40 protein-coding genes (1 of these 40 running past the window's edge) are annotated in these 57,671 nt (G+C 74.2%); 19 read left to right on the forward strand and 21 right to left on the reverse strand.

From position 1 onward, the window contains the following. A partial coding sequence (locus IE275_RS24130; protein WP_229870493.1) for a type I polyketide synthase occupies nucleotides 1-8,741 on the reverse strand: 8,741 nt, incomplete at its 3' end. A 457-nt stretch (nucleotides 8,742-9,198) separates the two neighbouring features. Beyond that, entirely contained in the window at nucleotides 9,199-9,876 is a 678-nt protein-coding gene (locus tag IE275_RS24135; RefSeq protein ID WP_189713483.1) for a uracil-DNA glycosylase, read from the reverse strand. A 126-nt stretch (nucleotides 9,877-10,002) separates the two neighbouring features. On the opposite strand from IE275_RS24135, the gene IE275_RS24140 reads away from it, so the two are divergent. Further along, nucleotides 10,003-11,019, forward strand: a complete 1,017-nt coding sequence (locus tag IE275_RS24140) for an N-acetylglucosamine kinase (RefSeq protein ID WP_189713484.1) — start codon at nucleotides 10,003-10,005, stop codon at nucleotides 11,017-11,019. A 171-nt stretch (nucleotides 11,020-11,190) separates the two neighbouring features. Continuing rightward, nucleotides 11,191-12,111: a sirohydrochlorin chelatase gene (locus tag IE275_RS24145; protein WP_189713485.1), complete on the forward strand. Its 921-nt coding sequence runs from the start codon at nucleotides 11,191-11,193 to the stop codon at nucleotides 12,109-12,111. 230 nt (nucleotides 12,112-12,341) lie between these two features. On the opposite strand, the gene IE275_RS24150 is transcribed toward IE275_RS24145, so the two are convergent. After that, nucleotides 12,342-13,388, reverse strand: a complete 1,047-nt coding sequence (locus tag IE275_RS24150) for a lactonase family protein (RefSeq protein ID WP_189713486.1) — start codon at nucleotides 13,386-13,388, stop codon at nucleotides 12,342-12,344. Nucleotides 13,389-13,637: 249 nt separating this feature from the next. Continuing rightward, nucleotides 13,638-15,149, reverse strand: a complete 1,512-nt coding sequence (locus IE275_RS24155; RefSeq protein ID WP_189713487.1) for an FUSC family protein — start codon at nucleotides 15,147-15,149, stop codon at nucleotides 13,638-13,640. 315 nt (nucleotides 15,150-15,464) lie between these two features. Between IE275_RS24155 and IE275_RS24160 the strand changes: the two genes are divergently transcribed. Then, a complete protein-coding gene (locus IE275_RS24160; RefSeq protein ID WP_189713488.1) occupies nucleotides 15,465-15,941 on the forward strand; it encodes an Lrp/AsnC family transcriptional regulator in 477 nt (158 codons plus the stop codon). A gap of 173 nt (nucleotides 15,942-16,114) precedes the next feature. Then, on the forward strand, nucleotides 16,115-18,904 hold the full coding sequence (locus IE275_RS24165; protein ID WP_189713489.1) for a beta-L-arabinofuranosidase domain-containing protein: 2,790 nt from the start codon (nucleotides 16,115-16,117) through the stop codon (nucleotides 18,902-18,904). A 77-nt stretch (nucleotides 18,905-18,981) separates the two neighbouring features. Here the strand turns inward: IE275_RS24165 and IE275_RS24170 are convergent, their stop codons facing one another. Next, nucleotides 18,982-19,794, reverse strand: coding sequence for a LysR family substrate-binding domain-containing protein (locus IE275_RS24170; protein ID WP_189713490.1), 813 nt, complete (start codon nucleotides 19,792-19,794; stop codon nucleotides 18,982-18,984). A 58-nt stretch (nucleotides 19,795-19,852) separates the two neighbouring features. Between IE275_RS24170 and IE275_RS24175 the strand changes: the two genes are divergently transcribed. Next, the gene (locus IE275_RS24175; RefSeq protein ID WP_189713491.1) at nucleotides 19,853-20,245 is read left to right on the forward strand and encodes a DUF5997 family protein; all 393 of its coding nucleotides are present in this window, start codon (nucleotides 19,853-19,855) and stop codon (nucleotides 20,243-20,245) included. A 13-nt stretch (nucleotides 20,246-20,258) separates the two neighbouring features. Here the strand turns inward: IE275_RS24175 and IE275_RS24180 are convergent, their stop codons facing one another. Further along, nucleotides 20,259-21,158, reverse strand: coding sequence for an EamA family transporter (locus IE275_RS24180; protein ID WP_229870495.1), 900 nt, complete (start codon nucleotides 21,156-21,158; stop codon nucleotides 20,259-20,261). A 68-nt stretch (nucleotides 21,159-21,226) separates the two neighbouring features. Here IE275_RS24180 and IE275_RS24185 point away from each other — a divergent pair, with 68 nt between their 5' ends. The 5 genes from IE275_RS24185 (at nucleotide 21,227) to IE275_RS24205 (ending at nucleotide 29,414) form a co-directional block, all read left to right on the forward strand. Further along, complete coding sequence (locus tag IE275_RS24185) at nucleotides 21,227-22,090, forward strand: LysR family transcriptional regulator (RefSeq protein WP_189713493.1); 864 nt, start codon at nucleotides 21,227-21,229, stop codon at nucleotides 22,088-22,090. Between the two features lie 99 nt (nucleotides 22,091-22,189). After that, entirely contained in the window at nucleotides 22,190-22,579 is a 390-nt protein-coding gene (locus tag IE275_RS24190) for a cold-shock protein (RefSeq protein WP_189713494.1), read from the forward strand. 302 nt (nucleotides 22,580-22,881) lie between these two features. After that, on the forward strand, nucleotides 22,882-23,736 hold the full coding sequence (locus tag IE275_RS24195; protein WP_189713495.1) for a DUF4132 domain-containing protein: 855 nt from the start codon (nucleotides 22,882-22,884) through the stop codon (nucleotides 23,734-23,736). Next, on the forward strand, nucleotides 23,733-28,763 hold the full coding sequence (locus IE275_RS24200; protein ID WP_189713496.1) for a hypothetical protein: 5,031 nt from the start codon (nucleotides 23,733-23,735) through the stop codon (nucleotides 28,761-28,763). Before IE275_RS24195 ends, IE275_RS24200 begins: the two co-directional genes overlap by 4 nt. 111 nt (nucleotides 28,764-28,874) lie before the next feature. Next, nucleotides 28,875-29,414 (forward strand): DinB family protein, encoded by a 540-nt coding sequence (locus tag IE275_RS24205; RefSeq protein WP_189713497.1) that lies wholly within the window; start codon nucleotides 28,875-28,877, stop codon nucleotides 29,412-29,414. A gap of 12 nt (nucleotides 29,415-29,426) precedes the next feature. Here IE275_RS24205 and IE275_RS24210 read toward each other — a convergent pair whose 3' ends face one another. After that, complete coding sequence (locus IE275_RS24210) at nucleotides 29,427-30,917, reverse strand: alpha-amylase family protein (RefSeq protein WP_189713498.1); 1,491 nt, start codon at nucleotides 30,915-30,917, stop codon at nucleotides 29,427-29,429. A gap of 181 nt (nucleotides 30,918-31,098) precedes the next feature. On the opposite strand from IE275_RS24210, the gene IE275_RS24215 reads away from it, so the two are divergent. From IE275_RS24215 to IE275_RS24230, 4 genes are all read left to right on the forward strand, one after another. Then, the gene (locus IE275_RS24215) at nucleotides 31,099-32,535 is read left to right on the forward strand and encodes a hypothetical protein (RefSeq protein WP_229870497.1); all 1,437 of its coding nucleotides are present in this window, start codon (nucleotides 31,099-31,101) and stop codon (nucleotides 32,533-32,535) included. An 84-nt stretch (nucleotides 32,536-32,619) separates the two neighbouring features. After that, entirely contained in the window at nucleotides 32,620-33,882 is a 1,263-nt protein-coding gene (locus IE275_RS24220; RefSeq protein WP_189713499.1) for an AAA family ATPase, read from the forward strand. Then, nucleotides 33,879-35,189 carry a vWA domain-containing protein gene (locus tag IE275_RS24225; protein WP_189713500.1) on the forward strand — a complete coding sequence of 437 codons (1,311 nt, stop codon included), beginning with the start codon at nucleotides 33,879-33,881 and terminating at the stop codon, nucleotides 35,187-35,189. The genes IE275_RS24220 and IE275_RS24225 overlap by 4 nt, the downstream gene beginning before the upstream one ends. Before the next feature lie 83 nt (nucleotides 35,190-35,272). Beyond that, a complete protein-coding gene (locus IE275_RS24230; RefSeq protein ID WP_189713501.1) occupies nucleotides 35,273-37,111 on the forward strand; it encodes a glycoside hydrolase family 15 protein in 1,839 nt (612 codons plus the stop codon). A 12-nt stretch (nucleotides 37,112-37,123) separates the two neighbouring features. Here the strand turns inward: IE275_RS24230 and IE275_RS24235 are convergent, their stop codons facing one another. The 3 genes from IE275_RS24235 to IE275_RS46045 all read right to left on the reverse strand — a co-directional run bounded on the left by IE275_RS24235 (nucleotide 37,124) and on the right by IE275_RS46045 (nucleotide 39,914). Continuing rightward, a complete protein-coding gene (locus IE275_RS24235; protein ID WP_189713502.1) occupies nucleotides 37,124-38,764 on the reverse strand; it encodes a thiamine pyrophosphate-binding protein in 1,641 nt (546 codons plus the stop codon). Continuing rightward, nucleotides 38,761-39,546, reverse strand: coding sequence for a cyclase family protein (locus tag IE275_RS24240; protein ID WP_189713503.1), 786 nt, complete (start codon nucleotides 39,544-39,546; stop codon nucleotides 38,761-38,763). The genes IE275_RS24235 and IE275_RS24240 overlap by 4 nt, the downstream gene beginning before the upstream one ends. Nucleotides 39,547-39,614: 68 nt before the next feature. Continuing rightward, complete coding sequence (locus tag IE275_RS46045) at nucleotides 39,615-39,914, reverse strand: hypothetical protein (protein ID WP_229870498.1); 300 nt, start codon at nucleotides 39,912-39,914, stop codon at nucleotides 39,615-39,617. Between IE275_RS46045 and IE275_RS46050 the strand changes: the two genes are divergently transcribed. Then, nucleotides 39,904-40,218 carry a hypothetical protein gene (locus IE275_RS46050; RefSeq protein WP_229870503.1) on the forward strand — a complete coding sequence of 105 codons (315 nt, stop codon included), beginning with the start codon at nucleotides 39,904-39,906 and terminating at the stop codon, nucleotides 40,216-40,218. The genes IE275_RS46045 and IE275_RS46050 overlap by 11 nt on opposite strands. A gap of 7 nt (nucleotides 40,219-40,225) precedes the next feature. On the opposite strand, the gene IE275_RS24250 is transcribed toward IE275_RS46050, so the two are convergent. From IE275_RS24250 to IE275_RS24280, 7 genes are all read right to left on the reverse strand, one after another. Beyond that, the gene (locus IE275_RS24250; RefSeq protein ID WP_229870540.1) at nucleotides 40,226-41,350 is read right to left on the reverse strand and encodes a substrate-binding domain-containing protein; all 1,125 of its coding nucleotides are present in this window, start codon (nucleotides 41,348-41,350) and stop codon (nucleotides 40,226-40,228) included. Nucleotides 41,351-41,498: 148 nt separating this feature from the next. After that, nucleotides 41,499-42,539, reverse strand: coding sequence for an ABC transporter permease (locus IE275_RS24255; protein WP_189713505.1), 1,041 nt, complete (start codon nucleotides 42,537-42,539; stop codon nucleotides 41,499-41,501). Beyond that, nucleotides 42,536-44,080 carry a sugar ABC transporter ATP-binding protein gene (locus IE275_RS24260; protein WP_189713506.1) on the reverse strand — a complete coding sequence of 515 codons (1,545 nt, stop codon included), beginning with the start codon at nucleotides 44,078-44,080 and terminating at the stop codon, nucleotides 42,536-42,538. The genes IE275_RS24255 and IE275_RS24260 overlap by 4 nt, the downstream gene beginning before the upstream one ends. Before the next feature lie 86 nt (nucleotides 44,081-44,166). After that, nucleotides 44,167-47,205, reverse strand: a complete 3,039-nt coding sequence (locus tag IE275_RS24265; RefSeq protein WP_189713507.1) for a SpoIIE family protein phosphatase — start codon at nucleotides 47,203-47,205, stop codon at nucleotides 44,167-44,169. Nucleotides 47,206-47,441: 236 nt separating this feature from the next. Further along, nucleotides 47,442-48,425, reverse strand: a complete 984-nt coding sequence (locus tag IE275_RS24270; protein ID WP_189713508.1) for a cyclase family protein — start codon at nucleotides 48,423-48,425, stop codon at nucleotides 47,442-47,444. After that, complete coding sequence (locus IE275_RS24275; protein ID WP_189713509.1) at nucleotides 48,415-49,827, reverse strand: DEAD/DEAH box helicase; 1,413 nt, start codon at nucleotides 49,825-49,827, stop codon at nucleotides 48,415-48,417. The genes IE275_RS24270 and IE275_RS24275 overlap by 11 nt, the downstream gene beginning before the upstream one ends. A gap of 205 nt (nucleotides 49,828-50,032) precedes the next feature. After that, nucleotides 50,033-50,236 carry a cold-shock protein gene (locus tag IE275_RS24280; RefSeq protein ID WP_062705208.1) on the reverse strand — a complete coding sequence of 68 codons (204 nt, stop codon included), beginning with the start codon at nucleotides 50,234-50,236 and terminating at the stop codon, nucleotides 50,033-50,035. A gap of 328 nt (nucleotides 50,237-50,564) precedes the next feature. Here IE275_RS24280 and IE275_RS24285 point away from each other — a divergent pair, with 328 nt between their 5' ends. Then, nucleotides 50,565-50,780 carry a DUF4177 domain-containing protein gene (locus IE275_RS24285; RefSeq protein WP_189713510.1) on the forward strand — a complete coding sequence of 72 codons (216 nt, stop codon included), beginning with the start codon at nucleotides 50,565-50,567 and terminating at the stop codon, nucleotides 50,778-50,780. Nucleotides 50,781-50,933: 153 nt separating this feature from the next. After that, complete coding sequence (locus tag IE275_RS24290) at nucleotides 50,934-51,518, forward strand: hypothetical protein (RefSeq protein ID WP_229870505.1); 585 nt, start codon at nucleotides 50,934-50,936, stop codon at nucleotides 51,516-51,518. 37 nt (nucleotides 51,519-51,555) lie between these two features. Here the strand turns inward: IE275_RS24290 and IE275_RS24295 are convergent, their stop codons facing one another. Beyond that, a complete protein-coding gene (locus tag IE275_RS24295; RefSeq protein WP_189713511.1) occupies nucleotides 51,556-51,978 on the reverse strand; it encodes a YjbQ family protein in 423 nt (140 codons plus the stop codon). A gap of 148 nt (nucleotides 51,979-52,126) precedes the next feature. On the opposite strand from IE275_RS24295, the gene IE275_RS24300 reads away from it, so the two are divergent. Further along, nucleotides 52,127-53,230, forward strand: a complete 1,104-nt coding sequence (locus tag IE275_RS24300) for an NAD(P)-binding domain-containing protein (RefSeq protein ID WP_189713512.1) — start codon at nucleotides 52,127-52,129, stop codon at nucleotides 53,228-53,230. A gap of 28 nt (nucleotides 53,231-53,258) precedes the next feature. On the opposite strand, the gene mltG is transcribed toward IE275_RS24300, so the two are convergent. Together mltG and IE275_RS24310 are read right to left on the reverse strand one after the other, a co-directional pair. Continuing rightward, complete coding sequence (gene mltG / locus IE275_RS24305) at nucleotides 53,259-54,104, reverse strand: endolytic transglycosylase MltG (RefSeq protein ID WP_189713513.1); 846 nt, start codon at nucleotides 54,102-54,104, stop codon at nucleotides 53,259-53,261. Nucleotides 54,105-54,157: 53 nt separating this feature from the next. After that, the gene (locus tag IE275_RS24310) at nucleotides 54,158-56,014 is read right to left on the reverse strand and encodes an ABC transporter ATP-binding protein (protein WP_189713514.1); all 1,857 of its coding nucleotides are present in this window, start codon (nucleotides 56,012-56,014) and stop codon (nucleotides 54,158-54,160) included. Between the two features lie 94 nt (nucleotides 56,015-56,108). Between IE275_RS24310 and IE275_RS24315 the strand changes: the two genes are divergently transcribed. Continuing rightward, the gene (locus IE275_RS24315) at nucleotides 56,109-56,558 is read left to right on the forward strand and encodes a MarR family winged helix-turn-helix transcriptional regulator (protein ID WP_189713515.1); all 450 of its coding nucleotides are present in this window, start codon (nucleotides 56,109-56,111) and stop codon (nucleotides 56,556-56,558) included. A gap of 145 nt (nucleotides 56,559-56,703) precedes the next feature. Here the strand turns inward: IE275_RS24315 and IE275_RS24320 are convergent, their stop codons facing one another. Continuing rightward, nucleotides 56,704-57,671, reverse strand: the 3' portion of a protein-coding gene (locus IE275_RS24320) for a cation:dicarboxylate symporter family transporter (RefSeq protein WP_189713516.1). The gene runs 478 nt beyond the window's last position; 968 of the gene's 1,446 nt are visible here — the last part of the coding sequence; the start codon falls outside the window, past its right edge; its stop codon occupies nucleotides 56,704-56,706.

The raw sequence follows: 57,671 nt of genomic DNA on the forward strand, positions 1-57,671 counted from the left end.
AGATCCCCGAACCGCGCACACACCGCGTCGAAGGCCTCGGCGAACACCGGGAAGGAGTCGTACAACTCCCGCCCCATGCCCGTCCGTTGCGACCCCTGCCCGGTGAACAGGAAGGCCGACCTGGCGCCTTGGGCGGTGGCTCCGCGCACCGCGCCGGCCGTGTCCCGGCCCTCCGCGAGTGCCGTCAGGGCCGTGCGGAGTTCTTCGTGGTCGGCGGCGGTCACGGCGGCTCGGTGGTCCAGCGCCGCGCGGGCGGTGGCGAGTGTGAGGGCGACATCGGCGGGAGCGGCGGCGTCCTCGGTCCGGGTGTGGGCGAGCAGGCGTCGCGCCTGGTCGCGCAGTCCGGGCTCGGTGCGGGCGGAGAGCAGCCATGGCACCGCCGGGGAGGACACGGTGGGCTCGGTGGCGGTGGGCCGGTCGGTGGGCGGGGCCTCCTCGATGACGGCGTGGGCGTTGGTGCCGCCGATGCCGAAGGAGGAGACGGCCGCCCGGCGCGGCCGGTCCGCCGAAGGCCACTCCTGGGCCTCCGTGAGCAGTTCCACCGCGCCCGCGGACCAGTCGACCTGGTGTGACGGCTCGTCGGCATGGAGTGTGCGCGGGAGCACACCGTGCCGCAGGGCCATCACCATCTTGATCACACCGGCGACGCCGGCCGCGGCCTGGGTGTGGCCGATGTTGGACTTGACGGAGCCCAGCCACAGCGGTGCGTCCGCGGGGCGGTCCTGGCCGTAGGTGGCCAGCAGCGCCTGGACCTCGATCGGGTCGCCGAGCCGGGTGCCGGTGCCGTGGGCCTCCACCACGTCGACGTCGGTGGTGGACAGCCCGGCGCCGGCGAGGGCCTGGCGGATCACGCGCTGCTGCGAGGGGCCGTTGGGCGCGGTCAGGCCGTTGGAGGCGCCGTCCTGGTTGACGGCCGAGCCGCGGAGCACCGCGAGCACCTGGTGGCCGTTGCGCCGGGCGTCCGACAGGCGCTCGACGAGCAGCAGGCCGACGCCCTCGGACCAGCCGGTGCCGTCCGCGTCCGCGGCGAAGGACCTGCATCGTCCGTCGGGGGACAGTCCGCGCTGCCGGGAGAACTCCACGAAGGTGGTGGGGGTGGCCATCACGGTGACGCCGCCGGCGAGCGCCAGTTCGCACTCGCCCTGGCGCAGGGCCTGGGCGGCGAGGTGCAGGGCGACCAGGGAGGAGGAGCAGGCCGTGTCGACGGTGACCGCCGGGCCTTCCAGTCCGAAGGTGTAGGCGACCCGCCCGGACAGGACGCTGCCCGCGGTGCCGGTGACGGTGTAGCCCTCGGCCGCGTCGGAGAGCCCGGCCGCGTGGGTGGCGTAGTCGTGGTACATCAGGCCGGCGAAGACGCCGGTGCGGGTGCCCTTGAGTGCGAGGGGGTCGAGGCCCGCCCTCTCGAAGACCTCCCACGAGGTCTCCAGGAGCAGCCGCTGCTGCGGGTCCATGGCCAGCGCCTCACGCGGGCCGATGCCGAACAGTCCGGCGTCGAAGTGTCCGGCGTCGTAGAGGAATCCGCCGGTGCGGGAGTACGTCGTACCGGGGTGGTCGGGGTCCGGGTGGTACAGGTTGTCGAGGTCCCAGCCGCGGTCGGTGGGGAAGTCCCCGATGCCTTCCTGTGCGGAGAGGACCAGCTGCCACAGGTCCTCCGGGGAGGCGACGCCGCCCGGGTAGCGGCAGGCCATGGCGACGATGGCGATCGGTTCGTCCGGGTCGGCGGCCGTCCGGGGGGCGGGCGGCGCGGCGGCCGGCCGGTGGTCGCGGAGGAGTTCGCCGTGCAGGTGGCGGGCGACGGCGAGGGGGGTGGGGTGGTCGAAGACCAGGGTCGGGGGCAGCCGCAGGCCGACGGTGGTGCCCAGCTGGTTGCGGAGTTCGATCGCGGTCAGCGAGTCGTAGCCGAGGTCCTTGAAGGCCTGGTCGGCGCCGACGGCTTCGGCGGAGGAATGGCCGAGGACGGCCGCCACGTGGTCGCGGACGAGGGTGAGCAGGGTGCGGTGCTGTTCGGCCTCGGGCAGGGCGGCGAGCCGTTCGGCGAGCGAGGTGGGCGCCGTGCCGGAGGTGTCGGCCGGTGCGGTGCGGGCCGTGGCGGCGGGCCGGACGAGGTGGCGCAGCAGGGCGGGGAGGGTCCGGCCGGCGGCCTGGGCGCGGAGTCCGGGGAGGTCGAGCCGGGCGGGTACCAGCAGCGCCCGGTCCTGGCGGACGGCGGCGTCGAGGAGTTCCAGTGCCTGGTCGGTGGGCAGGGGCAGGATGCCCGAGCGGGCCATCCGGGTCAGGTCGGTGCCGGCCAGGTCGCCGGTCATGCCGGAGGCCTGCTCCCACAGACCCCAGGCGGGTGCCGTGGCGGGCCGGCCCTGGGCGTGGCGGAGGTGGGCGAGGGCCTCGGTGAAGGTGTTGGCGGCCGCGTAGTTGGCCTGGCCGGGGCCGCCGAGGACGGCGTTGACCGAGGAGAACAGGACGAAGGCGGTGAGGGGGGCGTCCTGGGTGAGTTCGTGGAGGTTCCAGGCGCCGTCGGTCTTGGGGCGCATCACCTGGTCGACGCGCTCGGGGGTGAGTGCCTCGACGACTCCGTCGTCGGTGAGGCCGGCGGTGTGGAGCACCGCGGTGAGCGGGTGCGCCGCCGGGACGCGGGCGAGCAGGGCAGCGAGGGCGTCCCGGTCGGTCACGTCGCAGGCGGCGACGACGGTCTGCGCGCCCAGGGCGCGCAGTTCGTCGCGGAACTCGGTCATGCCGGGGGCGTCGAGGCCGCGGCGGCCGGTGAGCAGCAGGTGCCGGGCGCCGTGCGCGGTGACCAGGTGGCGGGCGACGAGGCGGCCCAGGGTGCCGGTGGCTCCGGTGACCAGTGCGGTGCCGTCCGGGTCGAACAGCGGCTCGCCGCCGGGCTGTTCGGTGGTGGGGGCGGTGGCGGGGGCGGTGGTCAGCCTCGGGGTGGTCACCGAGCCGCCGCGGACGGCCAGTTGAGGTTCGCCGGTGGCCAGTGCGGCGGGCAGGGCGGCCGCGGAGCGGGGGTCCTGGTCGAGGTCGAGGAGGACGAACCGGCCGGGGTGCTCGGTCTGCGCGGAGCGGATCAGGCCCCACAGCGGGGCGTGCGTCAGGTCGGTGACGGGTTCCTCGGGCCGGGTGCCGATCGCGCCCCGGGTGACGACGGCGAGCGTGGTCCGGGCGAGCCGTGCGTCGGCCAGCAGTTCCTGGACCAGGGCGAGCAGTTCGTGGGTGGCGGCGCGGGCGGCGACGGCGGGGCCGGCCCCGGTGTCCGCGGGCCGGGCCGGGAGGGTGAGCAGGATCTCGGGGGCCGGTGCGCCGGCGTCGAGGGCCTGTCCGAGGGCGGCGAGGGAGGGGTGGTGCGCGACGGGCGTCCCGGTCACGGACAGGGCGGCGGCCCGCTCCTCGTCCAGCGGGCCGACGACGGTCCAGGCCGCCGGGGTAGGCCGTACGGCCGTGGCGGGCGCGGGGGTCCACTCCACCTGGTAGAGCGAGCGGGTCGCGGCGGAGCGCAGCTGGTCCGCGGAGACCGGGCGCATGACGAGCGAGTCGACGGTGGCGACCGGGCGGCCCGTGGGGTCGGTGGCGGTGAGCGTCAGCGTGATGCCGTCGGCGGTGCTGCCGCCGGGCGTGAGGCGGACGCGCAGGGTGTCGGCGCCGGTGGTGTGCAGGGTGACGCCGGTCCAGGCGAACGGCAGCCTCACGGAGGCGTCGCCGTCCCCGAGGAGGTCGAGGAGGCCGGCGTGCAGGGCGGCGTCGAGGAGGGCCGGGTGGACGCCGAACCGGTCGGCGTGCTCGCGCTGGGTGCCGTTCAGGGCGACCTCGGCGAACACCTCGGTCCGCCGGTCCGCGCCGGTGCCGGTGTCGCGGCGCCAGGCGCCGGTCAGGCCGCGGAACTCGGGGCCGTAGGAGTAGCCGAGTCCGGCGAGGGCGGTGTAGAAGCCGTCCAGGGGGACGGGGGTGGCGTCCCGCGGCGGCCAGGCGGCGAGCGGTTCGGGGCGGTCCCCGGGGCCGTCGGCCAGCAGGCCGGTGGCGTGCCGGGTCCAGGGTGCGTCGGTGTCCTGCGCCTCGGGGCGGGAGTGGACGCCGACGGGCCGGTGGCCGGTGGCGTCCGGTGCGCCGACGGTGAGCCGCAGGTGTACGCCGCCGTGCTCGGGGAGCACCAGCGGGGCCTCGACGGTCAGTTCGGCGAGACGGTCGCAGCCGGCGGCGGCCGCGGCGTGCAGCGCCATGTCGACGAAGGCGGTGCCCGGGAGCAGGGTCCGCCCGAGCACCTGGTGGTCGGCGAGCCAGGGGTGGGTGTCGAGGGCGAGCCGGCCGGTGAAGAGCAGCCCGTCGGAGTCGGGGAGTTCGGCGGCGGCCATCAACAGCGGGTGGTCGCCGTCGAGCAGTCCGGCCGCGGTGACGTCCCGGTCGGTGGTGCCGGGCAGCAGCCAGTACCGCTCGTGCCGGAAGGCGTACGGCGGCAGCGGGACCCGGTGGGCTTCGGTGTCGCCGAACGCCTCCGTCCAGCGCACGGTGACGCCCGCGGCGTGGGCTTCGGCGAGCGAGGTCAGCAGCCGGGCCGGGCCGCCGTCGTCGCGCCGCAGGGTGCCGAGGACGACGGCGTCGTCGGCCCGGGCGTCGGCGAGGGTCTCCGTCAGGCCGATGCCGAGGACCGGATGCGGGCCGGCCTCGATGAAGACGCGGTGGCCGTCGGCGAGCAGGGCGCGGGTGGTGCGCTCGAACTCGACCGGTCGGCGCAGGTTGAGGTACCAGTACTCGGCGTCGAGTCCGGCGGTGTCGATCCGGGTGCCGGTGACGGTGGAGTAGAACGGCACCTCGCAGGCGCGCGGGGCGACGGACGCCAGGTCGGCCAGCATCCGCTCGCGGATGACCTCGACACCGGCGGTGTGCGAGGGGTAGTCGATCGGCACCCGGCGGGCCCGGGGGCCGTTGTCGGCGCAGGCGGCGAGGAGTTCGCCGAGGGCGTCCGGGTGGCCGGCGACCACGGTGGAGGAGGGGCCGTTGACGGCGGCGACGGTGAGTCGGCCGGACCAGGCGGTGATCAGTTCGCGTGCCTGGGCGACGGGCAGCGCGAGCGAGACCATGCCGCCGGTGCCGGCGAGTCCGAGGAGGGTACGGCTGCGCAGGGCGGCGATCCGGGCGGCGTCGGGCAGGGACAGGGCGCCGGCCACGCAGGCGGCGGCGATCTCGCCCTGGGAGTGCCCCACGACGGCGGAGGGCCGTACGCCGTAGGACCGCCAGACCTCGGCGAGGGCCACCATGACCGCGAACAGGGCGGGCTGGACGACGTCGTCCCGGTCGAGCCTCGGGGCGCCGGGCGCGCCGCGCAGGACGTCGGTGAGGGACCAGTCGACGTAGGGCGCCAGGGCGTCGGCGCACTCCTGGATCCGGTGCGCGAACACCGCTGAGGAGTCGAGGAGTTCGGCGGCCATGCCGGGCCACTGGGAGCCCTGGCCGGGGAAGACGAACACGGCCTCGCGGTCCGCGCCGGGGGTGGTGCCGCCCCGGACCAGTCCGGCGGCCTCGCGGCCCTCGGCCAGCGCGGTCAGCGCGCGCAGGGCCTGCTGCCGGTCCGTGACGGTGAGCACCGCGCGGTGCGGCAGCGCCGCCCGGCCGGTGGCCAGGGTGTGGGCCACGTCGGCGGGGCGCAGGGCGGGGTGCGCGCCGAGGTGCGTGCGCAGCCGGGCGGCCTGCTCGCGCAGTGCCGCCTCCGAGCGGGCGGAGAGCGGCCAGGGCAGCGGCGGGCCGGCGAGGTCGTCGGCCGCCGCGGGTACGGGGTCCGGGGCGCTCGGCGGTGCGGCGTCCGGCCCGTACTCGATGATCACGTGGGCGTTGGTGCCGCTGATGCCGAACGCGGAGACGGCGCCGCGCCGGACGGGCCCGTGGTCGGGCCAGTCGGCGGGGCCGGTGAGCAGTTCGACCTGTCCCGCCGACCAGTCGACATGGGTGGTGGGCCGGTCCGTGTGCAGGGTGGCCGGCAGGGTGCCGTGGCGCAGCGCGAGGACCATCTTGATGACGCCGGCGACTCCGGCGGCGGCCTGGGTGTGGCCGATGTTGGACTTCATCGAGCCGAGCAGCAGCGGCCGTTCGGCGGTGTGTCCGCGCCCGTAGGTGGCCAGCAGCGCCTCGGCCTCGATGGGGTCGCCGAGCCGGGTGCCGGTGCCGTGCGCCTCGACGGCGTCGACGTCGGCCGCGGTCAGCCCGGCGTTCGCGAGGGCCTGGCGGATGACGCGGGCCTGGGCGGGTCCGCTGGGGGCGGAGAGGCCGTTGCTGGCCCCGTCCTGGTTGATGGCGCTGCCGCGGACGACGGCCAGGATCCGGTGGCCGTTGCGCCGGGCGTCGGAGAGCCGTTCCACGACGAGGACACCGACGCCCTCGGCCCAGCTGGTGCCGTCGGCGGCGTCGGCGAACGGCTTGCAGCGGCCGTCCGGCGCGAGGCCGCGCTGGCGGCTGAACTCGGCGAACATGCCGGGGTTGGGCATGACCGTCACCCCGCCGGCCAGGGCCAGGGTGCAGTCGCCCTGGCGCAGTGCCTGGCCGGCCAGGTGCAGGGCGACCAGGGAGGAGGAGCAGGCGGTGTCGACGGTGACGGCGGGGCCTTCGAGGCCGTACGTGTAGGCGATGCGGCCGGAGGCGACGCTGGCGGTGTTGCCGGTGAGCAGGAAGCCCTCGACGCCGTCCGGCGCCTGGTGCATGCGGGGGCCGTAGTCCTGGGTCATGGCGCCGACGAAGACGCCGGTGCGGCTGCCCTTGAGGGTGCCGGGGTCGATCCCGGCGGACTCGAACGCCTCCCAGGAGGTCTCCAGCAGCAGCCGCTGCTGGGGGTCCATGGCCAGGGCCTCGCGGGGCGGGATGCCGAAGAAGGCGGCGTCGAACCCGTCGGCGTCGTGCAGGAATCCGCCCTGGCGGGTGTACGTGGTGCCGGGGTGGTCGGGGTCGGGGTGGTACAGCTTCTCCAGGTCCCAGCCGCGGTTCTCGGGGAAGTCGGAGATGGCGTCGCCGCCGGCGATCAGCAGGTCCCACAGTTCCTCGGGGCTGCGCACCCCGCCGGGGAAGCGGCAGGCCATGCCGACGACGGCGAGCGGCTCGTCGTCGTGGGTCTCGGGGACCACCGGGGCGTCCTCGTCCGGCGCGGTGCCGGTGCCGGTGCCGCGGACTTCGGCGCACAGCCGCTCGGCCAGGGACCGGGGCGTCGGGTGGTCGAAGACGACGGCGGCGGGCAGCTTTAAGCCGAGGGCGCCGACGAGGCGGTTGCGCAGGGCCATGGCCGCGGAGGAGTCGATGCCCAGGTCGCGGAAGGCGCGGTCGGGGCCGGCGGCGTCGGCGGCCGGGTCCCCGAGGGGCTCCGTGTCGCCGAGGACGGCGGCGAGTTCGGTGCGCACCAGCTCGGTGAGGGCGCGCGGCAGTTCGGTGTCCGGCAGTGACGCGAAGCGTGCGGAGGGCGCGGCGGCGGCCGGTGCGCCCTGCGGTCGTTCGTCGGGGGCGGGCAGTTCCAGCGGTTGCGGGTCGGTCCCGGCGAGGGCCGTGGACCAGTCCACGGAGCCGCCGTGGACGTACAGTTCGGCCGTGCCGGTCAGGAACCGGCCGCGGCCGCCCTGGTCGCGGCGCAGGGTGCCGACGACGGCGGTGTCGGCGCCGGCGTCGTCGAGGGTCTGCTGGACTCCGAGGGTGAGGACCGGGTGCGGGCTCACCTCGACGAAGGCCGCGGGGCGTGCGGTCAGCGCGGCGCGGACGGCGTTCTCGAAGAGGACGGTGCCGCGGACCATGCGGTACCAGTACTCGGCGCCGAGCCGGGTGGTGTCGTAGCGGCCACCGGTGAGTCCGGAGTAGTAGGGGATGTCGCAGGGGCCGCCGGTGACCGGGGCGAGGTCCTCCAGCAGCCGGTCGCGGACGGTCTCGATCTGCGGGGAGTGGGCCGCGTAGCCGACGGATATCAGCTGGGCGCGGACCCCTTCGGCGACGAGTTCCGCGCGGAGCGTGCCGATGGCCTCGGGGTCGCCGGAGACGACGGTCCAGGACGGGCTGTTGGCGCCGGCCAGGGCGAGCCGGTCGCCCCAGGGCGCCAGGCGGGGCAGCAGCCGGGCGGCGGGGAGCAGGACGGAGAGCATCTCGCCGTGGCCCATCAGCGACACCTGGGCGCGGCTGAAGGCGGCGACGGCGCGCATGGCGTCGGGCAGCGACAGGGCGCCGGCGACCTGGGCGGCGGCGAACTCGCCCATGCTGTGGCCGACCACGGCCCCGGGCTCGACGCCGGCGGCCCGCCACTGGGCGGCCAGGGCGATCATCACGGCGGCGAGGGCCGGCTGGGTGACGTCCGGCCTGGTCCAGACGGCGGGGTCCTGATCGGTCGTCAGGACGGCTTCGAGGGACCAGTCGGTGTACGGCTTCAGGGCTTCGGCGCATTCCGCGAGGGTGCGGCGGAACACCGTTGAGGAGTCCTGGAGTTCGCGTGCCATCGCGGGCCACTGGGGGCCCTGTCCGGGGAACACGAACACGGGCCGGGCGCTGTCGCGGGCGGTGCCGAGGACCAGGTGCGGGGCGGCGGCTCCGTCGGCCAACGCCCGCAGTCCGAGGGTCTGTTCCTCGCGGTCCCCGGAGACGATCACGGCCCGGTGCGGTCCTGCGGTGCCGCCGGGGGTGCCGAGCAGGGCCCGGGCGACATCGGCGACGGCCCACTCCGGCCGGGCGTCGAGGTGGTCCCGCAGTTGTCGTGCCCGAGCGCGCAACGCGTCCTCGGTGGACGCGGAAATCACCCACGGCAGAGCCGGCGAATTGTCGTCAGACCGTCGCCAGGAAAGCGATTCGTCCATACCCTTGCCCCCGCAGCCGATGGATATTTCACCGGAAAGACACCCGGGCAGGGGTGTGCTGAGACACGAGGGCAATAATTAAAAATTCATCAATTCATCGCATGGCACGGCATGGCGTGACATGGCATGCGTGAAAAACCGCCGGTCGGTATCACCGACCGGACGTTTCGAGCCCCCGTTGTGCATGCGGACGTCATGGACGCCGCACTTTTCCCCGTTACGGATGTGATGACCCCCGGGACGGGTTCCGCATGCCCCGGTGATCAACTCCTCGACTAGCTAATACCCTGCCTCGCCGGACTGTCAAGGTCGGCAAGTTCACAGCGGAATCATGAATTCCGGTCACATTGCCAGGCAATGAAGCCCTCTGACCTTGCGTTCTGGGAGCGCGCGCCGCGGACTACGGAAGGCGCCAGTCCACCGGCTGCCCGCCCTGCCGCACCAGGAGGTCGTTCGCCCGGCTGAACGGCCGGGAACCGAAGAACCCCCGGTCCGCCGACATCGGCGAGGGATGCGCGGACTCGATCGCGGGGAGGTCCCCGAGCAGCGGGCGGAGATTGCGCGCGTCCCGCCCCCACAGGATGGAGACCAGCGGCTTTCCGCGCGCGGCGAGCGCCCGGATCGCCTGTTCGGTGACCTCTTCCCAGCCCTGCCCGCGGTGTGCGGCCGGCTTGCGCGGGGCCGTGGTGAGCGCCCTGTTGAGCAGCAGCACGCCCTGCTGGGTCCACGGCGTCAGATCACCGTTGGACGGCTGGGGCAGGCCCAGGTCGGAGTTCAGTTCCCGGTAGATGTTGACGAGGCTGCCGGGCAGATTCCGTACGTCCGGCGAGACCGCGAAACTCAGCCCGATCGCCATCCCGGGTGTGGGATAGGGATCCTGGCCGACGATCAGGACGCGTACGTCGTCGAAGGGCTGCTGGAAGGCCCGCAGGACATTCGCCCCGGACGGGAGATAGGTCCGCCCGGCCGCTATCTCGGCCCGGAGGAAATCCCCCATGGCCGCGACGCGTCCGGTCACGGGTTCCAGGGCCTTGGCCCAGCCTGGTTCGACGAGTTCGTTCAAAGGTCGAGGTGCCACAACATCACTCTAGTGGCAGGCACTGACACCGCACGCAGACCACCGAAGCCCCGACGCGGACCCCGTCCCGGCACTAGCCTTCCTCGTCACATGGCGGAACGACCTGGAAGGAAGGGGCACCCGCGCATGACCGTCCCCACGGCCCCCGAACGGGCCGACGGCATCCTCGCGGTGGACTCGGGCGGCTCGGGCCTGCGGGTGGCCCTCGGCACCGCCGGACGGGGCGCACTGGCCGAGCGGTCGTCCGGGGTCCCGGTACGCACCGGCGAGCGGGGCCTCGACCCCGGCCATCTGATGGGTCAACTGGTGCCCATGGTCCGGGAACTGACGGCCGAGACCGGCGTCGTCCGGCCGGCCACGGCGGTCGTGGGAGCGGCCGGTCTTGCCACCCTCGGAGACGCCCTGCGCGACGCGCTGCCGGGCGCCCTGGCCCGGGAGTTCGGGGTCCGGACGACCGGACTGGCCGCCGACGCCGTCACCGCGTACGCCGGCGCCCTCGGGGCACGGCCGGGCGCCGTGGTCGCCGCCGGTACCGGCCTGATCGCGATCGGCACGGACCTGACGGCCTGGCGCCGGGCGGACGGCTGGGGCCATCTGCTGGGCGACTGCGGTGGCGGCGCCTGGATCGGGCGGGCGGGCCTGGAGGCCGCGCTCCGCGCGTACGACGGCCGGCCCGGCGGCTCGGCGGCGCTGCTGGCGGCCGCCGAGGAGGAGTTCGGACCGATGCCCGGACTGCCGGGGCGGCTCTACCCGCGCCCGGACCGGCCGGCGGCGCTCGCGTCCTTCGCGCCCCGGGTGGCCGGATGCGCCGCGCAGGACGATCCGGTGGCCGTGGACGTCCTGCGGGCGGCGGCCCGGCACATCGCCGAGTCGGCCGCCGCCGTCTGTCCGGCGGACGGGGAACCCGTCGTCGCCCTCACCGGGGGCCTGGCGGGACTGGGTGATCCGCTGCTCGTACCGCTCGCGGAGGAGTTCGCACGGCGGCTGCCGCGGGCGCGCCGGGTACCCGCCGAGGGCGACCCGCTGCACGGCGCGGTACGCGTGGCCGTCGGGCTGGCGGCGGGGGTGGTCGGTCTCCCCATCGACGGCACACTGTTCTCCGTGGTCAGAGGCGCGCGGGACACCCCGGGGCGTACGAAGTAGTCGTACACGGTTACCCAAAAGGGGGATTGTTCCCTTCAGGGGCAACTCGCCCGGAAAACACGCTGATCACTTCTGATCCACACGTAACTCATCAGACAAAACCGGACGGATACCGCTCACCTGCACCCTCCCCGAACAGGGGAGCCCAGGAAACAAGTAACATGCGGCGCCATGAGCTCCCCCACTGGGCCCGCGTCCGGCCTCCCTGTACGAATGCCGCGCCCCCGACAGCCCGGACGGCACCGCCGCCCCGAGCCGTTGGCGGCGCCCGAGGGCGCACCCGCGCTCGTCCTCGCGGTCCCCGGTACCCCGACCGCCGCCACGCGCGGCCTCGCCGAGGAGATCGTGAGCATCGCCCGCTCCGAGCTGCCCGGCCTCGACGCACGCATCGGTTACCTGGACGGGGACGACACCGACTTCCCCACGCTCCAGGCCGTCCTGGCGTACGCCTCCGAGGAGCGCACCGGCCGCTACGAGCAGGCCCGTGCCGCCGGTCTGGACGTCAAGGAGCCCAACGGTCCGGTCGCGGTCGTCGTACCGCTGCTGGCGGGGCCCGACGGCTCGCTGCTGCGGCAGGTCCGCCAGGCCGTGATGGAGAGCAAGGTCGCCGCCGACCTGACCGATGTCCTCGGCCCGCACCCGCTGCTCGCCGAGGCGCTGCACGTGCGGCTCTCCGAGGCGGGTCTGGCCCGTGCCGACCGCGCCCGGCTCTTCACGGTCGCGACGGCCGCCGACGGCATCATCCTGGCCTCCGTGGGTGGCGAGGAGGCCGTGCAGGCCGCCGGCATCACCGGCATGCTGCTCGCCGCGCGCCTGGCCGTGCCGGTGATGGCGGCGGCTCTCGACCAGGACGGTTCCATCGCGTCCGTGGCCGAGCAGCTGCGTTCCTCCGGTTCGCAGCAGCTGGCGCTGGCGCCGTACCTGATCGGCCCGGAGATCGACGCCACGCTGATCGCCGAGGCGGCCAGGGAGGCGGGCTGCGCCGCCGCCGAGGCGCTCGGCCCCTACCCGGCCATCGGCAAGCTGGCGCTGGCCAAGTACACGACCGCCCTGGGCATCGCCCAGCAGCCGCAGGGCACGCCGGCCCGCTGACACAGGCACCGGCAGCGAAGGACGCCGCACGACGCGAAAGGGCCCGCCCCTCGAGAGCGGGCCCTTCGCTGCGCCCGGGGGCGAGGGGCCGCTGAGCTGCGCCCTCGGCGGGGCGGGGCGTACGGCGGACCAGGACCGGGACGGCGATCGGGACCACGAGGGGACCGCGGTCGGGACCACGCTCGGGACCGTCTCGATCATCTCGGTCAGGGGGCCGGGGGCCCCGTGGTTCAGCCGAGGAGCACGCAGGACGCCGCCGGGACGGGGATCGAGCCGGTGTGGCGGGGCAGGCCCGTGGCGGGGTCGAGGGAGAACCAGGTGACGTCGCCGGAGCGCTCGTTCGCGACGTACAGGAAGGCGCCGGAGGCGTCGAGCGCCATGTCGCGCGGCCAGTCGCCCTCGCACGGCACCGTGCCGACCAGCCGCAGCACCTCTCCCCCGCCCTCCACGGCGAAGACGGAGAGCACGTCCTCACCGCGCGTCGCGGTCCACACGAACCGGCCGTCGGGCGCGACGACGATCCCCGACGGGTAGGCGTCCCCGGCGGGCGCGCCGGGCAGGACACCGGTCTCCGCCAGCGGCTTCAGCGAGCCCTCCGCGGCGTCCCAGCGGCAGACCGTGACGGTCGGGGTGAGTTCGTTGACCACGTAGGCGTACCCGCCGCCCGGGTGGAAGGCGAGGTGACGCGGCCCTGAGCCGGGGCGCAGCGCGTGCTCGCGGTGCACGACGAGACCGCCGCCGCGCAGCGCGCACACCCGCACGGAGTCCGTACCGAGGTCCACGCTGACCGCCCAGCGTCCGCTCGGATCGGGCTGCACCTGGTGGGCGTGCGGCCGCTGCTGGAAGCGGGTGTGGGGGCCGGAGCCGGTGTGGCGCAGGATCCCGGAGGCGGCACGGGCGAGGGTGCCGTCGGCGCGGACGGGCACGGCGGAGACGCTGCCGGAGCCGTAGTTGGCGGTCAGGACGTGCCCGTCGAACACGCTGAGGTGGGTCGGCCCGCTGCCGCCGACCGGCACGGGGGTCCCGGCGGGCTCGGGCACGTCACCGGTGACGCGGTAGGCGGCCACCGCGCCCTCGGCCGTCTCGCTGACCGCGTACAGCGTGTCGCCGACGGCCGAAAGGGCCAGGTAGGAGGGATCGGGCAGGCCGTTGAGGCTGCTCAGGACGGTGAGCGCGCCGCTGTGCGGGTCCACGCCGGCCGTCACGATCCCGGGGCCGCCGGCCGCCGTGAACGAACCGATGAACGCCCGCCGTCCCCATCCGCCGAGATCTGCCACCACTGTCCCCTCTCGGTCCGTGCTGTCCGGGGCTGACGGTAGCAGTCGATCAGCAGCGGTCTAGACCAGAGCGAGCAACGCCCCGGACCTGTTCGCGCGGGGTTTCGGCACGGCGGGCGGGCCCGCGAGCGGCTCGGTGCGAGCGTCCGGCCGGGCGTGCCGAGGCCGACCCGCGCGTACGGGCGGCGGGCGGAGCGGGCGGGAGAGGCGACGGGCGTGCTTCCACGACACGCGAGCCCCGCCGGTCCCTCAGACGCGCGCCGGCACCCGCTGGGATCCGCTCAGGGGGACGGCGAGCTCCAGAAGGGCCTGTTCGAGGGCGTGCAGGTGGAGCAGGACCGGTTCGGTCTCCGTGGCCCGGGGCACGACGGAGGTTTCCGTGCGGCCGCGCCGAGCCCCGGCCGGTTCGGCGGTGAGCGCCTCGACGGCGGCCTCCACCCGCCAGCAGGCGGCGGCGAGGCGGGCGTCGTGCGAGGCCTCGGGGTCGGCGGCGACGGAGGCGAGGCCGCGTACTTCGCGGGCGCAGTCGTCGAGCAGCGCGAGCACGTGCCGGGCGCGGGCCTTGCGGGCCCGCATGGGGGTGAGCGGATGCACCAGCGGTGCCAGGGACAGCCGGACGCGGGCGAGGATCTGCTCCAGCTCGGCCACCCGGGCGGCCGGATCCGCCGTGGGCGACCCGGCGAGCCGTGCGGCGGCCTCGGCGGTGCAGGTGTGGACGCAGCGCAGCGCCCGCTCCACCCAGGCTTCCGTCACGGAGTGCGTGGTCACCGGCAGCACCAGCAGGACGGCGAGCACCGCGCCCAGCGCCCCCACGGCCGTCTCGGTCACCCGCAGGGCGAGCAGAGCGGGGTCGAGCAGGCCCAGCAGGCCGTAGAGCATGCTCGCCATGACCGTGACGGCGAGCATCATCCAGGTGTAGGAGACGGCGGCGGTGTAGAAGATCCCGAAGACGCTGACCGCGACGATCACGGCGGTCGCCGTCGGCGCGCCGTGCAGGGGTACGGCGACGAGCAGGCCCAGCACGATCCCGATGACGGTCCCGAGGAACCGGCGGAAGCCGCGCACGAGGGTCTCTCCGCGCGAGGTCGTGTTCACGAAGACCCACCAGGTCGCGCCCACGGCCCAGTACCACCGCTGGTCGGAGAGCGCCTGCCCGGCGGCGAGGGCGAACGCCGCGCCCATGGTCGCCTGCACCGCCTGCCGGGTGGTGATCCGCGCGAGCCCCGGGCCACCGGTCGGCACCGCGACGGGCGCCGGTACGGGCAGCCGCCGCTCGTAGCGCCACAGCCCGAAGCGCACCGCCGACGACGCCGCCAGCGACAGCAGCACGGCCGCGTACAGCTCGGGGAGCTGGTCCGGGACGGTGTGCAGGAACTGGGCGGCGAAGTAGGTCATGAAGGCGAACACACCGAGCGAGTGGCCGCGCGGGCCCCAGCGGCGGGCGTACACCCCGGCTCCCACGACGGCGAGGAACGCCAGGTCACGGGCGAGGGGCAGGTCGTGCAGCCCGGCCGCGAGCGCGAGCACCGGCAGTCCGACGGCCGGCAGCAGCGCGGTCGTCACGGCCTGGCCGCGCACGGTCGCGTCGGTCACGGTGAACAGGGCGAGCAGCGCGGCCAGGCCACCGGTGATGGCCGCCACGAGCGAGTGCCCGGCCAGGCCGCACAGCACGACGGCGAGCCCGATGCCGAGCACCGCCCGGGAGGCGAAGCGCAGCCGTACGCGCCCCGGGTCCGGCGCCACGAACGCCCTCTTCAGCAATGTTGCCCCGCCCTTTCGGCACCGTGATGTGCCGCGACATGAGAAAGGCGCCGCGGGTTCCGCAGCGCCATTGACCGGTATATCTCAGCACCCGGACGGCTGATGGTTCAACCGATGCCGATACGACTGGGCCAATGGCATGGTGAAAGGGAGCGTCCGACGGCCGTCGGCGGACCAACGGACCATTCGTCCGGCGAACGCCCGCATCCCCGCCGTCGGCAACCGTTCGTCCGCCGAACGCCCGCATCCCGGGGATACGCGATCATGGTGCGGACCGCCGCACGGACACGAACGGACACGAGAGGGGCGGGCGCCATGGCCGTCGACGAACTCGACACCCGCATCCTGCGGCTGCTCCTGGAGCAGCCGCGCACCAGCGTGCGGGAGTACGCCCGGATCCTCGGCGTCGCGCGCGGCACGCTCCAGGCCCGCCTCGACCGGCTGGAGCGGGACGGTGTGATCACCGGCACCGGTCCGGCCCTCTCCCCCGCCGCGCTGGGCCACCCGGTGCTCGCGTTCGTGCACATCGAGGTCACCCAGGGCCACCTCGACGACGTGGGCGACGCGCTGGCCGCCGTACCGGAGATCGTGGAGGCGTTCTCGATCACCGGTGGGGGCGATCTCCTGACCCGGGTCGTGGCGCGTGACAACGCGCATCTGGAGGACGTGATCCAGAAGCTGATCAGCCTGCCCGGCGTGGTCCGCACCCGGAGCGAGGTGGCCCTGCGCGAGCGCGTGCCGCATCGACTGCTGCCGTTGGTGGAGTCGATCGGGCGGACGACGGCGAAGTAGCGCGCCCGGCCCGCAACTTTCCGTCCCGCCGGGACCGTTGACGCCCTGCCGTCCCCCCTTTAACGTCTGGTCGACCGTTCGCACGACGTTCGCAATGTCGAACAATTTGACGGGCCGACCGACCGCCCCCTCCGGGCCGGCCGTACGCCCCTCGTGGACCGGAGGAGCAGCACATGGCACCGCCCCTCAGCAGACGGACCCTTCTCCAGAGCGCGATCCTGGCCGCCGCCCTCCCCGGCGTCGGCGCGGCGGTGGCCCCGGGCTCCGCCGCGGCCGCCACACTCCCGCCGCCGGCCTCCTGGACGCTCCAGCCCTTCGCCCTCGACGACGTCGCCCTCGGTGCCGGCGTCTTCGCCGCCAAGCGGCAGCTGATGCTCGACCACGCCCGCGGCTACGACGTGAACCGGCTGCTCCAGGTCTTCCGCGCCAACGCCGGCCTCTCCACCCTCGGCGCGGTCGCCCCCGGCGGCTGGGAGGGGCTGGACGGGGAGGCAGGCGGCAATCTGCGCGGCCACTACACCGGCCACTTCCTGACCATGCTGTCCCAGGCGTACGCGAGCACCGGCGACACGGTCCACGCGGACCGCATCCGCACCATGGTCGGCGCGCTGACCGAGGTGCGCGAGGCACTGCGCCACGACCCGACCGTGCTCGCCGTCGCCGGACGGTTCGCCACGGCCGTGGAGAACGTCCGCGGCTCCTACCGGTACGTCGACCTGCCCGCCGGTGTCCTGGGCGGCGCGGCCGAGACCACCCTCGCCGCCTGGGTGAAACCGACCCACGACGGCAACTGGGCCCGGGTCCTGGACTGCGGCGACGACACCACCCGGTACCTCTACCTGGCCGCGCGCAACGCGGGCGGGGTGCCCCGGTTCGCGATCACGACCGGCGGCCCGGGCGGCGAGCAGGGGCTCGACGGCACCGCCGCGCTGCCCCTGAACCGGTGGAGCCATCTCGCGGTGACCCTCGCGGGCGGCACCGGCACGCTGTACGTCAACGGCACGGCCGTGGCCCGCAACACGGCCATGTCCCTCACCCCGGCCGCCCTCGGCACCCTCGCCGACCACTGGCTCGGCCGCTCCCACTACGCCTCCGACCCCGTCTTCGCGGGCGCCTTCGGCGGATTCGACGTATGGTCGCGCGCCCTGACCGCCGCCGAGATCACCGCGTTGCAGAGCACCCCGGGCAGCGGCGACCTGGTGTCGTACGCCTTCGACGAGACGTCGGGCTCCACCCTCGCGGACGGCTCGGGGCGCGGGCTGACCGCCACCCTGCGCCGCACCTGGGGCGCGCCCAGCCACCCCGGGTTCCTCGCCGCCTACCCGGAGACCCAGTTCATCCAGCTGGAGTCGATGACCGGGAGCGACTACACCAGGGTGTGGGCGCCCTACTACACCGCCCACAAGATCCTCCGGGGCCTGCTGGACGCGTATCTCGCCACCGGCGACCCGCGCGCGCTCGAGCTGGCGTCCGGGATGGGCGACTGGATGTACTCCCGGCTGTCGAAGCTGCCCGCCACCACCCTCCAGCGGATGTGGGGCCTCTTCTCCAGCGGCGAGTTCGGCGGCATCGTCGAGGCGGTCGTCGATCTGCACGCGATCGGCGGCAAGGCCGAACACCTCGCGCTGGCCCGGCTGTTCGACCTCGACAGCCTCATCGACGCGTGCGCCGCGAACACCGACGTCCTCGACGGACTGCACGCCAACCAGCACATCCCGATCTTCACCGGCTGCCTGCGGCTGTACGACGCGACCGGCGAGCAGCGCTACCTCACCGCCGCGCGGAACTTCTGGGACATGGTCGTCCCGCACCGCATGTACGGCATCGGCGGCACCAGCACGGGCGAGTTCTTCAGGGCGCGGGACGTCATCGCGGGGACGATCAGCGCGACCAACGCCGAGACCTGCTGTGCCTACAACCTGCTGAAGCTCAGCCGGGCCCTGTTCCTCCACGAGCAGGACCCGGCCTACATGGACTACTACGAGCGGACCCTGCTCAACCAGGTCCTCGGCTCCAAGCAGGACACCGCCGACGCCGAGAAACCGCTGGTCACGTACTTCATCGGGCTCACGCCCGGCCATGTGCGCGACTACACGCCCAAGCAGGGGACCACCTGCTGCGAGGGCACCGGCATGGAGTCCGCGACCAAGTACCAGGACTCGGTGTACTTCAAGGCCGCCGACGGCGGTTCGCTGTACGTCAACCTCTACAGCCCGTCCACGCTGACCTGGGCCGAGAAGGGTGTCACCGTCACCCAGGCCACGGACTTCCCGCGCGAGCAGGGCAGCACGCTCACCGTCCGGGGACGCACCGGTGCCTTCGCGCTGCGGCTGCGGGTGCCGGCCTGGGCGACGGCCGGGTTCCGGGTGACGGTCAACGGCCGTGCGGCCGACGGGACGCCCGTGCCCGGGAGCTATTTCACGGTGTCGCGGACCTGGCGGGACGGGGACATCGTGAGGGTGGCCATGCCGTTCCGGCTTCGGGTCGAGAAGGCCCTCGACGACCCGTCCCTCCAGACGCTGTTCCACGGCCCGGTGAACCTGGTGGCGCGCGACTCCGCCACCGGCTACCTGGAGTTCGGGCTCTACCGCAACGCCGCGCTCTCCGGCGACCTGCTGCCCTCGCTCACCCCGGTCGGCGGGAAACCGCTGCACTTCACGCTGAACGGCACCGCGTTCGCCCCCTTCTTCGAGGGCACCGAGGATCCGACACACGCGTACGTGCGGCGGGCCGAGCCCCGGGTGGTGTTCGGGAACACCGACTCGGGCGTGGCCAACCCCGTCAAGGCGGACGGGACCGGTCTGCTCGACGAGGTGTGGGCCGGGGCGCCGTTCGCCTCCAGGGGAGCGCTGGTCGCGCGGGTCCGGGCGGTGGTGAACGCCTGGGTGGCCGCCGGGCTGCTGAGCGCGGCCGACGGGGCGAAGGTGGTGAGCACCGCGAACGGGGCGACCTTCGTGCCCTGAGCCGCGAGCCCTCAGCCGTGAGCCGTCAGCCGTGAGCCGTCAGCCGTGTCCGGCCCTGCCGCCGAGCGGCGGGGCGGCTACGACCGGCGGCGAGGCTTGCCGCCGCCTGTACCGCGGCGGGCGCCGCCCTTCGCGCCCCCGCCGCCCTTCGCCCCGCCGGAACGGCCGCGCGCGCCGGCGCCGGACGCCTTGCCGGTGCCGCCCGCGCTCTTGCGCTGCGCCCCGCCCGGCTGCGGCTTGCGGCGCTCGCTCTCCCGCTCCCCCGCCGGGGCCTGCCGCTCCCGGCCGCGCGTGCTGTTGACCGTGCGGCCGCGGACGATGCCGATGAAGTCCTCGACGTGATCGGTGGTCGCCTCCTCGGGCCAGGACAGCGCGACCGCCGACCGGGGGGCGTCCACGACCGTGCGGTAGGTGAGGTCGCGGCGGTGGTGGAGGCGGGCCAGGGACTGGGGGACGACCAGGACACCGATGTTCGCCGCGACGAGTTCCACCGCGTCCGCCGTGGTCGCCGGGCGCTCGAAGGCGGGCTCACCGGGCGGCCGCTCCCAGCCGATGACGTCGTCGAGGGGATGCAGGACCACCTCGTCGGCGAGGTCGTCCAGGGTGATCTCCTCGGCCGCGGTGATCACATGGTCCTTGGGGACCACGACGACGGTCGTCTCGGTGTAGAGGGGGATCGCGCTGAACACCGTACGGTCGACCGGAAGGCGCACGAAGGCGGCGTCGGCGGAGCCGTCGCGCAAGACGTCGGAGGCCTCGGCGGGGGTCACCTGGAGCAGGGTGAGCGGGACGTCCGGCAGGCGCTCCTGCCAGATCCGCGCCCACTTGGCGGGCGTCACTCCGGGGACGTACGCGAGCCGGAACGAGGGGGAATCCGCCGAGTCGGTCATTCCGCCAGGTTACCGGCTGTGGTCGGAGGTCTCGTCGGCGGCCGATACCCTGGACCGTATGAAGTCGCAGCAGACCGCCCAGACGATGAAGCCCGCCACCGCGGCGAAGAAGCTGGGTGTGTACCTCCCCGCCACGCCCGCCGAGTTCCAGGAGGGCGTGGTCTCGCGCGCCGAGCTGAACGAGCTCACGGCGAACCCGCCCGAGTGGCTGCGGACGCTGCGCGAGAGGGGCCCGCACCCCCGTCCGGTGGTCGCGGCCAAGCTGGGCGTGTCCATCGCGGGCCTGGCCCGGGGCGGGGTGACCGAGGCGCTGACCACCGAGCAGATCGAGGCGCTGAAGGACGCGAAGCCGGAGTGGCTGGAGAAGGAGCGCGCCACCCAGGCCGAGGTCCGCAAGGAGACGGTCCGGATCAAGAAGCGGAACGCCGAGCGCGCCGCCTCCGAGGACTGAGCACCGGCCCCGCTCAGCGGCGCGGCGCGAGGATGCTGAGCGCGTTCGCGCAGACGACGGCCCCGATCGCCGTCCAGTCGACGAGCCCGAGCCCCTGGCCTAGGCCGATCCAGCCGACCAGCGCGGCGAGCACCGGGTTCACGCTCATGAACAGGCCGAAGGCCGCCGGGGGCACCTGGCGCAGTGTGACCAGGTCGGCGAGGTACGGCACGGCGGACGACAGCACACCGGCGGCGACGGCGTAGCCGACGGCCGGCGCGGTCGGCGGCTCCCGGAGCACCACGAACACCCCGACCGGCAGGAACGCCAGCGCGGAGACCGCCGAGGCCGCCGCCGAACCCTGCACCCCCGGCAGCCGGCGGCCGACGGTCCGGTTGAGCAGGATGTACGACGCCCAGCACACGGCGGCCAGCAGGCCGAGGCCCATCCCGACGTAGTCGGTGGAGGGCTGGGGACGCATCAGCGTGACGGCGCCCGCCGCCGCTGTCACCGCGCAAGCGGCGTCGATCCGGCGGCGCGCGGCGGCCAGGGCGACGGTCAGCGGGCCGAGGAACTCCAGGGTGACGGCGAGCCCGAGGCCGATCCGGTCGATGGCGGTGTAGAGGGACAGATTCATCGTCCCGAACACCAGGGCCAGCAGCAGGACCGGCCCCCACTGCTCCCGGGTGAAGGACCGCAGCCGGGGGCGGCCCACGGCGAGCAGGACGAGCGCGGCCACGTACTGCCGGACCGCGACGACCCCCGTGGGGCCGAGGACGGGGAAGGCCAGGGAGCCGATCGCGGCGCCGGTCTGGTTGGACAGACCGCTGCCGACCATGGTGGCGATGCCGACGGCACGCCGGCGCGATCCTTCGGGCTCCGCTGCGGGAGCCGCCGAGGGAGCGGTGGTCGAGGCTGAGGGAGCGGCAGGCATACCGGGATCGTCCACCCGGCGCGGCCTTGCGCAAAATGCATGCACGGCTTCAGCCATACGCTGGAGTCATGGATACTCCGGGTGTGGAACTGCGCCAGCTGCGCTGTCTGGTCGCGATCATCGACGAGGGCGGTTTCACCGATGCCGCCGCCGTGCTCGGCGTCTCCCAGGCCGCCGTGTCCCGCACCCTGGCCTCCCTCGAACGGGCCCTGGGCGTACGGCTGTTGCGGCGCACCTCGCGTGTGGTGACGCCGACCGCGACCGGCCTGCGGGTCGCGGCGCACGCGCGCCGGGTGCTCGGCGAGGTGGACGCACTGGTCGGCGAGGCCGCCTCGGGCCACACCCGGCTGCGGATCGGGTACGCGTGGTCGGCCCTCGGCCGGCACACCCTCGCCTTCCAGCGCCGCTGGGCGGCCGGGCGGCCGGAGACCGCGCTCCAGCTCGTGCGGGTGAACTCCGGCAGCGCGGGGCTGGCGGAGGGCGCCTGTGACATGGCGGTGGTGCGCAGACCGCCGTCGGACCGGCGCTTCGACTCGGCGATCGTGGGGCTGGAGCGGCGCCTGTGCGCGCTGGCCGCCGACGACCCGCTGGCCCGGCGCCGTTCGGTGCGGCTGGCGGACCTCAGCGGGCGCACCCTGCTGATCGACCGCCGGACCGGCACGACCACCCTGGACCTGTGGCCGGCGGACGCGCGGCCCGCGACGGAGGAGATCCACGACGTCGACGACTGGCTCACCGTCATCGCCACGGGCCGCAGTGTCGGCGTGACCGCCGAGTCGACCGCCAACCAGTACCCGCGGCCCGGTGTCGTCTACCGGCCGGTGCGGGACGCCGAGCCCGTCGCCGTCCGGGTGATGTGGTGGCGCGACGACCCGCACCCGGCCGCCCAGTCCGTGATCGAGCTGCTCACGGAGCTGTACCGGGAGGGCTGATGCGGGCCGGTCCCCCGGGACTCGCCCGCGGGTGGCCGGTTTGACTACGATCTGAGCAGGTTCACCGACGTGGGTGTTTCGAGGTTGCTGGGGGTTGGGATGGTTGCTGGTCGTGTGGTGCGCTTCGACAGCCAGCGCGGATACGGGTTCATCGCGCCCGACGACGGCGGGGAGGATGTCTTCCTGCACGTCAACGACATGCTGATGCCCGAGTCGCAGGTGCGGCGCGGCATCGTGGTGGAGTTCGAGATCGAGGACGGCGAGCGGGGTCCGAAGGCGTCCGGCGTGCGGCTCGCGCGCGGGGCGGACGGCAAGCCGCTGGCCGCCGACGACGACGTGCTGTGCGATGTGCTCAGCACGGAGGAGTTCGTCCGGGACGTCACGGAGGCGCTGCTGACGGCGGCGCCCTCGCTCACGGGCGAGCAGATCGTCCAGGTCCGCGGCGGCCTGGCGCAGTTCGCCAAGAACCACGGCTGGGTCGAGGGCTGATCCGCCCCGGGGCCCACGGGTCCCACCGGTCGCGGCGCTCGCACCGGGGCGGGGCCGTGCGCGGGGGGACGTCCGCTTCCCCCTGGGCACGGGCCCGCCCGGACGGCAGCGATCCTCCACATGCTCACCACGCCGGTCCTCGACCCGCCGGCCGCCGAGGTCCTCGCCCCGGACGCGGGCACGCCGGCCCGATCCGGACAGCCGGCGGCCCGATTCCCCGTGGTCGGTGACCTGATCCCCCGTTGTCAGTGGCTTGATCTACAGTTCCCGTCACTTGATCACTGCGGGTGCGGGAGGCACACATGGGGTGGGTGTCGGCCGGCGACTACGAGGTCGCCCTCGACGACGGCAAGGTGGTGTGCCGCAACGCGGCCGGGCGGGTGCTGAAGTCCGTACCGCCCAAGATCGCCGACGATCCCGCGGTGCTGGGACTGCGCCGGCTCACCGAGTGGCTGGAGCGGCACGAGCGGCAGTGCCTCGCCGACGTGGAGCGGTGGATGGTGCGTTCCCTGCCGGTGCCGTTCGCCGTCGTCACCCGGGTCTGGAGCGACCCCGCGTGGCAGGCCGCCCTGCGCGACCTCGTCGTCACCGGGGCCGACGGCGAGGTGGCCGGATTCCTTCGCGACGCCGACCCCGAACGCGGCCTCGGACTGGTCGACCTCGACGGCGACAGCGTGCGCATCACCCCGGACCTCGTCCGTCTGCCGCACCCGGTGCTCCTCGACGACCTGGAGGAGCTGCGCGAGTTCGCCGTCGAACTCGGGCTGACGCAGCGCGCCCATCAGCTGTTCCGCGAGGTGTGGCACAAGCCCGCCACGCTCGACGCCGAGGCGACCTCCGTCGAGGAGTACGCGGGCGGGGCGTTCAAGGAACAGCGGTTCCTGCACGGCCGGGTGACCCAGCTCGGCTACCGCGTGCGCGGCGGCAACGCCGTCTGCTCCGTGCTGGAGGACGGCCGCGCCGTCGAGGCCCGCGTGTGGGTCGGCGACTACGAGGGCTACCAGGAGGCCGAGACCGGCCCCCTGGTCTTCACCGACCCCGCCGGGCGGGTGCTGAGGCTCGGTCAGGTCGGGCCGGTGGCCTGGTCGGAGGGCATGCGCATGGCGGCCGCGCTGTACGCGGGACGCGACATCGAGGACGAGGAGCGGGCGGCATGACCACGTACGACGACACCACGGCCGGCGTGCTGCTCGACGCGGGCGCGATCCTGCCCTCGGGCGGGACCGCCCGCGAGGACGCCGACACGCTCACCGTCCGCACCTACACGCACCCGGCGCTGGGCGAGCGGGCGGTCGTCCGGCTGGTGCCGGGCACCCTCGGCGAGGCGGAGGACCTGGCGCTGGACTTCCTCGGCCTGGCCCGCGACGCGGAGGCCCCCGAGGTCGGTCGGGTACGCCGGGAGACGCTCGGGTTCCCCGCCTGGGCGCTGGTCAACGACCCGGCGAACGGCCATCACGCGCTGGCGCTGGTCCGGGACATCGAGCGGCTGGCGCAGCAGGCCAAGGCCCGTCCCGGTACGGCCAAGGAGGGATTCGAGGAGCTGGGCACCCGGCTCGGCCGGGCGGTGCCGCACTTCCTGCCCACGTTCTACGAGCAGGCCGCCCGGGTCTTCCTCCAGCACGAGAACACCACGTACGCCGCCGCGTTCTTCGGCAAGGCCCGCGAGGCCGAGCGGGTGCACGGGCTGGCGGTGGACGAGGAGCGGCAGCGGGCGGTGTTCCTGGAGTTCGCGTTCGCCGGGGCGCTGACGGTGAAGGCGCTCAAGGAGCACGTCAAGGCGCTCGCCGCGCGGCTCGACCCGGCGCGGGCATGGGCGCAGTTCCGGCAGCTGACCGTGGAGCGCTGCGCGGCCGGCATGCCGCCGTACGCCTCGCTGCCGCAGGACGCGCGCGGGCTGATCAGGGCCGCGAAGCTCGACCGGGTCACCGAGGAAGCCGCGCTGGTCCACGATCTGGTGGCCTCGCCGGCGGCGGTCCGGGCCCCGGCGTCCTTCTGGAACTCCTACCGCGAGGCCCTCGCCGCCCTCTCCGAGCGGCAGCCGGAGGTGCGCGGGCGGCTGCTGGAGATCATGCCGGCCGGGCTGGGCCGTTCCGTCGAGGACGACGAGTTCTGGCTGGGGCTGCTCACGGAGTGCGGCGCGGACCTGCTGCTCACGGGCGAGGCCGGGGCGGCGGCGGACGGGGTCGACGCGGCGGACTGGCTCAGCCGGTGGGCGCTGCACCGCAAGCACGGCGGCAACCTGTGCGGCAGGTCCCCGGCCACGCTGGCGCTGGTGGCGCGGATGGCGCCCCGGCTGCGTGCCCAGGGCCGGCCCGTCGCCCTCGCCACGGGCCGCTGGCACAACGGGGCCGACCTCGACCTGCTCGACCTGTGCGTGGCGCAGGGCGTGCCGCTGGCGCTGCCGGAGGACGGCCAGGTGGTGTTCCTGGGCGTGGACCGCTGGCTGCGCGAGACCCGGCCCGGCGCCCGCGACCTGACGGCGACGGCGGCGGACCCGCGCGCCCGGCGCCTGCTGTACGACGAGATCGGCACCCAGGGCGGTCAGCGGCCGAAGGCCGAGGTGCTGGAGGGTCTGGCCGCCCATCCGGTCCTCGCCGATGTGCTGCGCGAGTGGCTGGAGGACGCGGCGAAGGAGCTGACGGCCGCGGCCGGGCTGCCCGCCGCGCGCGCCGCGCTGGAGCGGATGCGCTCCTTCCGTGTCGTGGCCGCCCGCGTCGCCCCGGCCGCGGTGGCCCTGGTCGCCGCGCACGAGGCGGCACCGCTGCTCGGGCGCACCCTGCGCGCGGGCGTCCTGGACGAGCTGGGCTGGCCCGCGCTCGACGAGGCGCTGCGCCGGATCGAGACCGAGACCAAGCCCGACCGGGACCAGGACAGGGCGCCGACCGTCACCGAGGCCTGGCCCGCACTGATCGTCTCCCGCGGGCTCAAGGCGTTCGTCGTCGGACCCGAGGGGATCCTGCTCGACCACGATCTGCGGCTGCCCGTCGCACTGGACCGCTGGCAGCGCCCGTCGTTCCGCTACACGGACGGCCAGTTGCTGGTGATGTGGCGGCACAACGGCAAGCAGTTCGGCTACTGGTCGGCCCGCCCCGCCGAGGTGTTCCCGCTGGGCGGGGAGCAGATCCCCCAGTACTGGTACGGCAGCGGTGACGCGGGCGAGCCCTCGATCCCGCTGCCGGGCGGCGGCCGCGCCACCGGCGGACGCACCCTGCACGCCGGCGACACCGTCCTGCCGGCCGGCCGCCCGGTCCTCGGAGACGGCACCACGTACTGGCGCCAGGGCCGGCAGGGCCGGCAGCAGGTCTGGCTGGAGTACGACCCGGCGACCGGCACCCACGGGCGCGCCTCGCTGCCCGCGCTCCTGCGCACCGGGAGCGGTACGGACGGGACGCTGCTCCCGGAGTACTGCGAGGTGCTGCCGCTCCAGCCCGGCCTGGAGCAGAGCCCGTTCGGCACCGACGGCACGGTCCTGGGCCGCTGGGTGCGCAGGGAGGGCGAGGGCGCCGAGGCCCGCACGGTCGCCGGGACACCGGACGGCCGGACCGTCACCCGGCCGGCGGGCGACGGGAGTGCCCCCGGCGTTCCGCTGGGCGCGCTGCGGCTGCCCGGCGGGGCCGAGCCCGTCGTGGTCCGTATGCACCGGCAGATCGCCCTGTACGCGGGGGACGACACGTCGGCGGCCGGGGAACTGGGCCGCGTGACGCCGATGGAGCGCGGCAGCGAGTTCGCCTCCGGTACGGCGTTCGTCCCGCCGGTCGCGTTCTGGCACGCGCTGCGCCCGCGCGACGAGCGGGCGTCGGCCGTACTGCGCGCGCTGACCGACGAGCGGGCGGCCGAGCTGGTGCGCGCCGGGGCCGAGGCCCTGGCGGAGCGGCAGGCGAGGATCGTGGCGGCGGGCGCGGCCGAGGCCCGCGCGGGCGGCAAGCCGGTCGTGCCGACCGCCGACGAGGTGATCCGGGAGCTGGTGGCCCGCGACCTGCCCGAACTGGGCGACCGGCGGCTCCTCACCGGGGTGGCCGCGCTGCTGCGCGCGGTGCTGCGGCTCGCCGAGTCGACGGCCGCGTTCGTGGCCCCGCCGGCCGAGCGCTCGCAGACGGAGCGCCGGCACATCGACGGCATGTTCGCCACGTACAAGCCCGAGTACGGCGACGACCAGACGCTGCGCGAGGCCACCACCGGGCTCGCCGACCACCACCACGGCTGGTACGGCGGCGTCCAGCGCTGGAGCGTCCTCCAGCAGATCCGCGCGGTCAACCATGTGCTGTCCGGGCGGCCCGCCGACGGCCGGCCGCTGGAGCGGCGGGCCCAGGACACGGGCGCCGACGAGGGCTGGCGCAGCGACGAGTTCAGGGTCCCGGGCATCGCCGCGGTGTGGCCGTCCACGCTGGGCGTGCTGCGGCCGCTGGCCTACCGCGCCGCGTCCGCGACGGTGACCGAGACGCACCGCGAGGCGCTGCTCCTGCTGTGCGAGGCGATCGCGGAAGGGCCACTGGCCGCGCCCGGGGGTGCGCTGCGGGAGGCCGTGCTGAGCGAGCCGTTCGACAACAGCGGGCGACCGGAGCGGGTCGGCCAGGTGCTGCGCCGAAAGGGCCGTACCGTCGTCGTCCTCGGCTGCCAGAACATCGACGGTCAGCGCGGCCGGGTGAACTGGCTGGCCCTGGACCACGATCCGGCCGGCGCCTTCGGCGCGGTGGCCCACTTCGCCCTGGAGCGGGAGAAGGCGTACCCGGCGGTGTTCCCCGCCGACGCGCTGGCCGCCGTCACCCGGCTCGTCCGGGACAAGGGCGCGGCGCCCTGGCGGCCCTGTGCGCCGGACACCCTCGCCGGAGCTACGGGCGGCGGGCTGGGGCCGGTGCAGGCGGCGCTGCTGCTCGCCGGGCGGCCGGCGCAGCTCACCGCCGAGGTGAGCGCCGCGACGGGGCTGAAGCCGGGTCAGAAGAGCCTGGGTGACGGCCTGTTGGCCTCGGTCACGGCTCGGGACACGGCGGCTCTCGTGGGCGCGTTGCTGCCCTCGGACCCCGGCGACCTGTGGACGACCGGGCCCGATGTCGACGCGGCGGTCCGGGTGTGGGCCGAGCGGCTCGGCGAGGTCGTCCGGCTGCCCGAGGACCTCGTCGGGGAGCTGACCCTCGGCGGTCTGCCCACCGCGTCGGTGGAGGAGGTCCTCAACCCCGGGCGTACGCCCTGGATCAGCCGCACCACGGTCCAGCGGCCCGACAAGGACGGCAACCTGGTCGCGGAGGACCCGCCGGCGCTGCCCGGCCGGTACGACGTGACACGCGCCGTGGCGGCCCTGGCCGGGCTCGGCTACTCCCTGCCGTACGGCCACGCGCTGCGCGCCGTCCTGCCGGACTCCCTGGCCGCGCTGCGCCGCCGGATCGCGGACCCGGGGCTGCTGATCGACCTGGGCCTCGCGTGGACGGAGAAGGGTTCCTCGACCGCCGTCGAGCTGCGCAAGGCGTACGGCCTGCCCGCGACCGGCGGCGCGGACGCGCACGGCATGACACCCGTGGGCGAGGCGCTGGTGCTGCGTCCCTGGTACGGCGCCCAGGAGGCCGTCCTGGTACGGCCGGGCGCGCTCGACGGCCCCGCCGACCCGGTGTTCGGGCTGGTGGAGGGGCTCCTCGGCCCGGCGCGCGGCGAGGGCATGCGGGCCGTGCGGACGATCCTCGACGACGGGCTGGCCCGCGCGCTCGCGGCCGGTCTCGACCTCGAGACGCCGGCCGGGTACGCGCAGGACCCGACGGTCAGCGTGCCCGCGCTGGTCGCCGAGGTGGCCGCGAGGCACGGTCTGGGCGAGGACGCGGCGGCGCTCTATCTGATGCTGCTCGCCCTGCCCGACCCCACGGACCGCAACTGCGCCCGCTGGACCGGCTGGAAGCCCGCCCGGACGAAGAAGGCCCGCGCCGAGCTCACGGCGACCGCGCTGGTCGTGGAGGCCAAGCGGGCGCGCGCCGGGCGCACGCTCTTCCTGCCGTGCGGCTGGCTGGACCTCAAGTCGCCCGCGCTGCCGGTGGAGCTCTGGAAGCAGGGCCTCTACCCGGTGCACGGCGGCTCCCGCGCCGTCCCGCTGGTGCCGGTGCCCGAGTTGTTCACACGCGCGTGGGACCGTGTCCTCGCCGGTGACGGCCCGGCCTACGAGGAGCTCACCACCCGCGCCGCCGGCCGGGGGCGCCGCCGATGACGTGGTTCCGGCACCACTTCCAGATCCCGCCCTCTTTAGGTCAGGATCTGACCTCTATCGCTCCTAACGTAGTGCTCGACCTCGGAACGGCACTCACGGAAGAAGAGGACCATGAGCGACTCCACCAACCCCGGCCAGACCGTCACCGGCGAGCGTGCGGACCTGCTGGCGGCGCTGGCCAAGCAGCGGCACTTCCTGCGCTTCACCACGCGGGAGCTCACCGACGAGCAGGCCGGGGAGCGGACCACGGCCAGCGCTCTGTGTCTCGGCGGCCTGATCAAGCACGTGTCCTCGACCGAACGCAACTGGGCGGCGTTCATCGTCGAGGGCCCGTCGGCCATGGGTGACTTCGACGCCATGACCGAGGCCGACTTCGCCGCGCGCGCCGACGAGTTCCGGATGCTGCCCGGCGAGACGCTGGCGGGCGTGCTGAAGGAGTACGCCGCCGTGGCCGAGCGCACGGACGAACTGGTCGCCACCCTGCCCAGCCTGGACGCCGACCACCCGCTGCCGTCGGCGCCGTGGTTCGAGCCGGGCGCCCGGTGGTCGGCCCGCCGGGTCCTGCTGCACATCGTCGCCGAGACCGCCCAGCACGCCGGTCACGCCGACATCATCCGGGAGTCCCTGGACGGGGCGAAGAGCATGGGGTGAGTGCGGTTCCGCTCAGCCGACCCGGAGCACCCGCGTGCCCCAGGCCTCCAGGGCCACGAACAGCCCCGGGTCGGTCAGTTCGTCGCCCGCACGGTCGTCCGTGCGGTCCGTGAGCAGGTCCGTCAGACGGTGGCGGCCGCCCCGGAGGTCGTCCCACGGCAGGGGCAGCCGGGCCCGGGCCGGGCGGTCTCCGTGGTTGACGACCACGAGATGCCGGGCGTCCGGGGCCGTCCAGGTCCAGGCGAGCAGCGCGCGGTGGGAGTCGTCGCCCGGCCGGCCCGTCGGGGTCAGCCGCCGCCAGGCACCCCGGCGCACGGCGGCCGCGGCCGGCAACAGGCGGCCGTAGAAGGCACGCAGGGCGTCGTCGGGGGCCTCGCCGGGCCGGCGGGAGAGGAACACCGGCAGGCGCACCCGGCGGCCCTCGAACTGGCCCTCGTGCCACAGGGTCGCCCCGGGCAGGGTGGCCACCGTCACGGCGGCGGCGCGGCCCCGTGCGCCGGGCAGGACGGCGGCGGCGCGCGGTTCGTCGTGGTTCTCCAGGAAGCGGACGAGGCCGCTCTGGTGGCCGGGGTCCGCGTCGAGACGGGCGCGCACGGAATCCGCGTCCTCGTGGACGAGGCGGTCGTGGAGCCGCTTGTCGTAGCAGAGGTCGAAACCCTGCTGCCCGAGGGTCCGTTCGAGGTCCCAGTACACCTCGGCGACCAGCAGCAGGTCCGGGTGCCGGGCCCGCACGCGCGGGATGACGTACGGCCAGAAGTCCTCCGCGGGCGCCGGTCCCGCCCGGTCCCCCCAGGTCCCGGCGAAGACGTCGTTGATCATCAGCATCGCCATGTCGCAGCGCACGCCGTCCGCCTGGTCACCGATGGACACCAGCGTGTCCACGGTCGCCGTGCGCAGCCCGGCGCTGAAGGCGTTCAGCTGCACCACGTCGGACCAGGGCGGGAAGTACGGGTCGCGGCCGCGCGCGAAGATCTCCCCGCCGCTGTCCAGGAAGGCGTCCGGGGCTTCGGCCAGGTCCTCCGCCGTGCCCCGGATCAGCCGGTCGGGGTGGGCGGCGAGCCAGGCGTGGTCGGGAGCCACATGGTTGGGCACGTGGTCGAGGATCAGCCGCAGCCCCCGGTCGGCCAGCCGGGCGCGGGCCTCGGCCAGGCCGTCGGGTCCGCCGAGGGCCGCGTCGACGACGTATCTCCGTACGCAGTAGGGGGATCCTGCGACGTCCGCCGCGGTGACGTCGGGCAGCGCCGCACGGAACTCCGCGAGAAGACGCTCGTCGCGCAGCGCGATCCGCAGGCCGGCCGGGCTGCGCTCCCAGACACCCATCAGCCAGACGGTGTCGACACCGGGCGGCGCCACCGCGTCCCAGGCCTCGCCGGGCACCGTGCCCAGGGTGACGCGGCGCCCGTACCGCTCGCTCAGCTCCCGCAGCCAGACCAGGGTGTTGATCTCGTGGACGACGGTCGGCCGCCGCCGCCCGGCGTCCGGCGTGCCACCGCCGTTCGTCATCGCCCGTCCTCCTCGCCACCGGCCCGTGTCTCCACGGTCGGGGGTCCGGGGGCGGGCCGCAAGGACACGGAGGGGGCGCGAAAAAGGCGTGGCGGTCCGGCGCGGGGCCCGTTACGATCACCGCGATGACCACTCATTCTGTTGACAGATCGGGGGTCCCGTCCGCGCAAGGTGAGTGCTGATGCCCACTCACATCGCGAACGAGGATTCCCGCCTTTCCCTGTGGCTGCGCGTGCGCGAGTTCGCCGTGCCGGCCTCCATGATCGAGACCGCGACCGCCCGTCGCCTCACCGGTGACTGGGCCGGGGCCTGTGCGGCCGCGTCCGTCGACGTCGATCTCCAGTTGCGTTCCGTGGCGCGCCGCCACGGCCGGGAGCTGGCGGACCGGATCCGCTCCGATCTCCGCCATCTGGCCCCCGACCTGCTGCGCTGGCACCTGCCGAGGATCGCCCCCGACGGGCGCTTGCGCCCCGGCCTGACCATCCCCCTCACCCGGTACGACCCGGCGGGGGGCGACGGCGGACGGCGGCCCGTGCAGCTCGTGGTGCGGACCCCGCCGGCCTGGGCGGACACCGGACAGCGCGTCAGCCTCGCACTGTGGGACGGCCCCCGCTCCGACAACGGCACCGGCCATCCGCATCCACGCCCCAGCCGGCGTTTCCGTCTCGACCTGCACCGCCATCTGTGGGACGCGCGCAGGACGGGCGAGCTGCGGGTGCGCGCGGGGGCGGGCGGACCCGCCGACGACGGACCCGCCCGGGCCGCGGACGCCGAAGCCCTGGGGCTGCCGGCCGGCGAACGGCGGTGTGCCGTGGACCGGTGGGCGGCCGAGGCCCGGCTGCTGCTGGCCGACCGGCCGGACGGGACCGCCGCGCCGCCCGGCTCACCTCCCAGGGTCGTCGTACGGCTCGGAGGGCGGCGGCGGGTGGCGCTGGACCTGGACGGTCCGGACCCCGGCGCGGACCCCCGTGCGGTCATCGGGCCGGCGCCCACCGACGGCGCCGCGACCGGGCTGCCGATGCTGCCCGACGCGGCGACCTGGGTGCTGCCCGACCTGGAACTGCTGCGCGCCGGGCTGATCGGGGCCGACCGGCTGCATCCGCTGGTCGCCGCCGCACTGGCGCCGGACCACGCACCGCCGCCCGGTGCCGGTCTCGCCCCGCCCCCGGACCGGCCGGGGGGACCGCGCGTCGTGGAGTGCCGGGGCGCCCGGCACCGGATCGGCCTGGTCGACGGGGTGCTGGCCCCGCTGGACCACGATCCGGCCGAGATCCGGCGGGAGGAGCTGCTGGTCGCGCTGACCGGCACGCCCCTGCCCTGTCTGCGGATCATCGACGAGGCACACCGCCGTCCGGACTGCCTGCCCGATGTCCGCGAACGCCTCAACCACGGCGACATCGCCGGTGCGCTGGCCGTCGTCGAGGGTCTGCTGGGCCCTGGCGCCGTACTGCGCGGCGGCGCGCTGCGCGACGCCCTGGAGAGGGCCGCGCGCGGGCGGATCGCGTACGGGCTGTACCGGGCCGGTCTCACCGGGCCCGGGCCCTCCCATGTGCGGTTCGGGGACCGCGGCCCGGTACGCACCGGGCAGGCGCCGCCCCGGCACGCGACCAAGCCCTGACCACTCGTCCGGCCGCACCACCCTCCGCCAAGGCCCCGGGTACCTCCGGCCTGCCCTCCGTCACGAACCCAAAGGTGATCGACCATGCCCGCACCCACCCCGCCCGCCGCCACCGGCACCCCCTCCGCCCCGTCCCCCGCCTCCCGACTCGATGTCGCCGGGGACCTGTTGGCCCTGCTGCGCGACTCGACCACCGAACCGCGCCCCGACATCCAGCTGGAGGCCCTGACCCTGGCCGTCGCCGCCGATCTGCCGGTGCTCCTGTGGGGCGAGCCGGGGATCGGCAAGACCGCCGCCCTCACCCAGCTCGCGGCGGCCCTCGACCTGCCGCTGACCACCGTGATCGCCAGCGTGCACGAGCCGTCCGACTTCTCCGGCCTGCCGGTCGTCGGAGACGATCCCGCGGAGCAGGGCGTTCCGATGGCCCCGCCGGACTGGGCGGTGCGGCTGGTCCGGGCCGGCCGGGGACTGCTCTTCCTGGACGAGCTGTCCACCGCGCCGCCCGCCGTGCAGGCCGCGCTGCTCCGGCTGGTGCTGGAGCGGCGGATCGGCTCCCTGCGGTTGCCGCCCGGCGTCCGGATCGTGGCCGCCGCCAATCCGCGGTCCTCGGCGGCGGACGGATGGGAGCTGAGCCCGCCGCTCGCCAACCGGTTCGTGCATCTCCAGTGGACCCACGACCACGACGTCGTCGTCCGCGGACTCGGCGGCACCTGGCCCCGGGCGACACTGCCCCGGCTGGACCCGGCAAGGCTCACGGAGGCCGTGGACTTCGCGCGCCGCGCGGTGTGCGGGCTGCTCGCCGCCCGGCCGACGCTGGTGCACCGGCTGCCCAGCGCCGAGACCCGCCGGGGCGGGCCCTGGCCGTCGCCCCGGAGCTGGGACATGACGCTGAGCCTGATCGCCTTCGCGACGGCGGCCGGTTCGTCCCGGGACGTGCTCTCCCTGCTGGTGCGGGGCACGGTCGGGGACGGTCCCGGGCTGGAACTGCTGGCGAGCGTGGACCGGATGGACCTCCCCGACCCCGAGGCGGTGCTCGCCGACCCGGCGGGTGCCGAGCTGCCCGAGCGCGGCGATCTGCGCCAGGCCGTCCTGGACGGTGTGGTGGCTGCGGTCCGGGGACGTCCGGAGAAGGCGCGCTGGGACGCGGCGTGGGCGGTGCTGGTCCGCGCGCTGGAGACCGGCGCCCCGGACCTGGTGGTCGTCCCCGCGACCACCCTCGCCGCGCTGCGCCGGGAGGAGTGGGACGTCCCGGAGTCGATCGAGCGGCTCGCCGGTGTGGTGTCACTGTCCCGCCGGGCGGACCACGCGGCGGCCCGGTCGACGGTCGGCGCGAAGGCGGGCCGATGACGAGGGAGGAACCCCGGTCGGCCGAGGTGCCGACGACGACGGATGCGCGGGGCACCCCCGAGCCGCGGACGACCCTCGACCTCGACAAGCTCTTCGCCGCCCGGCTGCACGCCGCCCGGGCCCGGCCCTATCTGGCGACGGCGCTGTTCGCGCTGCACACCGTGGAGTCACGGCATGTGCCGACGATGGCCGTCGACCGGCACTGGCGGTGCTACGTCTCGCCGGGGTTCGTGGACCGGACGCCGGTGGAGGAACTGGCCGGGGTGTGGGTGCACGAGGTGTCCCACCTGCTGCGCGACCACCACGGGCGCAGCGACCGGGTGGCGCGCGAGCGCGGGCTGACCGGACCGGCGGAACGGCTGCGGATGAACATCGCCGCGGACTGCGAGATCAACGACGACGTGTTCGGGGACGGGCTGCTCGTACCGGAGGGCGCCGTCCACCCGTCCTTCCTGAACCTGACGCCGGGCCGGCTCATGGAGGACTATCTGCGCGAGTTCCGGCTCGGACGGCACACCGAGAGCCTGGCCTGGCTGGACTGCGGCAGCGGCGCCGACGGGCTGGACCGGGAGTGGGAGCTGGGCCCGGACGGGGCGAACGGCCTGAGCGCGCAGGAGCGGGACGCGGTGCGGTTCCGGGTGGCGCAGGGCATCAAGGCCCGGCCGGGCAGTACACCGGAGGCATGGCAGCGGTGGGCGGAGGAGGCGTTCCATCCGCCGCAGCCGTGGCGGGAGCTGCTGGGAGCGGCCGTGCGCTCGGCGGCCTCCGGACCCGGCGTGGGCGAGGACTACACGTACGGCCGGCCGTCGCGGCGCTCCGCGTCCGTGCCCGGCGCGGTGCTGCCGAGTCTGCGGCGCAGGCCGCCGCGGGTCTGCGTGGTCATCGACACGTCCGGGTCGGTCAGCGACGCCGAGCTGGGCAGCGCTCTGCTGGAGGTCGCGGCGATCTCGCGGGCCGTGGGCGGGCGGCGGGATCTGGTGAGCGTGGTGCCGTGCGACGCGGCGGCCCGGGTGGTGCACCCGCTGTGCCGGGGCGAGGGCATTCCGCTGGTGGGCGGCGGGGGCACCGATCTCCGCTCGGGGTTCGCCGAGGCGCTGCGGTCCCGGCCCCGGCCGGATGTCGTCGTCGCCCTGACCGACGGCCAGACGCCGTGGCCGAGCGCCCCGCCGCCCTGCCGGACGGTGGTGGGCCTGTTCCCCCGGCCCTCGGTCCCGCACCGCTACGAGGACGATCCGGACTACGAGCCGGAGGCGCCGCCCGCCTGGGCCAGGGTGGTGGAGATCGGCCAGGGTCCCGGCTCCCGGTGAGCCCGCGCGCCGTTCCCGACGCCTTCGGCGCCGATCGCGCCTAGGCTGGATGTCCCAGTGCGGGTCGGGCCAGGGAGACTGCGATGACGTACGCGTCGGACGACGACCGCTCAGCACGCCGGGACGGCCGCTATCTCCCGGTCGCCGACCACGGGCTGATCGGCGATCTGCGCAGCGTGGCCCTGGTGGGGACGGACGGCACGATCGACTGGTACTGCTGTCCCTCCTTCGACTCGCCGAGCGTCTTCGGCTCGATCCTGGACGCCGAACGCGGCGGTTCCTTCGCGCTGACGGCGGCGGTCCCGGCGCGCACCAAGCAGTTCTACTTCCCCGACACGAACGTCCTGATCACCCGGTTCTTCACCGAGGACGGCGTCGGCGAGGTGCAGGACTTCATGCCGTTGAGCGGCGGGACGGGCGAGGCGGAGCGGCACCGGCTGATCCGGCGCGTGCTGTGCGTCCGCGGCTCGCTCCCGTTCCGTGTCCGGGTGGCCCCGCGGTTCGACTACGGCGCCCGCCCGCACGCCCTCCGCCAGGAGGGCGACATGGCGGTCTTCGCGTCCGACGGACTGTCCCTGGCCCTGACCTCCACCGTGGCCCTGGAGGCCGACGGGCCGGACGTGTGCGCGGAGTTCAAGCTCGCCGAGGGCGAGTCGGCGGTGTTCGCCCTCGACCAGATCAGCGGTGAGGTGGCGCCACGCCGGTGCGCGCGCACCGAGGCGGAGGAGCAGTTCGCCGCGACGGTGGCGTACTGGCGGCGCTGGCTGGCCGCCTCCCGGTACCGGGGCCGCTGGCGGGAGATGGTGCACCGCTCGGCCCTCACCCTGAAGCTGCTCACCTACGCGCCCACCGGGGCGATCGTCGCCGCGCCGACCACGAGCCTGCCCGAGCAACTGGGCGGCGAGCGCAACTGGGACTACCGGTACGTCTGGGTGCGCGACGCCGCGTTCTGCGTCTACGCGCTGCTGCGGCTGGGGTTCACCGGCGAGGCCGAGGCGTTCATGGAGTTCGTGACCCGGCACATCAGCCCGGGCGACGGAAAGCCCTCCGGCCCGCTCCAGATCATGTACGGCATCGACGGGCGCACGGATCTGACGGAGACCGAACTCGGCCATCTGGAGGGGCACCGGGGCTCCGCGCCGGTGCGGGTCGGCAACGCCGCCGCGGACCAGCTCCAGCTCGACATCTACGGCGCGCTGATCGACTCCATCTATCTGTACGACAAGTGGGCCGAACCGGTCTCCAGCGCGCAGTGGGACGATGTGTGCGCCCTGGTGGACTGGGTCTGCGAGCACTGGGACCAGCCGGACGAGGGTGTCTGGGAGACCCGCGGCGGCCGCAAGAACTTCCTGTACTCGCGCCTGATGTGCTGGGTGGCGATCGAGCGGGCCATCCGGATGGCCAACCGGCGCGGCCTGCCCGCCGATCTGGCCCGCTGGCAGGAGAGCCGCGACACGATCTACCGGCGTATCCACACCCGGGGCTGGTCCGAGACCCGCCGGGCCTTCGTGCAGCACGAGGACGGGGACGTGCTGGACGCGGCGGTGCTGATGATGCCGCTGGCCAAGTTCATCGCCCCGACCGACCCCAAGTGGCTGTCCACCCTGGACGCGCTCACCCAGGACCTGGTGTCGGACTCCCTCGTCTACCGCTACGACCCGCGCTCCAGCCCCGACGGACTCCACGGCGACGAGGGCACGTTCTCCATCTGCTCCTTCTGGTACGTCGAGGCCCTGGTGCACGCCGGACGGCTGGACGAGGCCCGGCTGGCCTTCGAGAAGATGCTGACCTACGCCAACCATCTCGGCCTGTACGCCGAGGAGATCAGCCACACCGGCGAGCAACAGGGCAACTTCCCGCAGGCGTTCACCCATCTGGCGCTGATCAGCGCGGCGTTCAACCTGGACCGGGCGCTGGGCTGACCCGCCGTCCGCTCAGTGCCCGCGGAACGCCTCCTCCAGCCACCACGACCCCCGGTCGGCCACCACCTTGGCGTCGACGAGCAGGGGTGCCGAGCGGGGACCGGCGAGCCAGTCCTCGACGGCCCGCAGGTCGCCCGGGGTGCGTACGGTGACCGCTTCGAAGCCGTATCCCCGGGCCACGGCGGCGATGTCCGTCGCCGGGAACTCGACCGTGCCGAGGGGATGGCCGTGGGGTCCGAAGTGGTGCACCTCGGCGCCGTAGGCGTCGTCGTTGTGGACGACGACCAGCATCGGCAGCCCGAGCCTGCGGACGGTGTCGAGTTCGCCGGCCCCCATCAGCGCGCCGCCGTCCCCGAGCACGGCGACCGCCAGCCGGTCCGGGCGGGCCAGGGCCGCGCCGATGGCGGTGGCGAGGCCCAGGCCGATCGACTGGAATGCCTGGGTGAAGCAGAGGCCGTTCTCGTCCGGCACCGAGAGGTACATGGTCGGGTAGCCCATGAAGTTCCCGGAGTCCACGCCGATCACCCGCTCCGCGGGCAGGAGGTCGTCGAGGCCGATGTTCAGGGTGCGCGGGTCGATGCGCTCCGCGTCGCCGGTGTCCTCGTACGGCACGTCCCGCCACAGCAGCCGGGCGGCTACCGCCTCGGCGATCTCGGCGGTCCGCCGGCCGGGGCGCCGCGGGCCGGCGGTGTCGAGGGCACGTCGCGCGGTGCGTTCGACGTCGCCGGTGACACCCAGCCGGATCTCCCGGTGGACGCCGAGCGCCGAAGGGTCGTCGTCCACCTGGACCACGGTCGTGCCGGGCCCGATCAGGGTGCCGTGCCGCATGGTCCACATGTTGAGGGCGCAGCCCCAGCCCACGATCAGGTCCGAGTCCGCGATCAGTTCGGCCGCCAGGGGCGAGGCGAATCCGCCGGACACGTCGAGCGACCACGGGTTGCCGTGGAAGAGGCCGCGGGCCACCGCCGAGGTCGCCAGCAGGGCGCCGTAACGGTCGGCGAGGGCCTCCAGGGCGTCCCTGGCACCGGGCGAGCGGGCGCCCCGGCCGGCCACGAAGACCGGCCGCCGGGACCGTTCGAGAAGCCGGGCGAGCGCCGTCACGTCCGCCGCCGTCGGCTCGACCGGCTGCCGGGCGGGAGGCGGCGCGGCCCGCCCGGGCGCGTCGTCGGGCACGTCCAGGGCCTGCACGGCCAGGGGGAGGTTGAGGAGCACGGTGCGCCGGTCGTGCGTGGCGCGCCGGACGGCGTCCAGGGCCTGTGCCACCGCCTCCCCCGCGGTGGTGATCCGCAGCGGTACCGCGCCCACCGCCCGGGCCAGCGCCTCCTGGTCGATGTGGAAGTTGGAGCGCGGCTCGGTGACCTCCGCCGCCAGCACCAGCAGCGGGGTACGGCTCTTGGCCGCCTCGGCGACGCCGGTCAGGGCGTTGGTCAGACCGGGCCCCTGGTGCACGCTCAGCGCGGCCACGGTGCCGCTGACCCGCGCGTACGCGTCGGCCATCGTGGCCGCGCCGCCCTCGTGCCGGGCGGCGACGAAGCGCGCCCCGGCGGCGACCAGGGCGTTGGTGAGATGGAAGTTGCCGGATCCGACCACACCGAAGACCTGCCGGACCCCGGCGGCGGCCAGGGCGCGTCCGACGGCCTCCGCGACCTTCACGGGCGCTCCACCAGCGCGAGCACCCGGGCGGGCGCCCCGGATCCGGTGACGATGGGCAGCGGCCCGGCGACGACGACACTTCCGGTGGGCGGCAGCATGCCGAGATTCCGCAGCTGGGTCAGCCCGTACTTGCCGCTGCCCATCAGGTGGGAGTGGCAGGGGAAGGCCGGGTCGAAGCCGTGGGCCCGGCCGGCGTCGGTGCCCACCGTCTCGACCCCGAGGCCGATCACGGGCGCCTCCTCGGCCACCCAGCGGGCGCACTCCGGCGAGAGGCCGGGGGTGTGCGGGCCGTTCTCGTCGGCGTTGAGGAACGTCTCCTGGGAGTGGGCGCGGGCGTCCCAGCCGGTCCGCAGCAACAGCCAGCCGTCCTCGGGCAGCGGCCCGTGCTCGGCCTCCCAGGCCTTCACGTGGTCGACCTCCACGAGGAAGTCCGGGTCGGTCCGCGCCTCGGCGGTGAAGTCCAGCACGGCGGCCGGTGCGATCAGCCGGCCCGCCGGTACGGACGCCACGTCGTCGAGGTCCTTGCCGGTCACCCAGTGGTTCGGGGCGTCGAAGTGGGTGCCGGTGTGCTCGCCGCTGCGGAAGTTGTTCCAGTACCAGGCCGGCCCCCGGTCGTCGTAGCGGCTGATCTCCTCCAGCTCGAACACCGCCGTCTGCCCGAACGGGGGCGGCAGCTGGATCACCGGTGTCCCCGACGACAGCGGGGAGGTCAGATCGACCACGTCGATCGACCCGCCGCGCAACGCGGACACCAGCGCGGCGAGAACGGACGGCTCGGGCATCGGACCTCCTGGGCGGAACACGGACTCGCGACGGGACTCACAGCATGACAGTCTGATGTGACGGTTCTTCAGCGATCGGCACGGTGGGGGGACATGGTGCTCGCGAGGGGTACGGCCAGGGCGACGGTGGTGGCGGTGTGCGCGTCCGGTGTGCTGACCCTGGCCGGCTGCTCCTCGGGGGGCGACGGGAACGACGGGGGCACCGCGGACGCGAAGGACACGGCGTCCGCCACGGTCTCCGCGTCCCCTTCCACGCCCCCTTCGCCCTCTCCCTCGTCCTCGCCCTCCGCCTCGGTCCCGGTCTCCGCGACGCCGACGCCGGTGCCCGTCACCGGGCCCGGCCGGACACTGGTGACGATGACGGTCACCGGCGGTTTCGCCGGCGTCCACCACGAGGTGGTCCTGCGCGGCGACGGCACCGTACGCACCACCGACCGGGGCGGGGCCACGGTGCACGACCTCACCGACGCCCGGTTCACCGAGCTGCGCACGCTGCTGGGGGACCCCGCGCTGGACGACGTCCCCGACATCTCGACGGGCCAGGGGGCGGCCGACATGTTCCAGTACCTCCTGCGCTTCGACGGCCGTACGGTCATGACCGACCGCACCTCGGCGCAGCCCGCGCTCGACGCGCTGATCGACGCCCTGAGCGAGTTTCTGCCGTCGGACTGACCCCATGTCACCTGCCCCAGATCGCGCGGTACGCCTCCCGGTAGCCCGAGGGGTCCCAGGCCGTGGCGCCCTCGCTGTTGGCGGCCGTGGCGATGTGCACGGGGGCCGTGTAGCCGGTGGCGGGGTCGCCGGAGAAGGCGCGGTTGAACTCGTCGACGATCTGCCAGCCCTGCTGGGACAGCGGCTCGGGCACGGTGGCGGCCTGGTACTGCTCGCTGTTGATCCGCTGGAAGGCGGACGGGTCGCCGTCCCCCGCGCCGATGTTGCGGGGTGGTCCCGCGCCCTTCGCGCCGGCCGCGCGGAAGGCCGGGGCCGCGTCGGCGAAGTAGAGGTCGTTGATGGCCACGGAGTGGGTCCACGCGCTCCCGAACCGGGCGAGGAGGGAGGAGATCTCAGGCGGGGTGCGGGTGCTCGCGTCCGGGATCGGGATGTTCTCGTAGGCCAGGAGCCGCACGCCCCGGCAGGTGGCGAGTTCGTCCCTGATCAGCTCGGACTTGTTCCGGGCGAAGGGGATCGAGGCGTCGGTGATGACCACGGCCCCGGCGCGCCCGCCGGAGTCCGCGATGACCCACTGCGCGCTGATCCGGGCCACCTCCTCGACGCGGGTGGTGACGTTGGTGAAGAGCGGGGGCCGGCCGCTGGGGCCGGGGGCGGCGACCGCGTGCCAGCCGATGAGCGGGATGCCCTGCTCGTCGGCGCGCGTGACCTGCCGTGATGTCGCGTTGGGGTCGAACCCGCCGATCACGATGCCCGAGGGCCTGAGGGCCACGGCCTCGCTCATCGCCGCCTGGATTCCTGCGGGCGTACCGCCGCCGTCGATCACCCGGACGTTCCATCCGATGACCCGCGCGGCCTCCTCCACCCCGTCGGCGGCGCCCGCGACACCGGGGTTGGTCATGGTCTGGGCCACATAGACGAGCGTCTTGCCGGTCACCGCCCGGGGGCCGGTGGTCGGTCCGCTCCAGGGCACGTCGGTCGCCTGCGCCCGGGTGACGGCGGCCCGGGCCCGGCTGTGGGCGGCGGGGCAGCCGCTCGGGCCGGTGGCCGACTCCTCGGTTCCGCGCGACGATCCGCGTTCGCATCCGGCCAGGACGCTCGCCGCGGCCAGCAGGGCGCAGCAGGCGAGCAGCACCGTGCGGGCCGTGCCGGGGGTGCCATGGGTGCCGGAGGTGGCGCTGCGGTGGCCGTCCACGGGGACTCCTCGTGGGGGAACGAGCGGGAGAGCGAGGGGCAGGGTGGGGGCGGAGTGAGGGGCAGGGGGTGGGGGCGAACGCGGGCGGTCAGGGCGGGACCGCCGGGGCGGGCGGCGGCCCGGTGCCGGAGTCCACGGCGGTGCCGGTGCCGCCGCGCAGCCGGCGGCGGGCCGCGTATCCGGCCAGCCCGACGGCGAGGAGCAGGGTGCCGCCGTAGAACAGCGGGACCGTCCAGAAGTCGCCGCCCAGTTGGCCGATGCCGGTGAGGCCGACGGCCAGGACGGCGACGGCCACGACGGTGCCGAGGGCGTTGGGCCTGCCCGGTCTGATCGCCGTGGCGCCGAGGAGGGCGCCGACGAAGGCGGGCAGCAGATAGTCGAGGCCGACGCTCGGATTGCCGATCTGCTGCTGGGCGGCGAGCAGCACCCCGGCACAGCCGACGATCAGCCCCGACGCGGTGAACGCGTACACGGTGTACGTGCGGGTCGGGATGCCGACGAGGTCGGCGGCGCGCGGGTTGGAGCCGACGACGTACAGGCAGCGGCCCAGCGGAAGCCGTTCCAGGACCAGCCAGAGCACGGCGGCGAGGGCGAGCACGTAGAAGGCGGGGACCGGGAGGCCGAGGAACGTGGAGTCGTAGAGGTCGGTGAAGGCCGGCGGCAGGCCTTGGGGGCCGGGAACGATCCGGCTGCCGTCGGTGATCCAGCCGGTGACGGCGTACATCATGCTGCCGGTGCCGAGGGTGGCGATGAAGGAGTCGATCCGGCCGAACTCGACGACGACACCGTTGAGGACGCCCACGGCGGCGCCGCCGGCGATCACCGTGAGACAGGCGAGCGGCCAGGGCCAGCCCTCGTCGACGATGAGGCGCAGCACCATGACGTGGGCCAGGCCGAGGCCGTAGCCGAGGGAGAGGTCGAAGGCGCCGGTGACGATGGGGACCATCGCGGCGAGCGCGAGGATGGCCGGGATGGACTGGTTGGACAGGATCGAGTCGACGGTGTCGAGGGTGGGGAAGGTGCGCGGCAGGGCGAGGGAGAAGACCAGGACGAGCAGGGCGGTGAGGGCGAGCAGTCCATAGGCGCCGATGAGGTGCCCAGCGGGCCGGCGCGGGCGCCGGGCCGTCATGGGCGGGATCCGGTCGCGGGCGGGGGCAGGGCCGAGGCGGCGCGGGTGAGCGCGGCCACGGTGAGGGACGGGCCGCTCAGCTCGGCCGTCACCGTCCCGCGGACGAGGACCAGGGCGCGTCGGCAGACGCCCACGACCTCCTCGGAGTCGGTGGAGACGAGCAGCACGGCGAGCCCCTGGGCCAGCGCCTCGGCGAGCAGCCGGTGGATCGTGGCCTTGGCGCCGATGTCCACGCTCGCGGTCGGCTCCTCCAGGATCAGCAGGCGCGGGCCGGCCGGGAGCCAGCGGCCGATCATGACCTTCTGCTGGTTGCCGCCGGACAGCGTGGCGACGGGGGCCTCACTGTCGCCGGGGCGCACCGCGAACCGTGCGATGAGACGGGCGGCCTCGGCGCGTTCGCGGCGCGGACGGATCCGGCGCGACGCCGGCCGGCCCGCGGCCCGGGGGTTGGCCAGGAGGTTCTCCCGTACGGTCAGCCGGGGGAGGCAGCCCTCGCGCAGCCGGTCGCCGGGGACCAGGCCGACCCCGCGCGCGACGGCGTCGGCGACCGTGCGGGGGCGGTAGGGCCGTCCGTCGAGCAAGGCGCGTCCGCCGAGCAGCGGGCGGGCGCCGGCCAGGGCGCGGCCCAGGGCGCTCTGCCCGGCGCCCGAGAGGCCGACCAGCCCCAGTGCCTCCCCCGCGCGCAGCTCCAGGCTCACCGGTCCCGCGCCCGTGGTGCGTACGCCGTCGAGGGTGAGGACGGCCGGTCCGGTGGCGTCGGCCGGGGCGGCGGGCGGGTGGTCGGCCGGCTGCTCGCCGACGATGTCGTGCACGAGGCGGGCGGGGCTGTGGCCGGCCAGCGGCCCGCGGCTGACGAGCCGGCCGTCCCGCAGCACGGCGAAGGCGTCGGCGACCTGGTACACCTCGTCGAGGCGGTGACTCACGTAGAGGAGGGCGTGGCCGCGGTCGCGCAGCCCGTGCAGGACGTCGAAGAGCCGGGCGCAGTCGGTGGCGGGGAGGCGGGCGGTCGGCTCGTCCAGGACGATGAGCCGCGCGTCCGTCGCGAGGGCCCTGGCGATCGCGACGAGCGAGCGCTCGGCCGGGGCGAGGCGGGCGATCGGGGTGTCGGGGTCCAGGTGCGCGGCGACGGTCCGCAGGGCGTCGGCGCCGCGCTCCCGGGTCCGCCGCCAGGAGATCAGTCCGGCGCGGCGCGGATAGCCGGCGCTCAGGGCGATGTTCTCGGCGACGGTCATCCACTCCACCAGGCCGAGGTCCTGGTGGATGAAGGACATGGCGCGGGCGGCGGCATGGCTGCCGAGCGGGTGCCCGTCGACGGTGACGCGGCCCGTGTCGGCGCGGTGGACGCCGGCGAGCACCTTGATGAGCGTGGACTTCCCGGCCCCGTTGGGTCCGAGGAGGGCGAGGACGCTGCCGGCGTGGACGTCGAGATCGACACCGTCCAGGGCGACGGTCCCGCCGAAACGCTTGCCGAGCCCTCGGATGCTGACCACGGCTTCCGCTCCGGCGGGGGTCGCCACGGACGGGTCGGGAGTGTCGTGCACGGGACATCTCCGGGGGTCGGCCTGTTCACGGGGATAGTAGCCGGGCGAATGTCATTGTTTACGACATTCCGGGCGCCGGTTCCGTGTCACGCGCCGTCGAGCCCGCATTCGGCCCAGATGACCTTGCCCTCCGGCAGATGGCGGGTCCCCCAGGTCCGCGCCAGCTGCGCGACGAGGAACAGGCCACGTCCGCCCTCGTCGCTGAGCGCGGCCTGACGCAGGTGCGGGGCGGTGTTGCTGCTGTCGGAGACCTCGCAGATCAGCGTGCGGTGATGCAGCAGCCGTACCCGGACGGTCCCGGAGCCGTGCCGGATGGCGTTGGTGACCAGCTCGCTCAGGATCAGCTCGGCGGCGAACGCCGTCTCCTCGAGGCCCCAGTCGGCCAGTTGCCGCATCGCGGAGGCGCGGACCTCACCGACGAGGGACGGATCGGGGGCCAACTCCCAGGCGGCGATCCGGCCGGGGTCCAGGGCGTGGGTGCGGGCCACGAGCAGGGCGATGTCGTCGCAGGGGTGGGCGGGCGCCACGCTGTCCAGGATCGCCTGACAGGTGTCCTCGGGGCTGCGTTCCGGATGGTGGGCCAGCGCGCCGCGCAACTGGTCGAGGACGAGGTCCACATCGCGGTGGCGGTCCTCGATGAGCCCGTCGGTGTAGAGGACCAGCTGACTGTCCTCGGGGACGTCGATCTCGACCGCGTCGAACGGCAGCCCGCCGAGGCCGAGCGGGGGCCCGGCGGGCAGTTCGGGGTACGAGACGGTGCCGTCGGGGCGGACCAGGGCGGGCGGCGGATGGCCGGCGCGGGCCATCACGCAGCACTGCGCGGTCGGGTCGTAGATCACGTACAGACAGGTCGCGCCGATGATGCCGACGCCCTCTCCGTCCGGGTCGTCGCGGTCCATGCGCCCCACGAGGTTGTCGAGGTGGGCGAGGACCTCGTCCGGCGGGAAGTCGAGTTCCGCGAAGCTGCGGGCGGCGGTGCGCAGCCGGCCCATGGTGGCGGCGGAGAGCATGCCGTGCCCGACGACGTCGCCGACCAGGAGTCCGATGCGGGCCCCGGAGAGCGGGATGACGTCGTACCAGTCGCCGCCGACATCGGATTCGGCGGGGAGATAGCGGTGGGCGACCTCGACGGCGTCCTGGTCGGGCAGACCGTGCGGCAGGAGCCTGCGCTGGAGCGCCAGGACCGTCGCACGCTCGCGGGTGTAGCGCCGTGCGTTGTCGATGGACAGGGCGGCACGGTTGGCGAGTTCCTGCGCCAGCGACCGGTCGTCGTCACCGAAGGGGGCGGGATCCTGGGCGCGGTAGAAGCTGGCGACCCCCAGGACGACCCCGCGCGCGAGGAGGGGTACGGCGATCAGCGAGTGCACATGGGCCAGCAGCTGTGCGGTGTGCTCGGGGTCCTGAGCGAGCCAGCCCGCGGCGACCTTCAGATCCGGTTCCAGCTCCGCCCGGCCGCCGGTCAGACAGCGCAGCTGGGGCGCGGTCGGGCCGAACTCGATCCGCCTGCCGGCCGGCATGAAGGGGAGGTCGCGACGGAGCCCGTGGACCACCGTGCGGCGCAGGTCGCCGAGCGGATCACCGGACTCCTCGCCCCGCAGCACGGCCTCGGGCAGGTCGACGGTGACGTAGTCGGCGAGCCTCGGGACCGCCGTCTCGGCGAGCTCCTCGGCGGTGCGGCGCACGTCCAGGGTGGTGCCGATACGGGCGCTGGCCTCGGACAGCAGCTCCAGACGACGCCGGGCGGCCACGGCGTACGCGCCGACGTGGGGCTCACCGACCAGGACGAGGCCTCGGGCGGAGGGGGGTGGCTCGGCGTGGCCGGCCTGGTCGGTGCGACCGGTTCGGCTGCCGTGGCCGGCTCGGCTGCCGTGGCCGGCTTGGCCGGCGCGTCCGGCGTCTTCGGGCAGGGGGGCGAACAGCGGTCGTCCGGCGGGTGCGGCGTGTTCCGTGTATGCGGTGTGTTCGGCGTGCCGGGCGTCGTCGGCGGGCCCGGTCGCAGGCGCCGGAGGCGGCGGTTCGGCGCCGATGCCGTCGATCATCACGCCGCCGCCGGGCACGGAGGTCGGGACGCGTCGGCCCGGCGAGCCGGCGGTGAGCGACGCGAGCCGGGAGACGGCTGCGACGACGGCGGGGGCGGCGGCGAAGCCCGGCAGCGTGTCGCCCTGGTGCGGGATGGCGGCCCGGGGCTCGACCGGCGGCAGGCCGGGAAGGACGACCTCGATGGCGACACCGGCCACCCCCGAGGCGCTCGTCATCGGACGGCTCACCAGCGCGACCCGCCGGCCATGGGGCAGGGTCACGTCGACCGCGGCCCGCTGTCCGCGGGAGATCAGTTCGGCGGCCCGTTCCAGGAGGATCGCCCGGTCACGGGGGGAGAGCCCGAGGGCGGGTTCGTCCAACGCGACACCGCGCGGCGGACCGCCGGCGGCCTCGGTGCCCGTGGCCAGGTACGCCCGCAGCAGCGCGCGCTCGCGCGCGGAACTCTGCCCCAGCAGCCGCCGTTCCACGGCCTGTGCCGCCTTGCGGATGACGACACCCAGCGCCGGGCTGTCGGCGTTGCGCGGATAGCCGAAGCACAGCACGCCCTCTATCCGCCCGCTGAGCGGGTCACGGACCGGCAGTGCGACGCAGGCGCTCCGCTGGGAGCGCTCCGCGAAGTGCTCGGCGCCATGCACCCGGATGAACCGGCGCTCCGCCAGGGCGAGGCCGATGCCGTTGGTGCCGGCGAACCGCTCGGCGAACACGAAGCCCGGCACGCGCTGGATCGCCGGGAGGCGGGCGGCCAGCGAGGCCTGCCCGAAGCGGCGCAGGAGGACGGTGCCGTCGGCGTCGGCGACGGAGATGTTGATCTCGCTGCCGGAGAACCGGTACTGCAACCGGTCCAGCACCGGCACGGCCGCGCGGACGATCCGGCCCTCCGGGTCGAAATCCTCCCGGAAGGGCAGGTCCGACCTGTCCGGGGAGAGGCCCAGGGTGCGGCAGCGTTGCCACGAGTCCAGGATCGACGTGCGCACACGCCCCTGCGCGACCGGTTCTCCCTGGAGAAACCGTTCACGGAAACGGACGGGCCCCGTGCCGTCCGTCACCCGCCCCGGCGGTATCGGTTCTCGGCCGGACCGAACCACGTCTCGCCTCGCTCACGCCCACGGCATTCCGGATTTCGCGAAGAAACTGACATTGCCGAGGATACGGACATAAGGGGCACTAGTCACGACGCGCCTGACCGCGCACACGGTCGGCCCCGCCCGGGCCGACCCCCGGAGGACGGCGACCGGGGCGACCGTCGGAGCACGGGGATCCGCGCGACCGTCGGAGCACGGGGACCCGCGTGACCGTCGCCCCATGGGGACCTGCGTGACCGTCAGAGGACCGCGACCGGGGTGACCGGCGAACCCGTCCCGCCCGGGATGTTCAGCGGAGTCACCACGATCATGAACTCGTACCGCCCGGCCTCCGCTGCCGCCCCGGAGAGTGCCTCCAGGTCGAGGTTGTCCAGCAGCGGCACCCCCATCGCGGCGAGGGCCAGCGCATGCACCGGCGCGTGCACGCCCTCCACCGGCGAGGGCCGTACGTCGCTGTCGCCGTCGCTCCCGATCACCGCGACACCCCGCTCGGCCAGCAGGGGTACGGCGTCCACGTGGAAGCCCGCGCTCCGCGCGCCGGAGTCCCAGGCGCCGAGTTCCGCGCGGCGGCGGACGTGCCCGGTGCGCAGCAGCACGCCGTCCCCCTCGCCGATCGTCACCCCGAGCGCCCGCTCCGCGGCGAGGACGTCCTTCGCGCGCACCGCCCGGCCGGGCTCCAGCCAGCGGACGCCGAGGACGGCGGGGAGGTCCAGGAGCACTCCGGTCGTCACGAGGGCCCCGAGCGCCGGCACCGCGCCGAAGCGGGCGCCTCCGGCGTCGACGGCCTCGCGCGCCGCACGGCCGTCGTAGAGCCGTCCCCGAAAGGCGATGTGGGAGAGCGCGTCGAGGTGGGTGACGCTCCTGCCGTGGTAGTCGGCGGCGATGAAGTCCTTGTGGACGGAGGGTTCCGGGCTCTCCACGTCACCGAGGTCGGTCATGTGGTGCAGGGCGGGCCTGGGGTTGTCGGGGCCGGGCCGGACGTCCCAGGGCAGGGCCATCGGCACGACCTTCCCGGACCGCACCCGGGCGGCGGCCCGCCGTACATGGTCCGCGGTCACCCGGTTCCAGGCGCCGCGGTCGGCCGGGTCCCAGCGGCCCCAGGTGCGCACCGCCTCGAAGAGCGCGTCGAACGCGCTCCGGGAGACGGCGGGGCCGTTGCCGTCGCCGTCGCCGCTGTCACTGCCGCCGCCGCGGCTGCCGGAAGGGTCCGGCCTACGAGCCACGGCGGATCCGGGCGGCCTTGCGGGCCTCGGCCGTCAGGCGGGCCTCGGCGGACCGGCGCGACTCGCCGCCGGACCGGCCGGCACGCCCCGGACGGGTGCCCATGCCGCGGAAGGGAGCACCGCCACGCTTCGCGCGATCCGCGGCCGGCTCGGCGCCGCCGACGGGGACACCGGAGGGAGCCTGCGCGCCGGTGATCCGGCTCAGCGCGGCCTCGCCGGAGCGGACCTGCGTGACCTGCGGCCTGATGCCCGCGTCGGACAGGAGACGGGCCATGTCCCGGCGCTGGTTGGGCAGGACCAGCGTGACGACGACCCCGGACTCACCGGCGCGGGCGGTTCGGCCACCGCGGTGCAGGTAGTCCTTGTGGTCGCTGGGCGGGTCGACGTTGACGACGAGGTCGAGGTCGTCGATGTGCAGGCCCCGGGCCGCGACGTTGGTGGCGACCAGCACCGTCACCTGGCCGTCCTTGAACCGGGCCAGGGTGTGGGTGCGCTGGGGCTGCGACTTGCCGCCGTGCAGGGCCGCGGCCCTGACGCCGCTGCCCAGCAGATGCCTGGTGAACTGGTCGACCGCGTGCTTGGTGTCCAGGAACATGAGCACGCGCCCTTCGCGGGCGGCGATCTCGGTGGCGGTGGCGTGCTTGTCGGCGCCGTGCACCTGCAGCACGTGGTGCTCCATCGTGGTGACGGCGCCCGCCGACGGGTCGACCGAGTGGACCACCGGGTCATGGAGGTACTGCCGGACCAGCAGGTCGATGTTGCGGTCCAGCGTGGCCGAGAACAGCATGCGCTGGCCGTCGGGGCGCACCTGGTCCAGCAGTGCGGTGACCTGGGGCAGGAAGCCCATGTCGGCCATCTGGTCGGCCTCGTCCAGGACGGTGATGCTCACCCGGTCCAGGCGGCACGCCTTGCGCTCCACGAGATCCGTGAGGCGGCCGGGTGTCGCGATCACGACCTCGGCCCCGTCGCGCAGAGCGGCTGCCTGCCTGCTGATCGAGATGCCGCCGACCACCGTGGCCAGCCGCAGCTTCAGCAGCCGGGCGTACGGGGTGAGCACATCGGCGACCTGCTGGGCCAGCTCGCGCGTGGGGACGAGGACGAGGGCCAGCGGCTTGCGCGCCTCGGCACGCTGTCCGGCCGTGCGCACGAGGAGCGCCAGGCCGAAGGCGAGCGTCTTGCCCGATCCGGTGCGCCCGCGCCCCAGGACGTCACGCCCCGCGAGGGAGTTCGGCAGGGTGGCGGCCTGGATCGGGAACGGCTCGGTCACGCCGAGGCCGGTCAGCATGTCCACCAACGCGGCCGGCATGTCCAGCTCGCCGAAGGTCGCGGCCTCGGGAAGCGCCGGAGTGACGGTGACCGGTAGCGCGAACTCCCCCTGTGGTGCGGGACGCCCCTGGCTCATGAAGAACCTTTCTCGACAGGGCACGCATCGAGGAATTCCCGACAGGAACCAGTCGGATGAATCGCAAGAACGAGCCGAATGTATGACCGTACGACCAAGGGATGGAAGGAAATCCCTCGCCCGGAGTAAGAAAAGAGAAAGAAAAACAAAAAAGCTGGGGCCCCACCCTGAGGTGGGGGCCCCAACTGTGTCATGCGCTTTCGCGTCAGGCGGGAGTGATGTTCTCCGCCTGCGGGCCCTTCTGGCCCTGCGTGACGTCGAAGTTCACCTTCTGGCCTTCCTGGAGCTCACGGAAGCCCTGGGCGGCGATGTTCGAGTAGTGAGCGAAGACGTCCGGGCCGCCCCCGTCCTGCTCGATGAAGCCGAAGCCCTTTTCCGCGTTGAACCACTTGACGGTGCCAGTAGCCATGTCATCTCCTTCGGGGCAGTGCCCGCGGGTTCGCACTGTGCGAACCCCTGCGTCGCGACAATGAACCCCGTCCGGATAAGCACCGGAGATACAGAAATGCCCGACGGCATACGGCCGCCAAGGCACTTGAAGTTTCGGGAACCACAACTGCAACTATCACCAAGCTTAGCACGATGGATAGATCCGCACATTGAGTGAAATGTGCACCTCCTGCCCCGGCCTTCTCCACGCCGCCTCCGGGAACCGCGGGGCACCGTTCCCGGCCCGAGTGGTTGGCTGTCCCCCGGTTCTGTTCTGTCAGCCAGTCCCTCCGCAGGAAGGCCCCGCCATGAGCAACCCCTACGCACTCGAGTACAAGGTCGTCACCTTCCGCGAGTCCCTGATCGGAGACGCGCTGGACAGCGACAAGCTGGAGAAGGTCCTGAACAAGCACGCCGAGGACGGCTGGGCCCTGAAGGCGATCACGTCCGCCGACGTCAAGGGCCGCATCGGACCCGGCGCGGTCGACGGCCTGCTCCTCACGCTGGAGCGTCCGCGCCGCTGACGGCCCGCGAGTACGGGGCGGTCCGGCGAACGGCGGACTCCGCCGACCGGGCCGCCGACCGGGCGCGGGCTCCCCACGGGTCCGGCATGGCGCCGGGCCGACGACCGCGCCCTGCGTGAACACTGGTCGTCCCAGACGCAGGCGGGAGCGCGCATGGACGACCTCAGCCCTCGAGGAACCGGGCACAACCCTTCTGCCCCGCAAGGCGGCCGTGGCGCGTCCGATCAGTCGGGGGTCGCGGGCATCGCTCTCGCCGCCGTCCTCACCTTCGCCCTCGCGCAGGGGTCCTGGCAGTGGTTCGCCACCTACATCGGGGCGACACTCCTCGTGGTGGTCCTGACCTGCTACCGGCCGCCGGGGGGAACGCGCGGCCTCCGGTCGTCGTATGTGCCGAATCTCGTGGGCTATGCGCTGGTGGTGGGCCTGTGTGTCGCGATCGCGCTGGCTCCGATGCTGCAACGCTGGGCGTGGCTCTTTCCGATGACGGGCACCCGCGACCAGTGCGCGGAGCTGGGCACGTACGAGAGCCTGCGCGTGGAGGCCTCGCTCGCGAACCTCGCGCACCTCGCCGACCGCGACGGTGCAGCGTTGGCCCACGCCCGCGACATGCACCGCCAGGACGCCGTCGCCGACTGCCTGGCATCCACCACCACCCTGTGGCTGCCGGTGTACGGAATCGGGACGGCCCTCCTGGTGGCGCTGGGCGTCTGGTCCTACGACCGCACGCGACCGCGGTGACACCCGGAGAAACTCCGCAGAGGAAGCTCGGCCGAGCTCAGCCGAGGAAGCTCAGCCGCACCTGACGGTCGGGGTTGTCCTTGTTCGTGTCCACCAGGCACACCGACTGCCAGGTCCCCAGCTCCAGCCTTCCGCCCACCACCGGCAGGGTCGCGTGGGGCGGGACGAAGGCCGGGAGGACGTGGTCGCGGCCGTGACCGGGGCTGCCGTGGCGGTGCTGCCAGCGGTCGTCGGCGGGGAGCAGGGTGTGCAGGGCGGTGAGCAGGTCGTCGTCGCTGCCCGCGCCCGTCTCGATGACGGCGATGCCCGCGGTGGCGTGCGGGACGAAGATGTTCAGGAGGCCGTCGCGGCCGGCCGCGGCCTGCCGCAGGAACGCCTCGCAGTCCTGGGTCAGGTCGACGACTCGCTCCCGGGAGCCGGAGGCCACGTGCAGGACTCGGGTGGTGAACGCATCTGCCATGCCTCCATCCTGGCCCATCCGCCGGGCCGCGCACTCGGCCGTCCACCCGGCGGGTCCGGCCGGCGAGACGACCGCACACCCGTCGTGACGCACCTCGCGACACCCGTCGCGCGGGAAGATCCGCGCCGTCCGCGCTGTTGGTAGCGGCGTGAACGACGTGCGTGAGGTCGAAGTGGTCGTCATAGGCGCCGGTCAGGCAGGCCTGGCCGGCGCCTTTCACCTGCGGCGTTCCGGTTTCGAGCCGGAGCGCGACTTCGTGGTGCTGGACCACTCCCCCGGTCCGGGCGGTGCCTGGCGGCAGCGGTGGCCGTCGCTGACGTACGGCAAGGTGCACGGGATGCACGCGCTGCCCGGGATGGAGCTGACGGGCGCGGATCCGGACCGGCCGTCGTCGGAGGTCGTCACCGAGTACTTCGAGGCCTACGAGCGGGCGTTCGACCTGCGGGTACGGCGACCGGTGGACGTGAAGGCGGTGCGGGAGGGCGCGGGTGGACGGCTGCTCGTCGAGACCTCCGACGGCACCTGGTCCGCGCGGGCGCTGATCAACGCCACCGGCACCTGGGACCGGCCGTTCTGGCCGCGCTACCCGGGCCAGGAGACCTTCCGGGGCAGGCAGTTGCACACGGCGCAGTATCCGGGGCCCGAGGCGTTCGCCGGGCAGCGGGTGGTCGTGGTGGGCGGGGGCGCGTCCGGCACCCAGCATCTGCTGGAGATCGCGCCGTACGCGGCCGCCACCACCTGGGTGACCCGGCGCCCGCCGGTCTTCCGGGAGGGTCCCTTCGACGAGGACGCGGGCCGCGCGGCCGTCGCGCTCGTCGAGGAACGCGTACGGCAGGGTCTGCCGCCGCGAAGCGTGGTGTCCGTGACGGGGCTGCCGTTGAACGACGCGATCCGGCGGGGTCTCGCGGACGGCGTCCTCGACCGGCTGCCGATGTTCGACCGGATCACCCCGGACGGTGTGGAGTGGGACGACGGGCGGCGGGTCGACGCCGACGTCGTGCTGTGGGCGACCGGGTTCCGGGCCGCCCTCGACCATCTCGCGCCGCTGCGGCTGCGCGAACCCGGTGGCGGGATCCGGATCGAGGGCACGCGCGCGGCCGCCGATCCACGGATCCATCTCGTCGGGTACGGGCCCTCGGCCAGCACCATCGGCGCCAACCGGGCCGGCCGGGCGGCGGTGCGGGACATCCGGCGGCTGCTGGCCGAGGGGACCGGCCGGCCCGAGCCGGAGCCCGAACCGGCGGCCGCCTGACGGCCCGCCGCCCCGAGGTCCCGTCGTCTCATCGGGCCTTCGGCGTCGCCGGGCGCTGCTGGTTCTTGTTGAACTCGGCGACGTTGCGCTGGTGCTCCGCGTAGCTCGCCGTGAAGCGGGTGTCGCCGGGCTTGACCGTGACGAAGTACAGCCAGTCGCCCGGCGTGGGGCTGATCGCGGCGCGCACGGCCTCGTCACCGGGGCTGCCGATCGGCGTCGGCGGCAGTCCCATGCGCTGGTAGGAGTTGTAGGGGCTCTGGATCCGGGTGTCGGCCAGCGTCGTCTTCAGGGTCGAGCGGTTGAGCGCGTAGTTGAGGGTGGAGTCCATCTGGAGCGGCATCCCCTGTGCGAGGCGGTTGAAGACGACCCGGGCCACCTTCCCCATGTCGGCCTTGGTGGCGGCCTCCGCCTGGACGAGGCTGGCGATGGTGACCGCCTGATAGACGTTCATGGCGTTGCGCTGGGCGCCGGCGGCGATCGGCGCCCCGTTGAACTTCTTGTTCGCCGTGTCGGCCATCGCCGTCAGCAGTGTCCGGGGCGTCGCCCTCTCCAGCGGGTACGTCGCCGGGAAGAGGTAGCCCTCCGGGTTGCCCTCGGCCTCGTTCGGCAGCTTCAGGCCGGCCGTCGGCAGCGCCTTCCTGGTGGTGCCCGCGGGCAGGGCGAGCGCCTTGTCGACGGCCGCGTAGATCCGGCTCGCGCGCCAGCCCTCCGGGATGACGAGGGTGGTCGGTTTCTCCGGCTCCTGCCGAGGGCCCGTGCTCAGCAGCGGCACCGCCACGGCGGTGCCGGCCACGACGGCTCCGGTCGCGATGAGGGCGATCCGGCCCCGGCGCGTCAGTCGAATCGTGCTCCGTGGCGGAGTGTTCATCTGCATGCGGGCACGGTAACCCTCACACCGTCACAAACCTGGCATAACCGGGCGTATCTTCATCTTGTCGGCTCCAGTCGCGCGTCCCGCCGCACCAGGGCCGCGTACCGCCCGTCCCGCTCCAACAGCTCCTCGTGCGTGCCCCGTTCGGCGACCCGCCCGGAATCGAGGACCACGATCTGGTCGGCACTCCGAATGGTGGACAGCCGGTGGGCGATGGTGATCGTGGTGCGGTCGGCCGAGAGTGCGTCGATGGCCTCCTGGACGGCACGTTCGGTCCGGGTGTCCAGGGCGCTGGTCGCCTCGTCGAGGATGAGCACCGGCGGGTCGCGCAGGATGGTCCGGGCGATCGCCAGGCGCTGCTTCTCCCCGCCGGAGAAGCGGTGGCCGCGTTCGCCGACGACGGTGTCGTAGCCGTCGGGCAGGGCGGCGATGTGGTCGTGGATCTGCGCCGCGCGCGCCGCCTCGTACAGTTCCTCGTCGGTGGCGTCCGGCTTGGCGAACCGCAGGTTGTCGGCGACCGTCGCGTGGAAGAGGTACGTCTCCTGCGCGACCACGCCGACCGCGCGGGCGAGGGTGTCGAAGTCGAGGTCGCGCACGTCGACCCCGTCGAGGGTGACCCGGCCGCCGGTGACGTCGTACAGACGCGGCACCAGATAGCCCAGCGTGGACTTGCCCGCGCCGGTCGGGCCGACGACGGCGAGGCTGCCGCCGGCGGGGACGGTGACGTCGATGCCGTCGATGACGGGGCCGCCCTGGTCGTCGTAGGCGAACGTGGTGCTCTCGAAGCGGACCTCGCCCTTGACCTGGTCCAGGTGGACCGGGTCCGCCCGCTCGGTGATGTCGACGGGCAGGTCGAGGTACTCGAAGATGCGCTGGAAGAGCGCGAGGGAGGTCTGGATCTGCACGCCGGTCGCCATCAGGCTCACGGCGGGGCGGAACAGGCCCTGCTGGAGCGAGACGAAGGCCACGATCGTGCCCAGGGAGACGTCCGGGCCGCCGAGCTGGAGGGCCACGCCCGCGGTCCAGTAGATGAACGCCGGCATCGCGGCCATCACCACGGTGATCACGGCCATCCGCCAGCGGCCGGCCATGTTCGACCGCACCTCCAGGTCGACCAGCTGCTCTGACTCCTCGGCGAAGGACCGGGTGAGGGAGTCGGCGCGGCCCATGGTGCGGCCGAGCAGAATGCCGCTCACCGACAGGGACTCGGTGACCGTGGCGGCCATCGCGGCCATCTGCTTCTGGCGCTGAGTGGTGATCTTCCTGCGCTCGTTGCCGACGCGGCGGCTGATCCAGACGAAGGCGGGCAGCAGGAGCAGGGAGACGACGGTCAGCCGCCAGTCCAGGGCGATCATCGCGACGACCGTGGCGACCACGCTGGTGAAGTTGGAGACCAGGGAGGTGGCCGTGGACGTGACGGTGGCCTGCATGCCGCCGATGTCGTTGGCGATGCGGGACTGCACCTCGCCGGTGCGGGTGCGGGTGAAGAACGCCAGCGACATGCGCTGGAGCCGGCCGTAGACGGCGGTGCGCAGATCGTGCATGACGCGCTGGCCGACGGTGGTCGAGATCAGGGTCTGAAGGACACCGAAGACGCTGCTGAGGAGAGCACTGAGGATCATCCCGAGCGCGAGCAGGCTCAGCAGGCCGGTGCGGCCCTCCGGGATGGCGACGTCGAGGATCTCCCTCAGCAGGAAGGGCGTCGCGACCGAGACCAGCGAGGAGGCGCCGACCAGGAGACCGACGACCGCGAGTCGGCCGCGGTAGGGGCGGAACAACCGCACGATGCGGCGCACCTGGCGGGGCTGTTCCGGGGCATCGGCCGGCGTTCCGGCGCGGGGCCGGCCTTCGGCGTCGACACCGGGGACGGAGGCGGGGGCGGGGGTCCAGGAGTCTGGTTTGTCGGGGTGCATGGGCTCCTACGGGAGATGTGAGGGCGAGGACTTGCGGAGCTTAGCTCATTGTTACCTATGTTCACAATGAACCTCGTCCTGATATTGTTCCCGCATGACCACGCCCGATCCCGACGGCCCGCTCGCGGAGCAACTGCTGCGCTTCACCCGCCGGGTGCACCGCATCCAGAAGCACCATCTCCAGCAGTGCGGCCTGGGCATCACCCCGGCCCAGTCCCGGCTGCTGCGCACGCTGGCGCACTACGGCTCGCCGCCGCGCATGGCCGATCTCGCGGAACGGCTCGAAGTGGTCCCGCGCGCCGTGACGACGCTGGTCGACGGGCTGGAGGCGGGCGGCCGGGTGCGCCGGGTGCCGGATCCGACCAACCGCCGGGTGATACGGATCGAACTGACCGACGCGGGCCAGGCGGCCCTGCGGGAGCTGCACGGAGCCCGGCGGTCGGCGGCGGAGGAGATCCTGGCACCGCTGACGGACGAACAGCGCGAGGTGCTCGGCGGGTTGCTGGACACACTGATCGACGGGGACGCGGTGCGGCGCTGCTGAGCGGGTGCGGTGATGTACAGGGGCGCAGTTGCGGTGATGTGCGGAGGCACAGGCGCGGTGATGTGCGGGTGCGCGCGCGAGACGGCCGTGGCCGCCGCCCCGTCCACGGGAGCGGCGGCCACGGCCGCGGGTGAGCGGGCCGACGTCAGCCGACTTCGGAGGCGGGCTCCTTGACCGTCCGGTCGGCTGTCGGTTCGACCGTCCGGGCGGGGGTGACCGCAGGACTGTCCAGGGGGCCGTCCACGGGAGTGCCTGCAAGAGCCGTCTCCGCCTTCGGCGCCTCCTCCTCCGGTACGTCCACCACCTCGCCGTCCAGGACCCTCTTCGCCCGGTCCGTGTCCAGGGCACCCTCCCAGCGAGAGACGGCGAAGACGGCGACGCAGTTGCCGAGGAGGTTGGTGACGACGCGCATCGAGTCCATGATGCGGTCCACGCCGAGCAGCAGCGCGACGGCGCCGGCGGGGATGGCGCCGAGCGAGGACGCGGTCGCGGACAGGGCGAGGAACGCCGAACCGGGGATGCCGGCCATGCCCTTGCTGGTGAGCATCAGCACCAGGATCACGGTGATCTGCTGGCCGAGGCCGAGGTCCACGCCCACGGCCTGCGCGATGAACAGGGTGCCGATGGACAGATACAGCGAGGCGCCGTCGAGGTTGAAGGAGTAGCCGGTCGGCAGCACCAGGCCCACCGCGTCGTCGCGGGCGCCCGCCCTGCGCAGCTTCTGCATCACCCGCGGCATGACGGACTCGGTGGACGCGGTGCCGAGCGCGAGCAGCATCTCCTCGCGGATGTAGCGAAGGAACTTCCAGAGGCTGAGCCCGGTGACCAGGCGCAGGGCGACACCGAGAAGCACGATGAAGAGCGCGGCGGCGGCGTAGCACAGGATGATCAACTTGGCGTAGGTCTCGACGACGCCGAGGCCGTAGTTGCCGATCAGGACGGCCATCGCGCCGAACACCGCGATCGGGGCGAGGCGCATCACGAAGCCGACGATCGCGAAGATGATCTCCTGGGCCTGCTCGACGGCGGGCAGCACCTGCGGCACCTTGGTGTGGCCGAGGTGCAGCAGCGCGGCGCCCACCAGACAGGCCAGGATGAGCACCTGGAGCAGGG

It is taken from the genome of Streptomyces phaeofaciens, assembly GCF_014648915.1.
Classification (GTDB): domain Bacteria; phylum Actinomycetota; class Actinomycetes; order Streptomycetales; family Streptomycetaceae; genus Streptomyces; species Streptomyces phaeofaciens.

Coding starts and splice junctions, on each gene's coding strand:
- IE275_RS24140 (WP_189713484.1), top strand. CDS start 10,003: ATGACCGTCCCCACGGCCCCCGAACGGGCCGACGGCATCCTCGCGGTG.
- IE275_RS24145 (WP_189713485.1), top strand. CDS start 11,191: ATGAGCTCCCCCACTGGGCCCGCGTCCGGCCTCCCTGTACGAATGCCG.
- IE275_RS24160 (WP_189713488.1), top strand. CDS start 15,465: ATGGCCGTCGACGAACTCGACACCCGCATCCTGCGGCTGCTCCTGGAG.
- IE275_RS24165 (WP_189713489.1), top strand. CDS start 16,115: ATGGCACCGCCCCTCAGCAGACGGACCCTTCTCCAGAGCGCGATCCTG.
- IE275_RS24170 (WP_189713490.1), bottom strand. CDS start 19,794: ATGACCGACTCGGCGGATTCCCCCTCGTTCCGGCTCGCGTACGTCCCC.
- IE275_RS24175 (WP_189713491.1), top strand. CDS start 19,853: ATGAAGTCGCAGCAGACCGCCCAGACGATGAAGCCCGCCACCGCGGCG.
- IE275_RS24180 (WP_229870495.1), bottom strand. CDS start 21,158: ATGCCTGCCGCTCCCTCAGCCTCGACCACCGCTCCCTCGGCGGCTCCC.
- IE275_RS24185 (WP_189713493.1), top strand. CDS start 21,227: ATGGATACTCCGGGTGTGGAACTGCGCCAGCTGCGCTGTCTGGTCGCG.
- IE275_RS24190 (WP_189713494.1), top strand. CDS start 22,190: ATGGTTGCTGGTCGTGTGGTGCGCTTCGACAGCCAGCGCGGATACGGG.
- IE275_RS24195 (WP_189713495.1), top strand. CDS start 22,882: ATGGGGTGGGTGTCGGCCGGCGACTACGAGGTCGCCCTCGACGACGGC.
- IE275_RS24200 (WP_189713496.1), top strand. CDS start 23,733: ATGACCACGTACGACGACACCACGGCCGGCGTGCTGCTCGACGCGGGC.
- IE275_RS24205 (WP_189713497.1), top strand. CDS start 28,875: ATGAGCGACTCCACCAACCCCGGCCAGACCGTCACCGGCGAGCGTGCG.
- IE275_RS24210 (WP_189713498.1), bottom strand. CDS start 30,917: ATGACGAACGGCGGTGGCACGCCGGACGCCGGGCGGCGGCGGCCGACC.
- IE275_RS24215 (WP_229870497.1), top strand. CDS start 31,099: ATGCCCACTCACATCGCGAACGAGGATTCCCGCCTTTCCCTGTGGCTG.
- IE275_RS24220 (WP_189713499.1), top strand. CDS start 32,620: ATGCCCGCACCCACCCCGCCCGCCGCCACCGGCACCCCCTCCGCCCCG.
- IE275_RS24225 (WP_189713500.1), top strand. CDS start 33,879: ATGACGAGGGAGGAACCCCGGTCGGCCGAGGTGCCGACGACGACGGAT.
- IE275_RS24230 (WP_189713501.1), top strand. CDS start 35,273: ATGACGTACGCGTCGGACGACGACCGCTCAGCACGCCGGGACGGCCGC.
- IE275_RS24240 (WP_189713503.1), bottom strand. CDS start 39,546: ATGCCCGAGCCGTCCGTTCTCGCCGCGCTGGTGTCCGCGTTGCGCGGC.
- IE275_RS46050 (WP_229870503.1), top strand. CDS start 39,904: ATGACGGTCACCGGCGGTTTCGCCGGCGTCCACCACGAGGTGGTCCTG.
- IE275_RS24255 (WP_189713505.1), bottom strand. CDS start 42,539: ATGACGGCCCGGCGCCCGCGCCGGCCCGCTGGGCACCTCATCGGCGCC.
- IE275_RS24275 (WP_189713509.1), bottom strand. CDS start 49,827: ATGAGCCAGGGGCGTCCCGCACCACAGGGGGAGTTCGCGCTACCGGTC.
- IE275_RS24280 (WP_062705208.1), bottom strand. CDS start 50,236: ATGGCTACTGGCACCGTCAAGTGGTTCAACGCGGAAAAGGGCTTCGGC.
- IE275_RS24285 (WP_189713510.1), top strand. CDS start 50,565: ATGAGCAACCCCTACGCACTCGAGTACAAGGTCGTCACCTTCCGCGAG.
- IE275_RS24290 (WP_229870505.1), top strand. CDS start 50,934: ATGGACGACCTCAGCCCTCGAGGAACCGGGCACAACCCTTCTGCCCCG.
- IE275_RS24295 (WP_189713511.1), bottom strand. CDS start 51,978: ATGGCAGATGCGTTCACCACCCGAGTCCTGCACGTGGCCTCCGGCTCC.
- mltG (WP_189713513.1), bottom strand. CDS start 54,104: ATGCAGATGAACACTCCGCCACGGAGCACGATTCGACTGACGCGCCGG.
- IE275_RS24310 (WP_189713514.1), bottom strand. CDS start 56,014: ATGCACCCCGACAAACCAGACTCCTGGACCCCCGCCCCCGCCTCCGTC.
- IE275_RS24315 (WP_189713515.1), top strand. CDS start 56,109: ATGACCACGCCCGATCCCGACGGCCCGCTCGCGGAGCAACTGCTGCGC.